The organism is Aquamicrobium zhengzhouense (genome assembly GCF_016124105.1).
In the GTDB taxonomy this organism is placed as follows: Bacteria; Pseudomonadota; Alphaproteobacteria; order Rhizobiales; family Rhizobiaceae; genus Aerobium; species Aerobium zhengzhouense.
In genome coordinates, this window is sequence record NZ_JADGMQ010000019.1 from 1 (window position 1) to 54,856 (window position 54,856).

At 60.3% G+C, this 54,856-nt stretch carries 57 protein-coding genes and 4 pseudogenes (1 of these 61 cut by a window edge); 37 read left to right on the forward strand and 24 right to left on the reverse strand.

The window, feature by feature from the left end; translation table 11 throughout:
- Positions 1-803: 803 nt before the first annotated feature.
- Together IOD40_RS20375 and IOD40_RS18120 are read right to left on the reverse strand one after the other, a co-directional pair.
- Positions 804-1,058, reverse strand: a complete 255-nt coding sequence (locus tag IOD40_RS20375) for a DUF4268 domain-containing protein (RefSeq protein WP_407649223.1) — start codon at positions 1,056-1,058, stop codon at positions 804-806.
- Positions 973-1,251: a hypothetical protein gene (locus IOD40_RS18120; protein ID WP_198478174.1), complete on the reverse strand. Its 279-nt coding sequence runs from the start codon at positions 1,249-1,251 to the stop codon at positions 973-975. The genes IOD40_RS20375 and IOD40_RS18120 overlap by 86 nt, the downstream gene beginning before the upstream one ends.
- Before the next feature lie 216 nt (positions 1,252-1,467).
- Here IOD40_RS18120 and IOD40_RS18125 point away from each other — a divergent pair, with 216 nt between their 5' ends.
- Positions 1,468-1,854: a DUF6362 family protein gene (locus tag IOD40_RS18125; RefSeq protein WP_198478118.1), complete on the forward strand. Its 387-nt coding sequence runs from the start codon at positions 1,468-1,470 to the stop codon at positions 1,852-1,854.
- A gap of 1,275 nt (positions 1,855-3,129) precedes the next feature.
- On the opposite strand, the gene IOD40_RS18130 is transcribed toward IOD40_RS18125, so the two are convergent.
- From IOD40_RS18130 to IOD40_RS18140, 3 genes and pseudogenes are all read right to left on the reverse strand, one after another.
- Entirely contained in the window at positions 3,130-5,121 is a 1,992-nt protein-coding gene (locus tag IOD40_RS18130) for a heavy metal translocating P-type ATPase (protein ID WP_198478119.1), read from the reverse strand.
- 245 nt (positions 5,122-5,366) lie between these two features.
- A pseudogene (locus IOD40_RS18135) lies at positions 5,367-5,546 on the reverse strand (integrase core domain-containing protein); the annotation flags it as partial.
- A 191-nt stretch (positions 5,547-5,737) separates the two neighbouring features.
- Positions 5,738-5,899: a hypothetical protein gene (locus tag IOD40_RS18140; protein ID WP_198478120.1), complete on the reverse strand. Its 162-nt coding sequence runs from the start codon at positions 5,897-5,899 to the stop codon at positions 5,738-5,740.
- Between the two features lie 35 nt (positions 5,900-5,934).
- Here IOD40_RS18140 and IOD40_RS18145 point away from each other — a divergent pair, with 35 nt between their 5' ends.
- On the forward strand, positions 5,935-6,966 hold the full coding sequence (locus tag IOD40_RS18145) for an IS110 family RNA-guided transposase (protein ID WP_198478121.1): 1,032 nt from the start codon (positions 5,935-5,937) through the stop codon (positions 6,964-6,966).
- Positions 6,967-7,205: 239 nt separating this feature from the next.
- On the opposite strand, the pseudogene istA reads toward IOD40_RS18145, so the two are convergent.
- Positions 7,206-7,808: pseudogene (gene istA, locus IOD40_RS18150) on the reverse strand (IS21 family transposase); the annotation flags it as partial.
- A 271-nt stretch (positions 7,809-8,079) separates the two neighbouring features.
- On the opposite strand from istA, the gene IOD40_RS18155 reads away from it, so the two are divergent.
- Positions 8,080-8,967 (forward strand): SUMF1/EgtB/PvdO family nonheme iron enzyme, encoded by an 888-nt coding sequence (locus IOD40_RS18155; RefSeq protein WP_198478122.1) that lies wholly within the window; start codon positions 8,080-8,082, stop codon positions 8,965-8,967.
- A 34-nt stretch (positions 8,968-9,001) separates the two neighbouring features.
- On the opposite strand, the gene IOD40_RS18160 is transcribed toward IOD40_RS18155, so the two are convergent.
- Both IOD40_RS18160 and IOD40_RS18165 read right to left on the reverse strand, forming a co-directional pair.
- The gene (locus tag IOD40_RS18160) at positions 9,002-10,207 is read right to left on the reverse strand and encodes an NnrS family protein (protein ID WP_198478123.1); all 1,206 of its coding nucleotides are present in this window, start codon (positions 10,205-10,207) and stop codon (positions 9,002-9,004) included.
- 72 nt (positions 10,208-10,279) lie between these two features.
- The gene (locus IOD40_RS18165) at positions 10,280-10,720 is read right to left on the reverse strand and encodes a pseudoazurin (RefSeq protein ID WP_198478172.1); all 441 of its coding nucleotides are present in this window, start codon (positions 10,718-10,720) and stop codon (positions 10,280-10,282) included.
- Positions 10,721-10,839: 119 nt separating this feature from the next.
- Here IOD40_RS18165 and IOD40_RS18170 point away from each other — a divergent pair, with 119 nt between their 5' ends.
- Positions 10,840-11,544 (forward strand): Crp/Fnr family transcriptional regulator, encoded by a 705-nt coding sequence (locus tag IOD40_RS18170; protein ID WP_198478124.1) that lies wholly within the window; start codon positions 10,840-10,842, stop codon positions 11,542-11,544.
- Between the two features lie 8 nt (positions 11,545-11,552).
- Here IOD40_RS18170 and IOD40_RS18175 read toward each other — a convergent pair whose 3' ends face one another.
- The 4 genes from IOD40_RS18175 to IOD40_RS18190 form a co-directional block, all read right to left on the reverse strand.
- On the reverse strand, positions 11,553-11,810 hold the full coding sequence (locus tag IOD40_RS18175; protein ID WP_198478125.1) for a DUF1858 domain-containing protein: 258 nt from the start codon (positions 11,808-11,810) through the stop codon (positions 11,553-11,555).
- Between the two features lie 90 nt (positions 11,811-11,900).
- Positions 11,901-12,173: a DUF6522 family protein gene (locus tag IOD40_RS18180; protein ID WP_198478126.1), complete on the reverse strand. Its 273-nt coding sequence runs from the start codon at positions 12,171-12,173 to the stop codon at positions 11,901-11,903.
- Positions 12,170-12,559 (reverse strand): group III truncated hemoglobin, encoded by a 390-nt coding sequence (locus IOD40_RS18185; RefSeq protein ID WP_198478173.1) that lies wholly within the window; start codon positions 12,557-12,559, stop codon positions 12,170-12,172. Before IOD40_RS18185 ends, IOD40_RS18180 begins: the two co-directional genes overlap by 4 nt.
- A gap of 113 nt (positions 12,560-12,672) precedes the next feature.
- Positions 12,673-13,119 carry an Rrf2 family transcriptional regulator gene (locus IOD40_RS18190; RefSeq protein WP_198478127.1) on the reverse strand — a complete coding sequence of 149 codons (447 nt, stop codon included), beginning with the start codon at positions 13,117-13,119 and terminating at the stop codon, positions 12,673-12,675.
- Positions 13,120-13,369: 250 nt separating this feature from the next.
- On the opposite strand from IOD40_RS18190, the gene IOD40_RS18195 reads away from it, so the two are divergent.
- The 12 genes and pseudogenes from IOD40_RS18195 to IOD40_RS18245 form a co-directional block, all read left to right on the forward strand.
- Positions 13,370-13,807 carry a pseudoazurin gene (locus IOD40_RS18195; protein WP_198478128.1) on the forward strand — a complete coding sequence of 146 codons (438 nt, stop codon included), beginning with the start codon at positions 13,370-13,372 and terminating at the stop codon, positions 13,805-13,807.
- A gap of 17 nt (positions 13,808-13,824) precedes the next feature.
- Positions 13,825-14,964: a copper-containing nitrite reductase gene (nirK, locus tag IOD40_RS18200; protein ID WP_198478129.1), complete on the forward strand. Its 1,140-nt coding sequence runs from the start codon at positions 13,825-13,827 to the stop codon at positions 14,962-14,964.
- A gap of 180 nt (positions 14,965-15,144) precedes the next feature.
- A complete protein-coding gene (gene ccoN, locus IOD40_RS18205) occupies positions 15,145-16,785 on the forward strand; it encodes a cytochrome-c oxidase, cbb3-type subunit I (RefSeq protein ID WP_198478130.1) in 1,641 nt (546 codons plus the stop codon).
- A gap of 4 nt (positions 16,786-16,789) precedes the next feature.
- Positions 16,790-17,542, forward strand: a complete 753-nt coding sequence (gene ccoO, locus IOD40_RS18210; protein ID WP_198478131.1) for a cytochrome-c oxidase, cbb3-type subunit II — start codon at positions 16,790-16,792, stop codon at positions 17,540-17,542.
- A gap of 12 nt (positions 17,543-17,554) precedes the next feature.
- The gene (locus tag IOD40_RS18215) at positions 17,555-17,725 is read left to right on the forward strand and encodes a cbb3-type cytochrome c oxidase subunit 3 (RefSeq protein WP_084466166.1); all 171 of its coding nucleotides are present in this window, start codon (positions 17,555-17,557) and stop codon (positions 17,723-17,725) included.
- Positions 17,716-18,597, forward strand: a complete 882-nt coding sequence (gene ccoP / locus IOD40_RS18220; RefSeq protein ID WP_198478132.1) for a cytochrome-c oxidase, cbb3-type subunit III — start codon at positions 17,716-17,718, stop codon at positions 18,595-18,597. The genes IOD40_RS18215 and ccoP overlap by 10 nt, the downstream gene beginning before the upstream one ends.
- Positions 18,594-18,788, forward strand: coding sequence for a hypothetical protein (locus IOD40_RS18225; protein WP_198478133.1), 195 nt, complete (start codon positions 18,594-18,596; stop codon positions 18,786-18,788). The genes ccoP and IOD40_RS18225 overlap by 4 nt, the downstream gene beginning before the upstream one ends.
- 12 nt (positions 18,789-18,800) lie before the next feature.
- Positions 18,801-19,625 carry a DUF2189 domain-containing protein gene (locus IOD40_RS18230; RefSeq protein WP_198478134.1) on the forward strand — a complete coding sequence of 275 codons (825 nt, stop codon included), beginning with the start codon at positions 18,801-18,803 and terminating at the stop codon, positions 19,623-19,625.
- A complete protein-coding gene (locus tag IOD40_RS18235) occupies positions 19,622-21,877 on the forward strand; it encodes a heavy metal translocating P-type ATPase (protein WP_198478135.1) in 2,256 nt (751 codons plus the stop codon). The genes IOD40_RS18230 and IOD40_RS18235 overlap by 4 nt, the downstream gene beginning before the upstream one ends.
- Entirely contained in the window at positions 21,874-22,086 is a 213-nt protein-coding gene (ccoS, locus tag IOD40_RS18240) for a cbb3-type cytochrome oxidase assembly protein CcoS (RefSeq protein ID WP_198478136.1), read from the forward strand. The genes IOD40_RS18235 and ccoS overlap by 4 nt, the downstream gene beginning before the upstream one ends.
- Positions 22,083-22,217 carry a hypothetical protein gene (locus IOD40_RS20240; protein ID WP_267905140.1) on the forward strand — a complete coding sequence of 45 codons (135 nt, stop codon included), beginning with the start codon at positions 22,083-22,085 and terminating at the stop codon, positions 22,215-22,217. The genes ccoS and IOD40_RS20240 overlap by 4 nt, the downstream gene beginning before the upstream one ends.
- A 103-nt stretch (positions 22,218-22,320) precedes the next feature.
- Positions 22,321-22,410, forward strand: a pseudogene (locus IOD40_RS18245) (IS6 family transposase); the annotation flags it as partial.
- 10 nt (positions 22,411-22,420) lie between these two features.
- On the opposite strand, the pseudogene IOD40_RS20410 reads toward IOD40_RS18245, so the two are convergent.
- A pseudogene (locus IOD40_RS20410) lies at positions 22,421-22,603 on the reverse strand (DNA polymerase Y family protein); the annotation flags it as partial.
- Positions 22,604-22,680: 77 nt separating this feature from the next.
- On the opposite strand from IOD40_RS20410, the gene IOD40_RS18255 reads away from it, so the two are divergent.
- Complete coding sequence (locus tag IOD40_RS18255) at positions 22,681-22,848, forward strand: hypothetical protein (RefSeq protein ID WP_210336975.1); 168 nt, start codon at positions 22,681-22,683, stop codon at positions 22,846-22,848.
- 216 nt (positions 22,849-23,064) lie between these two features.
- Here IOD40_RS18255 and IOD40_RS18260 read toward each other — a convergent pair whose 3' ends face one another.
- The 3 genes from IOD40_RS18260 to IOD40_RS18270 form a co-directional block, all read right to left on the reverse strand.
- Complete coding sequence (locus tag IOD40_RS18260) at positions 23,065-25,194, reverse strand: tyrosine-type recombinase/integrase (protein ID WP_198478138.1); 2,130 nt, start codon at positions 25,192-25,194, stop codon at positions 23,065-23,067.
- Between the two features lie 49 nt (positions 25,195-25,243).
- Positions 25,244-25,507 (reverse strand): usg protein, encoded by a 264-nt coding sequence (locus tag IOD40_RS18265; protein ID WP_198478139.1) that lies wholly within the window; start codon positions 25,505-25,507, stop codon positions 25,244-25,246.
- Positions 25,508-25,576: 69 nt separating this feature from the next.
- Positions 25,577-25,717 (reverse strand): hypothetical protein, encoded by a 141-nt coding sequence (locus IOD40_RS18270; RefSeq protein WP_198478140.1) that lies wholly within the window; start codon positions 25,715-25,717, stop codon positions 25,577-25,579.
- A 192-nt stretch (positions 25,718-25,909) separates the two neighbouring features.
- On the opposite strand from IOD40_RS18270, the gene groES reads away from it, so the two are divergent.
- The 6 genes from groES (at position 25,910) to IOD40_RS18300 (ending at position 31,549) form a co-directional block, all read left to right on the forward strand.
- Positions 25,910-26,224, forward strand: a complete 315-nt coding sequence (gene groES / locus IOD40_RS18275) for a co-chaperone GroES (protein WP_198478141.1) — start codon at positions 25,910-25,912, stop codon at positions 26,222-26,224.
- 50 nt (positions 26,225-26,274) lie between these two features.
- Positions 26,275-27,897, forward strand: coding sequence for a chaperonin GroEL (gene groL, locus IOD40_RS18280; protein ID WP_198478142.1), 1,623 nt, complete (start codon positions 26,275-26,277; stop codon positions 27,895-27,897).
- A gap of 77 nt (positions 27,898-27,974) precedes the next feature.
- Positions 27,975-28,199 (forward strand): hypothetical protein, encoded by a 225-nt coding sequence (locus IOD40_RS18285; protein ID WP_198478143.1) that lies wholly within the window; start codon positions 27,975-27,977, stop codon positions 28,197-28,199.
- Between the two features lie 278 nt (positions 28,200-28,477).
- A complete protein-coding gene (locus tag IOD40_RS18290) occupies positions 28,478-29,671 on the forward strand; it encodes a COG1470 family protein (RefSeq protein ID WP_198478144.1) in 1,194 nt (397 codons plus the stop codon).
- Entirely contained in the window at positions 29,668-30,606 is a 939-nt protein-coding gene (locus tag IOD40_RS18295; protein WP_198478145.1) for an ABC transporter ATP-binding protein, read from the forward strand. The genes IOD40_RS18290 and IOD40_RS18295 overlap by 4 nt, the downstream gene beginning before the upstream one ends.
- Entirely contained in the window at positions 30,596-31,549 is a 954-nt protein-coding gene (locus IOD40_RS18300) for an ABC transporter permease (protein ID WP_198478146.1), read from the forward strand. Before IOD40_RS18295 ends, IOD40_RS18300 begins: the two co-directional genes overlap by 11 nt.
- A gap of 157 nt (positions 31,550-31,706) precedes the next feature.
- Here the strand turns inward: IOD40_RS18300 and IOD40_RS18305 are convergent, their stop codons facing one another.
- Positions 31,707-33,284: an aldehyde dehydrogenase family protein gene (locus tag IOD40_RS18305; protein WP_198478147.1), complete on the reverse strand. Its 1,578-nt coding sequence runs from the start codon at positions 33,282-33,284 to the stop codon at positions 31,707-31,709.
- A 33-nt stretch (positions 33,285-33,317) separates the two neighbouring features.
- The gene (locus IOD40_RS18310; protein ID WP_198478148.1) at positions 33,318-34,928 is read right to left on the reverse strand and encodes an AMP-binding protein; all 1,611 of its coding nucleotides are present in this window, start codon (positions 34,926-34,928) and stop codon (positions 33,318-33,320) included.
- A gap of 174 nt (positions 34,929-35,102) precedes the next feature.
- On the opposite strand from IOD40_RS18310, the gene IOD40_RS18315 reads away from it, so the two are divergent.
- From IOD40_RS18315 to IOD40_RS18345, 7 genes are all read left to right on the forward strand, one after another.
- Entirely contained in the window at positions 35,103-35,840 is a 738-nt protein-coding gene (locus IOD40_RS18315) for an enoyl-CoA hydratase/isomerase family protein (protein WP_198478149.1), read from the forward strand.
- A gap of 71 nt (positions 35,841-35,911) precedes the next feature.
- Positions 35,912-37,114 carry an ABC transporter substrate-binding protein gene (locus IOD40_RS18320; protein ID WP_198478150.1) on the forward strand — a complete coding sequence of 401 codons (1,203 nt, stop codon included), beginning with the start codon at positions 35,912-35,914 and terminating at the stop codon, positions 37,112-37,114.
- 11 nt (positions 37,115-37,125) lie between these two features.
- Positions 37,126-37,923 carry an ABC transporter ATP-binding protein gene (locus IOD40_RS18325; protein WP_128490633.1) on the forward strand — a complete coding sequence of 266 codons (798 nt, stop codon included), beginning with the start codon at positions 37,126-37,128 and terminating at the stop codon, positions 37,921-37,923.
- On the forward strand, positions 37,910-38,665 hold the full coding sequence (locus tag IOD40_RS18330) for an ABC transporter ATP-binding protein (protein WP_128490632.1): 756 nt from the start codon (positions 37,910-37,912) through the stop codon (positions 38,663-38,665). The genes IOD40_RS18325 and IOD40_RS18330 overlap by 14 nt, the downstream gene beginning before the upstream one ends.
- Before the next feature lie 4 nt (positions 38,666-38,669).
- On the forward strand, positions 38,670-39,557 hold the full coding sequence (locus tag IOD40_RS18335) for a branched-chain amino acid ABC transporter permease (protein ID WP_198478151.1): 888 nt from the start codon (positions 38,670-38,672) through the stop codon (positions 39,555-39,557).
- 1 nt (position 39,558) lies between these two features.
- Positions 39,559-40,527: a branched-chain amino acid ABC transporter permease gene (locus IOD40_RS18340; RefSeq protein ID WP_198478152.1), complete on the forward strand. Its 969-nt coding sequence runs from the start codon at positions 39,559-39,561 to the stop codon at positions 40,525-40,527.
- The gene (locus tag IOD40_RS18345; protein WP_198478153.1) at positions 40,524-41,012 is read left to right on the forward strand and encodes a thioesterase family protein; all 489 of its coding nucleotides are present in this window, start codon (positions 40,524-40,526) and stop codon (positions 41,010-41,012) included. The genes IOD40_RS18340 and IOD40_RS18345 overlap by 4 nt, the downstream gene beginning before the upstream one ends.
- 80 nt (positions 41,013-41,092) lie before the next feature.
- Here IOD40_RS18345 and IOD40_RS18350 read toward each other — a convergent pair whose 3' ends face one another.
- From IOD40_RS18350 to IOD40_RS18365, 4 genes are read right to left on the reverse strand one after another with little or no spacing between them, the layout of a single operon-like run.
- Positions 41,093-42,295: an acetyl-CoA C-acyltransferase gene (locus tag IOD40_RS18350; protein ID WP_198478154.1), complete on the reverse strand. Its 1,203-nt coding sequence runs from the start codon at positions 42,293-42,295 to the stop codon at positions 41,093-41,095.
- Positions 42,296-42,310: 15 nt separating this feature from the next.
- A complete protein-coding gene (locus IOD40_RS18355; protein WP_128490627.1) occupies positions 42,311-42,766 on the reverse strand; it encodes an acyl-CoA thioesterase in 456 nt (151 codons plus the stop codon).
- Between the two features lie 3 nt (positions 42,767-42,769).
- Entirely contained in the window at positions 42,770-43,684 is a 915-nt protein-coding gene (locus IOD40_RS18360; protein ID WP_198478155.1) for an SDR family NAD(P)-dependent oxidoreductase, read from the reverse strand.
- On the reverse strand, positions 43,684-44,127 hold the full coding sequence (locus tag IOD40_RS18365; RefSeq protein ID WP_198478156.1) for a MaoC family dehydratase: 444 nt from the start codon (positions 44,125-44,127) through the stop codon (positions 43,684-43,686). Before IOD40_RS18365 ends, IOD40_RS18360 begins: the two co-directional genes overlap by 1 nt.
- Positions 44,128-44,300: 173 nt before the next feature.
- Here IOD40_RS18365 and IOD40_RS18370 point away from each other — a divergent pair, with 173 nt between their 5' ends.
- From IOD40_RS18370 to IOD40_RS18385, 4 genes are all read left to right on the forward strand, one after another.
- Positions 44,301-45,017, forward strand: a complete 717-nt coding sequence (locus IOD40_RS18370; RefSeq protein ID WP_198478157.1) for a TetR/AcrR family transcriptional regulator — start codon at positions 44,301-44,303, stop codon at positions 45,015-45,017.
- A gap of 62 nt (positions 45,018-45,079) precedes the next feature.
- Positions 45,080-46,246 (forward strand): iron-containing alcohol dehydrogenase, encoded by a 1,167-nt coding sequence (locus IOD40_RS18375; RefSeq protein WP_198478158.1) that lies wholly within the window; start codon positions 45,080-45,082, stop codon positions 46,244-46,246.
- A gap of 92 nt (positions 46,247-46,338) precedes the next feature.
- On the forward strand, positions 46,339-47,658 hold the full coding sequence (locus IOD40_RS18380) for an aspartate aminotransferase family protein (protein ID WP_198478159.1): 1,320 nt from the start codon (positions 46,339-46,341) through the stop codon (positions 47,656-47,658).
- A 63-nt stretch (positions 47,659-47,721) separates the two neighbouring features.
- Entirely contained in the window at positions 47,722-49,167 is a 1,446-nt protein-coding gene (locus IOD40_RS18385) for an NAD-dependent succinate-semialdehyde dehydrogenase (RefSeq protein ID WP_198478160.1), read from the forward strand.
- Between the two features lie 9 nt (positions 49,168-49,176).
- Here the strand turns inward: IOD40_RS18385 and IOD40_RS18390 are convergent, their stop codons facing one another.
- Both IOD40_RS18390 and IOD40_RS18395 read right to left on the reverse strand, forming a co-directional pair.
- Complete coding sequence (locus IOD40_RS18390; RefSeq protein WP_198478161.1) at positions 49,177-49,716, reverse strand: hypothetical protein; 540 nt, start codon at positions 49,714-49,716, stop codon at positions 49,177-49,179.
- A gap of 354 nt (positions 49,717-50,070) precedes the next feature.
- A protein-coding gene (locus IOD40_RS18395; RefSeq protein ID WP_198478162.1) for an IS3 family transposase occupies positions 50,071-51,422 on the reverse strand; the annotation gives its coding sequence in 2 pieces (ribosomal slippage) (positions 50,071-51,086 and positions 51,086-51,422; 1,353 coding nt in all).
- A 25-nt stretch (positions 51,423-51,447) separates the two neighbouring features.
- On the opposite strand from IOD40_RS18395, the gene IOD40_RS18400 reads away from it, so the two are divergent.
- The 3 genes from IOD40_RS18400 to IOD40_RS18410 form a co-directional block, all read left to right on the forward strand.
- On the forward strand, positions 51,448-52,626 hold the full coding sequence (locus tag IOD40_RS18400; protein ID WP_198478163.1) for a Z1 domain-containing protein: 1,179 nt from the start codon (positions 51,448-51,450) through the stop codon (positions 52,624-52,626).
- A gap of 11 nt (positions 52,627-52,637) precedes the next feature.
- A complete protein-coding gene (locus IOD40_RS18405; protein ID WP_198478164.1) occupies positions 52,638-53,699 on the forward strand; it encodes a PD-(D/E)XK motif protein in 1,062 nt (353 codons plus the stop codon).
- 637 nt (positions 53,700-54,336) lie between these two features.
- Positions 54,337-54,856, forward strand: the 5' portion of a protein-coding gene (locus IOD40_RS18410; RefSeq protein ID WP_198478165.1) for a hypothetical protein. 413 nt of this gene lie beyond the right edge of the window; only the first 520 of its 933 coding nucleotides appear in the window; it begins with the start codon at positions 54,337-54,339; its stop codon lies beyond the right edge, outside the window.

Consider the following 54,856-nt stretch of genomic DNA (forward strand, 5'->3'; position numbering starts at 1 on the left):
GATCTGTTCTTCCGTGAACCGCTTCCGCTTCATCTGTCCGTCCTTCAATCGAGGCCGGACTCTAACTCCAGGTGGAGGAAAAACTCAGTGGCACGTCACTTGAATATGCATGCTAACTCAAGCAGAGCAAGCTAATTTCCGATCCCGCTCCCAGAAGAAAACGAATTTGGGAGCGGGATCCCGCAGCAGGGGTTGGGCGGACCACCCACCACAACAAATCTATATCATGAATATCTTCAGAACTCCTAATTTTCCGATCTAACGGCAAGACCCGTGGATCGGATAAGACGAGTGACCTGAGACCCGGCACGCTCTGCAGATTTTGGATAAAGTCCGTCGATCAGGGGGACAATACGACCATCACGGCTCGCGGAAAACTAGATGATCCGAATTCTGGAGGGGCAGGAGGCGGGTGCGAAGAGGGCTGATTTAAGCCGCGAGCACGGCATCTCGGCAGCGACCTCCTAAACGTTCTAATGCGAAGGGAGGCGAGATGGAGGTTTCTGGCGCCTATCGCCCAATGCTCTTGGGGAGACCTTTTGGGATGGCGTTCAGAACACTTGGATTTCAGGGTCGCACCACAGAAGGAACAGAAATTGAACTCTGCCAGCGGTTCGCACTCCTCAACCGTCAGCCTGAGATGGTCCGGCCGAGACGTCCAACACGCCATCTTGCTTCCAGTCTTCGGCGTCTAGATTCCGCACACGAGCAAGGAAAACCCTGTGGAAGTTGTTGATCTTAGAGGTCAGCCACTGATGCTGGAGGGGCTAGTCTCGCTCGTCTTCCGGATCGACATTAGTCATTTAGACCGAGATACGGCAATCGCGCCGCGTGGGGAGTTCCTCCCACTCGAGGGGGTAGCCGAACTCTTGCTCGAAGGCTTGCCGTTGTTCTTGGAGTAAGAGAAATAAGGCCTTCGCTTGGTCGCCAGCGATGTATAGTTCCGTCCTGACCTGTCGCTTCGGCGGATCATTACGCTTCAAGGTTGAAGCCGGTCCGACCAATAGAATAGCCCATCCACGACTGCGGCTGAGGTTTGAGGCCACCGGAAAAAGCACCTGCAGCTTGGTCAAGCGCCTGATGAAACGGGCCCCAATAGGCTCGCTGTTTCACCCGCGTGTCAGACAGTTCCGCTTCGTCGATGGCTCTCGCGGCCTGCGCTAGCGAGCGAGACCAGTCGTTCGGCTTGGAAACGATGTTGAATTTGGGTGCAGCGGGCGAGTCCCCGATCCTCCACAGCTCAACCTCCAATCCGAAGAACCGGAAGCGTGTCGCACCAATCGGGCAAAACTTCCCTATACGCGTGCGCGCGCACTGGAAATGTTAGGGGTCAACTGCGTCACGCGAGCACAATCAATAACTTCGCTGTCATTCATGCGTCATCAGTGCGTCACCCCGCGTTACGCGCCAATGCCGTTCGATCTCCCTGATCTTAGAGCCTGCACATGAGATGGACACCCAGAGGCTATGGCGTCGAGCGTCGCACCAGCGGTCGATGACGAGCGGCTGACCTGGCCCGAGCGCGAGATGGTTCGCCAACTCAGCGAAAAGCTCTACGGCCGGCTCCACGAAAGACCCAACCATGAGCGATTTGGTCTGGACGTCGAAGCTGGTCGAAAGGCGCTGGCTGAAGCGGTTGCGGTGCTGCGGCGGCTGCCGGAGCCCCGGCGACAGGGCTTCTTCCACAGCTGGCCCCGGTACAGCTACGAGTTCGCCGACCTTGTCGAGCAAGAGCCGCGGCAAACGTCGCTACCGCCGCCATCGCCAATAGCGATAAGCCAGATGGAGGAGACACTCAGCAGGACGGTGGGTCTCGACCCGGTCGACGGCAAGATCGTCTGGTTGCGCGCCTAAACGCGCCGTGGAAGGCGATCTGTTGGAAGGTCGGGCTGCAGCGCTCGGCTGCCAATGAACGCTGGCTCTATGCGCTCTGCGTCATCCCCATGAAGCTCAATCGCCAGCAGGTACCGAAGAACCGCTCGCGGCGCTATGTCATCGCGCGGGTGCGAGATCATGCACACATCCGTTCCGATGGCATCACGACAACGTCTTGTTAACTATCTTGCCTCACCTTGAAGTTGTCGATTAGTTGCTCGTTCGACCCAATACGGTGGCGCATGCCCATCATCCAATCCTTGCGCCGCCGTTTCTTCCACGCAGTATCAGTTCCAACGCACGGCCAAACGTACCTCAAGCGGGTCGAACCTAACCGCGCGTACTCCGCAGGCGGACGTTTTGCTAAGCTTTGAATCAAAGCCGATCATATGTATTTGCGATCTGTTCAGCGTCGGTGCCGCATAGTTTTTCCAGGGGCGATGGAGAAAACATGCAAAGCGATTATGTGGCTGCCCGCATCCATCTCGAAAGAGCCCTCAAACAACTGCAAGGTGAAGACAAAGTTAGCGTCCGGGCCCGCGAGGCCTTGGATCTGTTGATTGAGGCGGTTGTCGTTGCGCAGCACCGCCGAAAGCCGGCGAACGTTGTATGGCTCCCGACAAGCAGGAAAACCAGACGCTGATGTTGGCTTTATATGCAACTGCGTAGCATAGCGAAGAATGTCCGCCGGACACTTTTCGAACGGACAAAACCGGCTCGTTTGGGGTAGATTCTGGCTACGCTCAGGAACGGTCTGGGCATTAATGACTGGCGACGAGCACTACAGGGAGCCGACCGTCGCTTAGAACAAGACAAAGCGCGAAGTCGCCGACGAGGTTGAAAAGGCCGGACAGGAGATAATGCACAAAGCCGGTTGATACCGTCGGATCAGGAGAACCCACTGGGGCCGTGCACTTCGAGTGCGAGCTTTCGATCGGGACCTGAGACGCGCGAATGGCATTATGGCCAGCGGCATATGAAAAGCCGCACCTACAGGTTGGATACATGGCCTCACCAACCAGCAGAAGCAAAAGGCTCAAAGAATCCCCAGCCAACGGAGAGCCGTCCATACACGGCCCCGAAGCGGCCGCGCAAATTCGCAGCGGGGCTGGGTTGCCCAGCATCGCGTTGCCTGAACTAGGACAGCCTGTTCGGCGCCCGGTTTACCGTCTCATTTTGCGCAAGCGGAACGGCAAGCGGGATCGTATCACCATGCCTGCGCCAGCCCTTGCCTCACCCGACGTTCGTCTATCCCTAGACTGTGCCCCTGGGGATTTTCCTTCGGTAAGCTTCCCTTCGGACCGACGGCGTTTGTCGACCTGGCTGGTGAGGCCGTTTGCTGGCACCCGTCGCGGGCTTGTCGTTGGACCCAGCAAGCAAGCGCAGGCCGTTGAGAACGACCAGAACCGTACCACCCTCGTGGCCGATAACAGCGAGGGGCAATGGCAAGTCAAAGAACAGACCGCCCGTCACGAGGACGGCCATGGCGATGAGTGCGAAGGTCAGGTTCTGCTTGATGATACGGGCGGTGCGCTTTGCAAGTCGCTGGGCTTCCGCGAGTTTGGTCATATCTTCGGAAAGGAGCGCAACGTCTGCTGCCTGCAAGGCCACATCGGAACCTGCCGCACCCATGGCAATGCCGACATCGGCCCGCGCGAGGGCAGCCGCATCGTTCACGCCGTCCCCGACGAAGGCCACTTTGCCCGTCTCAGCAAGTTTGCCGACCATGCGCACCTTGTCTTCCGGCAGCATGTCGGCGTGGATTTCCTCACTACGCAGGCCGAGTTCCTCGCCGATCCGCAGAGCGACGGGACGACGATCACCGGTCATCATGACGATCCGAGACACACCTCCAGCGCGCAACGACGCAAGTGCTTCTGGAGATGTGGCACGAGCCTGATCCGCAACGGTGATCGCCCCGAGGACGCTTGTGCCTTTGCCGAGGTAGATAACGGTCTTCGTTTCCGCAGCAAGCGCTGCGAGCGCGGGATGGTCGATCGAGGCTGACATTTGCGCGGCAAGACGCGGGTTGCCCGCCCAAACCTGTCCGCCCTGATATTCGCCAACAATCCCGGCGCTCGGACGGGTGACGACATTGGCGACAGTGACAGGTGGGATGGAACGATCAGCAGCCTCCCGCCGGATAGCTGCCGCGCTGTGGTGCTCGGAATGCGCCTCGAGACCCGCAAGCAGCGCCAGGAATGCCTCCTCGTTTCCGTCAATCGCTACCACTTGATTGACTGCGGCCTTGCCCGTCGTCAGCGTTCCCGTCTTGTCGAAGGCAAATGTGTCGACGGTAGCGAGGGTCTCTAGTGCGGCACCACCTTTGAACAGCACACCGCGCCGGGCAGCAGCCGACAGCGCCGAAAGGATTGCGGCGGGAACGGAGATCACAACGGCGCAAGGGCTGGCGGCAACGAGCAGGGTCGCGGATTTGTAAAGCGCTGACTCCCAGTCGCGCCCGAGCCAGTAGAAGACCGCGAACGCGAGCGCGGCGGCGATCAAGACGCCGACCGTGTAACGCTGGCCGAACCACGCGCTGAAACGCTCGGACGGGGCCTTTGCCGCCTGCGCTTCCGTCACCAGCTGGATCATGCGGGCGACGGTGCTCTCTTCGACACGCTTGGTGATCTCAACTTCGAGCACGCCGTCAAGGTTTACCGTCGCTTCGAATACCTGCGCGCCGGGGTCCTTGCTGACAGGAATGGACTCGCCGGTGATGCTGGCTTCATCGAGTGATCCCCTTCCGCCGACAATGATGCCATCGGCAGGGACGCGCGCGCCGGGTCGTAAGACAACCACGTCATTGACACGCAAGCTGCTTGCCGGAACCTCTTCGACCTCCCCGTTCGGGCGCTTGAGCAGCGCGGTTTCGGGGCGCAACGCCATCAGCGACTCCACCGCGCGCCTCGCGCGGCCAAGAGCCTGTGCTTCGAGCGTCGTGGATACGCTGAAGAGGGTGAGGAGGACCGCACCTTCAAACGGCGCGCCGACGGCAGCAGCAGCGACCGCCGCCACGACCATCAGAAGGTCAATGTCGAGCACCTGCTCGCGCCATAAGGTTTCAAGCGCCCGCCAGGCGGCAGGGAGACCGCCGGCAAGATAGACGACGGCAAGTCCAACGGAAGACATCAGCGCAGCGACATCGCCCTCGAGTGGCCAGATTCCCGCGATGGCGAGCATCATGCCCGCGACCGCTATCCCGGTGAGAATGGTGGATAAGTCGAATGTGAATCTCGTCCGCATGCCCTGCTCCCTGCATGTTCAGCATGCCTAGCGCATTAAATGCAGTTTTAATATTGCATTTTTTTGCAATCGTTTTTATCTGTTCGCCATCCAAGACGCAGGAGCGATGGGGCGAGCGATGAAACAGGTTTCAAACAAGCTATTCGTGTCGCCACAGGTGACGCGTAGCGAGTTGGTTTCCGCGAAGGCGACAGGGATTGCTGCCATCATCTGGCCTGACCCCATAGGGTGGTCCAGTTTTAGTCTTAATGCATGATCGGCTTTTGGGCCATCGCCTGTGCCGATGATGGAGCCGATCCGCGCCCTGGCGCAGGCCAGATGATGGCCTCCGGTGCCGGCGGCTTGTAGCCGAGCGATGAGTGAGGCCGCTCGGTATTGTAGTAGTGCCGCCATGCCTCGGCGAGGCTGTAGAAGATCTCACCGTTGCGCGTTCTTAACGGCCTTGCCAGCTCCAATGTGACGGGGCGCCGCGTCAATTATCCCCTCGCTCGCAAAAAAGTCACGGTGAGCGACGTTCATCGTTTCTGGGCGGCGCAACCGTTCGATCTCCAGTTGGAGCCGTGGCAAGGAAACTGTGACCTCTGTTTCCTTAAGGGACCAAAAATCCGTCAGCGCATCATCCGTGAAAAGCCAGAGATTGCTCACTGGTGGGCGTCGAATGAAACCCCGGAAAAGGGAAAGAACCTGCGGGGATGATGGAGTGGCTGCACATCTGCAGGAAGCGGCGATTGTAGCGCCGATCCTTGCCGATGAAGATCGTCTCGACCGCTGTCTTCATGTTATGGGATGGACGCCTCCCACCGAACCTTCAGAATGAAAGGCCAACTAAAGGAGGAAGTCACGCTATTCGAACTGCTAGCAATCGATCTGGGAAAGGCGTCATTCCATCTGCACAGTATCTCTCCGGATGGCACTATTCTTTCGCGCAAGGTCAGCCGATCGAAGTTGGCTGAGACAGTGGGAGCCATCGCTCCAAAGACTGTTGCGATGGAAGCTTGTGCCAGCGCTCATCATTGGAGGCGCCAATTCAAGGACGATGGGCGAGAAGTCCTCCTGATTAATCCTCGCTTCGTGAAGCCCTTTGTGCGCGGTTCCAAGAACGATGCGGTTGACGCAGCGGCGATCTACGAAGCCGCAACGCGCCCGACTATGCGGTTTGTACCGGTCAAGTCGACCGCGCAGCAGGATCTCCAGTCGCTCCATAGAATACGAGAACGTCTGATCGTTCAGCGTACCTCGCTGATCAATCACGCAAGAGGCCTGCTCGCTGAATATGGGGTCGTTTTACCGCAGGGACCATGGCGTTTTGCCGCCCAAGCTCCCTTGGCCGTCCAGAATGCGGCTCTTTCCGATCTCGGGCGCGAGTTATTCCTCGAACTCCTTGACCAGCTCACTGATGTAAATGGGAGGGTCGCCAAACTCGCCAGAAAGATCAGCGAGATTTGCCGTGAACGAGAAGATTGCCGCCGTCTGTCCGAACTGCCAGGCGTCGGTCCGATCATCGCAACGGCACTCGTCGCTAGCGTTGAGGACGGAAGTCACTTCAAATCAGGGCGAGAACTGGCAGCTTGGATAGGGCTGGTCCCGCGACAATACACGACTGGCGGCAAACCACGCCTTGGCGGAATTGGCCGTCGAGCTAACCATTATTTACGTCGCCAGATGATCCACGGAGCACGTGCAGTTATCAGCCGACTTGCCAGTCACGACGATCGCCGATCTCAATGGCTGAAAGAGCTCGTCGCTCGCCGGGGATTTAATAAAGCGATCGTTGCGCTTGCCAACAAGACTGCACGGATAGCATGGGCATTACTAACGCGACAGGAGCGCTATTCCGCACAATAGACATTTGCCAATCGTTGTCTATGAGGCAATGATGAATGCGAGGTAAGAACTGATGGCGTAACGGCACGGACCGCAGCTTCAGATCCTGATCTATGACAAGGCCACAGAGGTCGATCATGTTATGAGGACAGAGGTAGCGGACTCCATCAAGGCCAGGAGCGTGATCGCTCCAGCGATAGGCCGGATAGATTCACGCATCCAATGCCGAGTGCCGCCAAATGTTCGTCTCGCCCGGGAGGCGTCCATAGATTGTCGTAGATGCCGCGCGTGCAGGTTCCACGAAAGAAAGCGAAGGCCCGGTCGTGGGCGTCGAACACCATCTCTTGCGTCTCGCGTGGATAGACCCGCGCGAACATCATGCGGCTGTGGCAGAGCCTGACATGCGCGACCTTCACGGTCACCGTCACCCCGTCCAGCACCACGATCTCGTGGCTCCAGTCGAATTGGTAGGCCTCGCCCGGCGCGAAGAATAGCGGCACATAGGCATCGTTCGTTACCGACCCCTGTGCCTTCGCCCAACTCCTGGCGTAGCGCCGCACCGCGTCGTAGCTGCCCTCATAGCCAAGGCCACGCAGTTCCTCGAAGATGCGGATCAGCGTCAGCCGTTCGCGCTCCGGCTTCACCCGGTTGTCACTCAGGAACCCGTCGATTTGCTCGCGCCAGGGATCTATCCGCGGCTTCGGTTGCCGTGCCCGCTCATAGCCAAAGGCCGTTTCATCCGAGCGAAGGATCTTGCGCACCGTGTTGCGCGACACATGCAACTCGCGGCTGATGCGCTTTACCGACCATCCCTGAACATGAGAGGCCCGCCTTACCCTGGCTATCGTATCCACTGACTTCATCCCCTGGCCATCCGTTCAAAAGCTGAACGATGGGCCCATCTCAATTAAAATTGGGGGGTCAAAATTGGATGCCGATTACCCCAAATACGGGGTCAAATTTGCACGCCGAAACACACAACCGCACATGTGATCGTGGATGGCGAATGGGACGACGATCTGATGACGCAGGTCGAGGCGCCAGGGCCGATCGCCACACACTGACCGCTTTATCTGACAGCAGACGCAACGGCCCGCTTTCACCCGAAGGCGGGCCATTATTTTGGAGAGAGATATGAAACTCCAGATCCTCCTCATGCTGGCCGCAGGTGCCGCCGTCGGTGCTTTGTTCGCCATTCCCCCTGCCGACACCACGACAGATCGTGCGGACCGCCACGGCGTGGTCGCACCCATCGACACCGTCATCGTTCAGGCCGGGCGCTTCGCCTATCGCGTGCCAGGCGAATTCCTGAATGCCGGCAAGCCGGTGGACGGCCCTGTCGTCGAGAGGCGCATGCGCCGGCCGTTCGAAATCATGGCCTATCAGGTCAGCGTCGCGGAATATGACGCCTGCGTGGCGGACGGTGGATGCAGGCGCCAGGACGGCTCCGCGCCTGCCTCTGCCGACCTGCCCGTGACCGGCATCAACTACGCGGATGCGATGGCCTATGCCGCATGGCTGTCAAAGCAGACAGACGATGACTGGCGGTTGCCCAGTGACGAGGAATGGTCCTTCGCCGCTGCCGAACGCTTCGGCGATGATGCGCTCGGGCTGGAGGACGATGACGGTTCGAACCCGGCGACACGGTGGCTTGCCGCGTATCGCAGCCGCAACGCACCCGACAACAGCGTTGCGGTCAGGCCGCGCGGTCATTTCGGGCAGAACAGCAAGGGGCTTCACGACGTAGCTGGAAGCGTGTGGGAGTGGACCACCACCTGCTACGCCAGAAACAGGACAGACGCGGCGGGACGGCTCGCCGAGGCAACCGAGAACTGCGGCGTGCGTGTCGTGGGCGGGAGGCACCGCAGCTACATGAGCTTTTTCATCAGCGATGGCAAAAGCGGGGGTTGTGCCGCCGGCATGGCCCCCGACAATCTCGGCTTCCGTCTGGTACGCGAGGCAAAGCCCGGCCGCGCCGTGGCTTTCGTGAGGCGTCTGCTGAACAGATCGACGGCCGGGTGATCCCGGCCGCAGTCACTTGGGCGCGCTTTTGCACTCAGACGGGTGCGCGGCCGGGTAGGCGCTTCGCGACGCGTTCTCGCGTCAGCGCCCCGGCATAACACAGGACGAACCCCGCAAACGCCAGAACCCAAAGCGTGGCGGAAGCGTGCAACAGCCATGTCGATTCAGGCATCAGGGCAGCAGCGAAACGAAGCGGCGCCGCCAGCACAATGGCGCAGAAGACCATCACAGTTCCGGCGCCGGCATGAAGTTCACGCCCCGTATGGCCGAACGTCGCCCGCGCCATCACCGCCAGCGTCATGGCACCGATGGCGCCGATGCCAAAGATGTGGATGCCCGCGACCGATGGCATGAACGCGCTGTCGAGTGCGGTCAGCCCGGATATCAGCAACCCCGCCGGAACGAACACATAGGCGATGTGGAGGATCAGCAACAGCGGCTCCGACACTGTGCGCCAGCCCGCCCACCGGCTCAGCCGCACGGCATTGAGGATCGCCGCGACGACCAGCAGTGCACCACTGACCCATGCTTCGGGGCCGATGGTCCAGCCAAGCAGCGCGATGGTGGACACGACGATGACGGCGCCGTCGAAACGGTTGAACGGAACCGGCAGACGACCTGGATTTTCCCGAACGAGCCAGTTGCGGGTGAAGCTTGGAATGATGCGCCCGCCGATGACCATGATGAGCACGAGGCCGGCGGCGATGGCGAGATTGCGCGATGTTTCCGTGAACCCAAAGAACCGCGCCTCGACATGAAAGAAAACATTGGCCGCAAACAGCGCCGTCACCGGCACGAGAACCAGCAGATTGCGCCAGTTGCGGCCGACAACAATCTCAATCAGCGCCGACACCGCCACAGCCAGTAAAAACGCACTGTCGAGCACCATGGCGGCCACCCACCCAAGGTCTGCCGAGAACCAGATGGCAATCCGGCCTGCGAGCCATAACGCCACAAGCCCCGCCAAAGGCGCGCCACGCACGGGCAGGCGGCCGGTCCAGTTCGGAATTGCGGTGAGCAGGAACCCGGTCACGACGGCGGCCAGATAACCGAACAGCAATTCATGGGCATGCCAGTCCACGGGGGAAAGCAGGCTGCTCGTCTCCAGGCGGCCTGCGAGCATCGGGAGCCAGAGGATGATCGCAAGCGCTGCCCAGATGCTCCCGAAAAGAAAGAATGGCCTGAAGCCGTAGGACAGCAATGCGGGATAAGCCTCCCGCCGCGGCTCGGAAGATGCCATATCGATTGGTCCTGTCTCAAAGAAAACCGGGCGGGAGAATTCTGCCGGCCCGGTCAAATCGCCGTCCCGCCGTCAGTTCGCAGCCACAGCCGCGAGAAGCTCATCGAAATGGGTCTTCGCCTTGCCCGGATGCTTCACCGCTTTGGCTTCATCGAGATTGTCCGGTGCGCCGACCGCGATCAGCATCACCATGCCCATGCCGTAGTGTGGCGCGCATTTGACGCCGTAGACGCCCTGCGCAGTCACCTCGTAGACGATCTCCTCATTGACCTTGCCCTTGAAGGCGACAGCCCCGTCGGGAAGCATGCCGTTAATGGTCTCGGCATTATGGGACTTGTGCGTCGGCACGAAGCGAATGGTGTCACCGGGCTCGGCCTGTACGAAGTCCGGCTCGAACACCATTGCGCCCTTCGCGCCCTTGTTGAGCATCAAGACTTCATGCTCGGCCCCGTAAGCCGTTCCCGTGAAGGCCATCGCCGCCGCGAGCGCAATCATTGCAAAGGTCCTGTTCATCATGCTGTCCTTTCCTGTGACAGTCTGATTTGTCTTCGAGACCGATTCTACGCCCTGTGCGAATCCGCTTCATTGCGTTATCGCAAATACTGAACATCGAAATCCTCGGGAGGCCGCACGTGAACAAACTTGACCGGTCGCTGATTGTCGGGCTTCCCGCATTCGAGGGCCTGACGGCGGAAACACTTGATGTCGTGCTGGCAAGCGCGCGCTCGCAGCGGATAGAAAAGGACACCGCCGTCTTCGAACAGGATGCAGAGGCGAACTCATTCTTCATCCTGCTCGATGGCCGGGTTCGCGTCGTTAAACTGACACCGGACGGTCAGCAGGTCATCGTTCGCTATATCGTCCCCGGCGAACTGCTTGGCATCGCGCAGGCGATCGGTCGCTCGACCTATCCCGCCAGCGCGATCGCAGTGACGGATTGCGTGGTGTTGGCGTGGCCGGGCAAGCTTTGGGCGGAGTTCGCGACCGCCCATCCGGGATTTGGCATGAACACCTACAAAACGGTTGGCACCCGGCTTCAGGATGTCCAGACACAGGTGGTGGAAATGGCGACCGAACAGGTCGAGCGGCGCGTGGCGCACGCCCTCCTCCGCCTCGTCCAGCAGTCGGGACGCAAGACCGATGAAGGGCTGTTGATCGATTTTCCGATCTCGCGGCAGGACATCGCGGAAATGACCGGGACAACGTTGCACACCGTCAGCCGCCTGCTCTCCGCATGGGAGGAAAAGGGGCTTGTCATAAGCGGCCGGCAGCAGGTCACCGTAACCCAGCCGCACCGCCTGATGCTGTTGGCAGAGGGTCGCGTCGAGCGCGATTGAGCGGCGGCCTAGAGCGCGGAAAGCGACCCGGGGAGATCGCGGCGCCTGTTGGTGCCTGCACTGCGCGCGATCGCAGCGCGCAAATCCGCGCGAAAATCGACGTGTCCGACGATGCCATGCTCGCGTACCGCATCGTCCACTGTATGAAACGGCGCTATCGGACAACCGACGCACAGCAGCCCATGGTCGAGGATCGTGCGGATGGTTTCGGGCCAGCGCCGCATGATCTCGTCCATGCTCAAGTCGTCGTGGTATCGTCCGGGCATGCCGTAGGCTCCTTCGTCATCGGAGCGGAAGAATGCACGACGGCGACGGCCCGCTTCTTTGCGCCGGGGCAAACAACAATAAGTTTTCAGTCAGGCGGGGTGGTGAGTGAAGGCAACCTCATGCTCGATCATGACACCCTCCTGCGTGACCACTGCGCGCCAGAGCCTGTTGCCGCACCTTAGTGACAGCCGCCAGCGGCCTTCGTCTTCCCCCTCACCGCGTTCGACACGACTGATGACGTGACCCCGCCGCATATGGGTCTGCAATTCGTGTTGCGACCAGCCGAGACCCTGCGCGACAACGGCGGCTTCGAGCGTGAAGTCGCCTGAAGCGTCCGAAAGAACGAGTTCGCCCCACGTCACAGGCTTGCCTCCAGGATCGACTCTATCCGCATCGTGTCTTCCTTGCGGTTGAAGGCGATCGCCAGTCGGAAGGAGTGCGACACCCGCAAGGCGCGATCCATGAACAGCGCAGCCACCTCCGGCGGACAGACACTCCTGACCGTGGCACGAAACAGCTTGAGCCAGCGCCTGAAATGGTGCTCGCCAAGTTCGGGGATGGCGAGATGCGGCGGAAGGGGACGGCCATCGTAGCGGCCGGTGCGCAGCAGAGTCGAGGACCAGAAATCGCACATCTTGGCGAGGTGATGCGGCCAGTCCCCGTCCGCGATGGCGTTGTTGAAGATAGGGCCGAGCAGATCGTCGCTGCGGATCTGGTCATAGAAACCATGGACAACCGCGTGGATCATCGTTTCGTCGAGCACTTCCGGCAGGAGCTTTCCGTCGATGACGGGCGTTCGAACTGGGACGGGGCGACCCTTCATATGACTGGTTCCATCGTTCAAAGGTTGGATTGCATGCGTCACGCAGCTATCGGTGTGACGCCCAGGAGGGTTGCTAACGCCGTCCGGTTTCGCACGGCGTCCGCCAGTGTGTATTTGTCCAGCACAGACAGATATGCCGTCAGAGCCTCGGAAAACATGCTCTTCAGCATGCAGGCCGGTGAAATCACGCATGCTCCGCCCGACTGTTGCAGACATTCGACCAGCGAGAAATCTTCCTCGACGGCGCGGACAAGAGCGCCGACGTTGATCTGTGCAGGTGATCTCGCAAGTCGTATACCGCCCGTACGGCCACGTACCGTCATGATATAGCCGAGCTTGTTCAATGTTTGCGCCACCTTGAGCAGATGGTTGCGCGACAATCCGTATGTCTCGGCAACATCATGTACAGTGCAGCAACCGTCAGGACGCATGGCAACATAAATCAGCATGCGTAACGCATAGTCGGTGTGGAGTGTCATCCGCATGATTGGTTCTCCGGCCGGGGTGCACGCTCACGACGCGACGCGTCTTCATAAAGTGGTATTAAGAATACTATTAATATCGTCTCTGATCGCGGAAAAGCGCGAAAACGTCGCAGGGAGGTATCCTCCGTTTCAACTGCGCCGAGAAAGTGGCATTAGAGATACCACAAATATGCCTGATGCTATAGCTTGGGGTGGGAACACGCCGAACGGGCGATAGTTGTATGAAGAGTTCAAAGTGGAAGGAATTGTGATGAGAAGTCTGTTGAGTGCAACCCTGACCCTGCTCCTGGTGTCGACGTCATTTACATTTGCCGCCGACCATCAGGTGCAGATGCTCAACAAGGGAGAAAAAGGCGCCATGGTGTTCGAGCCTGATTTCATTCAGGTCGAAGTTGGAGACACGGTGACCTTCATCCCGACTGACAAGAGCCATGACGCCGAGAGCATCAAGGGCATGATCCCAGACGGGGCTGAGCCGTTCAAAGGCAAGATCAATCAGGAGATCACCGTCACGATCGAGAAAGGAGGCGTCTATGGCGTCAAGTGCACGCCGCACTACGGCATGGGCATGGTCGCGCTGATCGTGGCCGGCGAGCCGCTCAACGTCGAGGAAGCGAAAGCCGTGAAGCATCCCGGCAAGGCGAAGAAGGTGTTCGACGAACTCTTCGCGCTGGCTGAAGCCGAGTGAAACGAGGACAGACGAACATGACAAAGAACATGGATGCCGTTCCTCCGGCCGATGTATCTGCCGATGAAACCGGAAAGGTCTCCCGACGCAGTCTTCTGATGGGTTCTGCGGGTGTCGCCCTTGCGTCGGCAGCGCTTTCCGCGACGCCGGCACTTGCCAATCACGATCATCCTGTGGCGCATTCCAGCGGTGTTTCTCCGTCTGGAAGCCTGAGCAGCCGCATTTATGCGGTGGTAGACGGGGTCGCGGACATCGCACGCATGCCGACTGATATCCCCCCGCCGATCGCGCGACGGGAGCCGGAAACGGTGTCTGTGGAACTCGAGACCATCGAACTCGAAGCACGGCTCGATGGTCGCACGACCTTCCGGTACTGGACCTTCAACGGCACTGTACCGGGACCATTCGTCCGCGTCCGCGTCGGCGATACGGTCGAGGTATCGCTGAAGAATGCTGACGACAGCAGCATGATGCACAATGTCGACTTCCATGCGGTGACGGGACCGGGCGGTGGCGCGGAGGCGACGTCTGCTGCACCGGGAGAAACGAAAGGTTTCACCTTCAAGGCCCTAAATCCTGGCCTCTACGTCTACCACTGTGCCGTACCTCCCGTGGCGATGCACATCGCGAACGGCATGTATGGCCTGATATTGGTCGAGCCCGAGGATGGACTGCCACCGGTGGATCGCGAGTTTTATGTGATGCAGGGCGAAATCTATACGGAGGAGGAGTTCGGGTCGTCCGGCCTGCTCACCGAGAGCTATGAAAAGCTTCTCAACGAACGCCCGGAATATTTCGTCCTCAACGGCCACGTAGGTGCGCTGACCGACCATTACCCGTTGAAAGCGAACGTCGGCGAAACCGTCCGCATCTATTTCGGCGTGGGCGGTCCCAACTTCACGTCGTCGTTCCACGTTATCGGCGAGATTTTCGATAAGGTCTACCAACTTGGTTCGGTAACCTCTCCGCCGTTGACCGATGTCCAGACGGTGAGTGTCCCCGCAGGCGGCGCAACAATCGTTGAGTTCAAAGTCGAGGTTCCCGGTCGCTACGTTCTTGTCGATCACGCGCTGTCGCGCGTGGAGCGCGGCCTTGCAGGTTTCCTCATCGTCGAAGGTGATGAGAATCCTGAGATATTCAACGCCCACGACCACTAGCCCTTGCTGAAATGCCAGTGTGATCCGGCGCGGGCCCTTGAAAGCGCGCGCCGGATGTCGCTGATAGATTCGGAGCTGTGGAAGGCAAACGTATTGTTAAGCGTTTAAAATTTGACGGGTTGAACACGAGCGTATTCCGGGAGAGTTTAGTGCCCGCAAGCTGCAGTTGGAGGAGATAGCATGGTCGCCAAACTGACCACATCGGAAAGGCAATCTGCGGCCGTCATTCTGCTGCTGGTAGCGCTAGCCGGCATCGCGATGGCCGCCGCCGGTCGCAACGAGGCGATGGGCGTGCATGGTCTTATCGTCATTCTGTTTGCCGGCGCGCTGCTATATCCCGTGCTGTCCGCCTTCTATGCGCCGGAGCCCACGGAAGACCGTCAGGCATCTTACTACGATGAACCGATCAAGGTGGGTATCGCTCTGGCAATGGGCTGGGCGATCTTCGGCATGTTTATGGGCGTTTGGGTCGCCGCACAGCTCGCCTGGCCGAATCTCCATTTCGATGGCGCATGGTCGACCTTTGGGCGCCTGCGCCCGACACATACCACCGGCGTTATATTCGGCTTCGGCGGCAACGCCTTGATCGCCACCTCTTTCCATGTGGTCCAGCGCACATCGCGCGCGCGGCTGGCCGGCCAGGTCAGCCCCTGGTTCGTGCTCTTCGGCTATAATCTCTTCTGTGTGCTTGCGGTTACCGGCTACATCCTCGGCGTCACGCAGTCGAAGGAATATGCCGAGCCAGAGTGGTATGCCGACCTGTGGCTGGTGGTGGTGTGGGTGACGTATTTCCTCCTCTATATCGCGACCATCGCGCGACGGAAGGAACCGCATATCTACGTCGCCAACTGGTACTTCATGGCCTTCATTCTAGTCGTGGCGATCCTGCATATCGTGAACAATCTCGCTTTGCCCATCTCGTGGGGTAGCGCCAAGAGCTACACGATCTGGCCCGGCGTGCAGGATGCGATGGTCCAGTGGTGGTATGGCCACAATGCCGTGGCATTCTTCCTGACCGCCGGCTTCCTCGGCATGCTCTATTACTATCTCCCCATTCGCGCGGGGCGACCGATCTTCTCCTACCGTCTGTCGATTCTCAGCTTCTGGGGCATCACCTTCTTCTACATGTGGGCGGGCTCGCACCATCTGCACTATACGGCGCTACCGCACTGGGTGCAGACGCTCGGAATGACGTTTTCGGTCATGCTGCTGGTGCCGTCATGGGCATCGGCCGGCAATGCGCTGCTGACCCTCAACGGCGCCTGGCACCAGGTTCGCGACGACGCGACGCTGCGGTTCATGATGGCCGCAGCCGTGTTCTACGGCATTTCCACCTTTGAGGGTTCGTTCCTCGCTATCCGGCCGGTCAACGCCTTGTCGCATTACACTGACTGGACCGTAGGGCACGTGCATGCAGGCGCCCTCGGCTGGGTGGCTCTCATCAGTTTTGGATCGATCTACACACTGGTGCCGGCACTGTGGAAGCGCGAGCGAATGTACTCTCCTGCGCTGATCGAGTGGCATTTCTGGCTCGCGATAGCGGGAACGCTCGTCTACATCTTTGCCATGTGGAATTCGGGCATCCTGCAGGGCCTGATGTGGCGCACATACACGGAAGAAGGCACGCTTGCCTACTCCTTCCTCGATAGTCTTGTCGCGATGTATCCCTATTACATTGCCCGGACCATCGGCGGGGCGATGTTCCTGCTGGGCACCGCGATCGGTTGCTGCAACATCTGGATGACCATCCGGCTGGTTCCCGCGACCGTTCCCGAGGAAGCCGATTTGCCGGTCAAAGACGCAGTCGTGGCGGGGGAGTAAGCGGATGCCGGAGTTCTTTCATCGCAAAATCGAACGGTCCGCCATCGGCTTCGTGCTTGCCATCATCGCAGCCGCGAGTGTCGGCGGCATCGTCGAAATCGCGCCGCTCTTTACCATCGATGAGACGGTAGAAGAGGCACCCGACATGCGCGTCTACACCCCACTGGAGCTGGCGGGGCGCGATATCTACGTGCGTGAGGGCTGCTATGCCTGCCACAGCCAGATGATCCGCACTCTTCGCGACGAAGTCGAGCGTTATGGGCCATACTCGCTCGCGGTCGAATCCAAATACGACCGGCCCATGTTATGGGGATCGAAGCGCACGGGACCCGACCTTGCCCGTGTCGGTGGCAAATATTCGGATGCGTGGCATGTTGCGCATCTGATTAACCCGCGCGACGTTGTGCCAGAATCGAATATGCCGGCCTACGCATTCCTTGCGCGCACAGCCCTGCGCACCGACGATTTGTCCGATCATCTGCGTGCCCAGCGCAGGCTGGGCGTACCCTATAGTGACGAGATGATTGCGAACGCGGTGGCCGATGCCTACGGACAGGCAGCTCCCGACAGCGACTTTGCAGCAGGCGTCAGCGAGAGGTACGGTGAGGCTACGGAAGTCAGTGCATTCGATGGCGTTGCATCCCGCCTGACGGAAATGGACGCGCTGGTCGCTTACCTGCAGGTGCTGGGCCGACTGACGAGTGCGGCTTACGAGAATACCGCCGTGTCGCAGGAAGCGCCCAACCCGGATAACTGAGGAGACGCGCCGATGGATTTCGATCACGATACGCTGGTGGCCTTCTCCAAGAGTTGGGGCCTGTTCTACCTCATGGGGTTCTTCATCTGCGTGATCATTTATGCCTTCTGGCCTTCAAACCGGAAGCGCTTCACACGTGCGAAAACCAGCATATTGTCGGGGGAGGATAAGCCGTGGCGGTAGAAGAGCGCGATCCGGTGACCGGCCGCGAGACGACCGGTCACGAATGGAACGGCATCAAGGAACTCGACACCCCCGTTCCACGCGGCGTGCTGATATTCCTCGTCGTCACTCATATCTGGGCAGTGGCCTGGTGGTTCTTCGCGCCCACATGGCCGCTGGGAAGCACCTACACGAAGGGGTTGCTCGGCATCGATCAGCGCACCACGGTGGAAGAGAACCTTGTCAGGGCGCAGCAGGCGCGGTCCGTCTGGACGACCCGTCTGGAGACGGAACCTTACGAAACCATCCTCGCCGACCAGCAACTGATGGGGATCGTGCGGAGTACCGGCCACCAACTGTTTGGGGACAACTGCGCCGCATGCCACGGCGTGGACGGAAGCGGACGTGCAGGGTACCCCGATCTGACTGACGACGACTGGATCTGGGGTGGAGAACCGGAAGCGATCGAGCAGACCATGCGTGTCGGTATCAACACGCGCCATCCCGACAGCCGTATCGGACAGATGCCCGCATTCGGACGCGACGGCATACTGGAACGCGAGCATGTCAGCAATGTCGCATCCTATGTCTATTCGCTGAGCAATCCCGAATACTCGACGCCGGAAAACCGAGAGCGCATTGAGGCCGGCAGAACCGTCTTCGCTGACAATTGTGCAGCCTGCCACGGCGACGACGCCACTGGCAACCGCGAGGTAGGCGCTCCCAATCTGGCCGATAATCGCTGGGTCTACGGCGGAGATCTGCAGACTATCATCAACTCGGTTCACGGCGGCCGCGAAGGCCATATGCCGACGTGGGACGAGCGGCTCAGCAATCTCGATATCCGGACGCTGTCGCTCTACGTCTATGATCTCGGGATCGTCGGACGATGAATGCTCAGGCACCTCATCGCCAGCGGAAGTCCTGGATCATCTGGTCGCTGGTGACGATGGGGCTGGCGCTTTTCGTCGGCGCAAATGCGCATTTGGCCTATGTCGCATTCGCCTCCCAGCCCGACTGCGTCTCCCACTCGAAAGGCTCGGGAGAGGCCCATGATTATCGCGCCGCAAAGTCTGCCTGCTAGGAGGAGGACGAGATGACCGTGACTGCGAAGTCGTACGGATTGTTCAGCGAGACCTCCGGCATCGGCGAGACGCGCGATCCGAGGCTGCAACGGAACCTGCCGCTTTTCGTCGGCCTCAGTTGGCTTGCAGCTGGCTGGCGCGACCTGTGGCATCGCCCAAGTGCCAGCCTAGCCTATGGCTTCGGCATCTTCGTGCTGTCGTGGGTTCTCGTGTGGGTACTGGCTGCCTTCGGCAGCGACTACATTCTCTTCCCCGCCCTTGCCGGGTTCATGATCGTCGGTCCTTTCTTCGCAATCGGGCTTTATGAGAAAAGCCGTGCCATCGAGGAGAACCGCGAGGTGGGCCTTGCCCAGATGCTTGCGATTCACCCACGCGCGGGACGGCAGGTTTTCTTCACCGGATTGATGCTTTGTGCGCTGATGCTTCTGTGGATGCGTGCCGCCGTCTTCGTTTACGCGATATTTTTCGGCGTTACGCCATTTCCCGGGATTGAGCATATCGCAAACATGCTGTTCCGCACGGCCTATGGGCTGTTGATGGTGGCAGTAGGGAGCGCTATCGGGGGACTGTTTGCGGCGTTCTCCTTCGCCGTCAGCGTATTCGCCGTGCCCATGCAGCTTGATCGCAGGGTCGATGCGATGACTGCAATGGCCACGAGCATGCAGATGGTTTGGAACAATCTCGGTCCGATGATCGTGTGGGGCGCAATCGTGCTCGCCCTGTTCGGACTTTCGGTTGTGACCGGGCTCGTCGGTCTGATCATCGTCTTCCCGCTTCTCGGCCACGCGACGTGGTACGCTTATCGCGCGATGCAGATCCCGGAGACCACGTTATGAGTTGCTGCGCGCCGGGTAGCGAAGCTGCCTTGGCGCTCGGTCCCGGCCGCGCTATTCCGCCGGATGAAATCCGTCTGTCGAGCAGAGAGCTGGGCGACGGGCTGATGCAGACTGACTTGTCCGTGCCGCAGGCACATTGCGGCGCATGCATTGCTGGTGTCGAGGTTGCGCTCGTGCAGCTGCCGGGGGTGCTCGCTGCTCGGTTGAACCTCTCTGCAAAGCGGGTCTCCGTGAAATGGCAGGCCGATCAGCCTGTGCCGGATATGATAGGGGCGCTGCGTGGCGCTGGCTATGAGGCCACGTTGAGCGGCACCCAGGATCACGATCATGATCCGGAAATGGCGAGGCTTTTGCGGGCCACAGCCGTCGCGGGCTTTTCGGCCATGAACATCATGATGCTGTCCATTTCGATCTGGTCGGGCTCAGATGCCGAAACCCGCAATGCGTTCCACGTCATCTCTGCGATCCTCGCCGTGCCCGCCATTACCTATTCCGGGCAGGTCTTCTTCGGATCGGCGTGGTCCGCCCTCAGGGCTGGCAGATCTAATATGGACGTGCCGATCTCTGTCGGCATCCTGCTCACGCTCGCCCTGAGCCTTTATGATACGGCGACCGGCGCACCGCACGCTTACTTCGATGCGGTGACGTCGCTCATATTCTTCCTACTCGCCGGACGCACGCTCGATCATGCGATGCGTGTGCGCGCGCGGACGGCTGTCACAGGTCTTGCCCGTATGATGCCGCGCGGCGCCATGGTGATCGCAGCAGACGGAAGTCGCGTCTATCGCGATCTCGCTACGATCTCTCCCGGCGATCTGCTGCATGTCGCGCCGGGCGAACGGATACCGACCAACGGCACAGTCATGTCGGGAACAGGTGCGCTCGATATGTCGGTCGTCAATGGAGAGGCGCGTCCGGAGCGTTGCAGTCCGGGAGATGCAGTACTCTCAGGTGCGCTGAGCCTCGATGGCGCACTGACGATCCGCGTCGACAAACGGCCTCAGGATTCGTTTCTAGCCGACATGGTCCGGATGATGGAGGCTGCGGAAGACGGACGCGCGCGCTACCGTCGGCTTGCCGACCGGGCTGCGGCCCTCTACTCGCCCGTCATCCACACGCTGGCGCTGGCGACTGGACTTGGATGGCTGGCGGCAACGGGTGACGTCCATCGCTCGCTCACCATCGCCATCGCGGTGCTGATAATCACGTGCCCCTGCGCGCTCGGGCTTGCCGTGCCGATGGTGCAGGTCGTGGCGGCGCGACGCCTATTCGGCCTCGGCGTCGCTATCAAGGACGGGAGCGCGCTGGAGCGCCTCAGCGAGGTCGACCGCGTCGTCTTCGACAAGACCGCTACACTCACGCTGGGCACTCCGACGGTGACGAAACACAACGTGCCTGCCGCGGATCTCGCCGCGGCAGCAACACTGGCTCAAGCCTCGCGGCATCCTATTTCACGCGCGGTGGCAACCCTCCTTCCGATCAGCGACAGCAAGGTCTCCGAGATACGCGAAGTCCCGGGGAAAGGCGTAGAGGGGACTATTTGCGGCCACGTCTACCGGCTTGGCAGCGGAGACTGGATTTTCGGAGAGGCGTTGGCACCGGACGACGAAGCTGCCGCGTGGCTTTCGAAGGATGGCAATCCCGTTGGCTCGTTTTCGATGGTCGATCGCCTGCGGCCCCGTGCTGAGGATTCTGTCCGCCAATTGTCATCCCTAGGCATTAGCGCGGAGATCCTGTCTGGGGACCGGGAAGCTGAGGTGCAGCGCATCGCCGCTCAGTTGGGTATCGATGAAACAATATCCAGCGCGATGCCGGATGAGAAAGTCGGCCGGCTCGAAATTCTCGCAGCACAGGGACGCACGGTGCTGATGATAGGCGATGGCTTGAACGACGCACCTGCGCTGGCGACGGCCCATGTCTCAATGGCGCCATCGAGCGCTGCCGATGTCGGTCGCAACGCCTCCGACTTGGTGTTCCTCGGCGACAGTCTCGACGTCGTCCCGCACACGATCACGGTGGCGCGAGCTGCGGACCGTCTGGTTCGCCAGAATCTCGGCCTCGCGGTCGCCTACAACGTTGTGGTCGTTCCGATTGCAATGGCCGGATACGTAACCCCGCTGATAGCGGCCATCGCCATGTCGGCATCGTCGATACTGGTGGTCGCCAATGCGTTGCGACTGTCGCGTGAAGACATCGCAAAGCCGGCACTGCAAAAACAGTCGGCTGCATGGCCGCTCGCAGAGCAGACATGAGTTACGCTATCTGGCTCGTTCCTGTCGGTCTCGTCATGGGGCTCGTAGGTCTGATCGCCTTTCTCTGGTCGATGAAAAGCGGCCAACTCGAAGACCTCGACGGAGCCGCCGAGCGAGTGCTGATCGGAGACAAGGCCGATCGACCCCTACCATCGCATATCGACAATGATGCCCCTGAGTTCTCCACTGTCAAAGGATACAAGCCATGACACGTTTCGTCGACCGGCCATTCGACTGGGTCGCGGCCTTGGCCCTCGCTTCGGGCGCGGCGGTGATAGTGCCAAGTATGATTGTATTGGTCCTTACGCTGCTAGCGGTCGCCGACTCGTTTGTTTGGTGATCTCCTAGGATCTCCTTTTCCTGGCAGACAGGCTGGTTCTGTCGGAAATTTTCTTGGCAACCAATTTCGGAGCACAAGAATCGCTCACATTTGGAGCCGTTTCTTGTACAAACGCCGCCACTACGATCGTTCAGTGATCCTACTGAGAGTAAGATGGTATCTGGCCTACAATCTGAGCATACCTGGTCTGGAAGCGGGTGGAGCCGGCGTGCACCAAGACCGCGTCTCTCACGCTTAAGACACAGGGCATCGGCCAGTTCGGGTGCGCGGATGGGATCGACCGGTTCGCAGACAACACCGAGCGCCTGATCGAGGCGACGACCGATCTCGGGACAGAAGCGCAGGGTAAGCGGAGCGCGAGGCTGATCCAACAGATCGCCGACGGTCTCGAGGCAAGCCCAGCCCTCAGGCCGACACCGCACCATACGCCGACGCAGACGTGGCGATTGCCGGCGAAGACGCCATGAAGAAGCGCCTGGTGGAAGATGGCGCCGAGGTCCTGGGTGGGGAGTTTTTCCTAGCGGACGATAGCCTGATCTATCGAACCTGGGCTGCGGGCAACAACGCCGGCAGGGCCGCGCAGGAACAGTACATCTCGAAGACCAAACCGCTGACGAAGGCTTTTGTTTGAACGTCGGCTTCTTGGATACTGCGAGCTACTAGACAGTACCGCTTGCAGACGGCCCCGTACTGGCCGTGGAAAATCACTTCCGAGATCCGGCGATTGCGGGTGCGCCAACCGCCACATTGGGGCGGTTGACCAAGTGTCGGCTTTCCCAGTTCCTCAGCCAGGACCGGACCGTCAGCTTCCGGCCCCCTAGCTGTCACTTTTCATGCCTTGGCAGTGTCACCCTTTGCTTTTCTTCGGGCGGCGCCCGCGTTTGTCACCAAAGCGGTCACCGTTCTTGCGACCAGCCCACGGAGGCGGCAACTTCTGCTCAACCCACGGCAGCAAACGGATCGGACGAGGCTCGAGATGATCTGTGATCGTCGGGTACTTCAGGAGTATATTCTGCAGGAGCGGAAGACCTGCGGGATTGGTGTATCTTGTTGCCGTCTCGGTGTTGCCTAGGCGCCCGGCGAGGTCCTCGATGACGCCTTCGGAAACATCTTCCTGTTTTAACTGGTTCGCGAAGCCGTGTCGGAGTGCGTGGATGGGGCGCTGCCACAGCTCATCTGACATGCACTTCTTCGCGATGGGGACGAAGTCCTTGTAGAAGCGATCGCCAAGGTCCTGTGTTTTCCGGAAGGGTGAATATAGCTCCGGGAATAGCAGTTCGTGACCCAATTCCTTAAGGCGGGTGACGTAGTCGAGGAAGTTCAGGCGCAGTAGTTCTGTCGGGACGGGCAGCATGCGCTCTGACTGGGTGTTTTTGACCGTGCGGTACTTGTTCGGTTTGATGTTGATCGCCCAGTGCCCGTTTTCCTGGACGATTTCGTGAAGCATCAGGCCCGCGAACTCGTTTCGTCGCGATCCAAGGTAGGTGAATAGCATCGGCAGGAAGTAATTAGCCGAGTGAAACACCAGATCGCCATGTGCCTCCGGTTTGTCCGCGCTCAACTGTCCGGTGAAAATCGGTAAATCGAAGAGCGGGCGAACCTGGTCAGGGCCTGGCTTGACCTGTTGGTGGCGAACGTCGCCTCGTTTTGGTTTTCGCGGGCGCAGACTTTTTAGCGTCCAGTCTGCGATCGTGTAGTTGGACGCCTGGAGATGTGTCTGGAAATGAGTAAGGTTCCCAAGATGGCGCCGGATGGTTGCGCCCGCCAAGCCAATTTTACCGGGCTTACCCTTCGCCTTTTCCTCCGCAACGATCCGGGCTGATTCTTCGCGCATGGCTTGCGTCGACAGGGTACGTAGGCGTGGACTTCTGCCCCAAGATGGGATCACTTGATTGAAGTGCTGTCTTAGCGCGGCCACGTGCGTCTGTGTTATCTGGCCGGAATGCGTGACGCCGTGTTCCTTAAGGATGCCGCGGAAGAGATTGACAAGCACACGCGCGTCAGCGGCGGTTTCGGCGGTCCACTCCTTTCCCTTGTTGGCGATCATCTTGTCGACTTCCTCGTCAAACCTCGAAAGAGGAAGGTCAGTTCTACCTAGAGCCGCCGTGTCATGAACAGAGGCCAAGACATCGACAATTGGCTGAGCGGGAAGCGTCTGGATCTCAGGGTTTTGCTCTGGGATTGATGATGCCTGTAATGGCGCGTCGGCTTTCCACGTGACCTGTGGCTGCGGAGGTGGTGCAACCGCGAGTGCTTCGATGGGCGAGGGCGCTTGTGGGCGCGACAGCTTGTGCAGGCTCGGCTTTCTTGGATCATCTGGAGAGGCGAGAAAGGCGTCGGCGCGTGCGCGGAAGATTTCCTCTGACGCAGCATCGCGGTTCAGCCCTGTGTCGTCCAGCCCGACCTGCGCCATCCGCTGAAGAACGTCTCTCAGAAAACGGCCGCGCGATGGTCCGCGCAGGTCGGTGCGCACGCCTTCGCTTTCGGATCGGAATGTCTCGGCGATCGCGGGGATGTCGTCCTCGCTCGCCCCTGCCTCGATGAGTGCCTCGCGGACGTCTGATCCAGGTTCAAAATTCAGCGTGCCAGTTGGGCCGTAGGCTTCGAGTAGCCGATATGCATATCCAACGTGGCGATCTGCGTCCCGTTGTTCGGGATCGCGCAGCGACCCAAGGCGCTTGGCGCCGCGATCAAGGTTGTCGATCTCGGCGCGTACGGCCTCGCTTTCGAGCGCGAATATCTTTGCCAGCTGTTCCCTCGTCGCCATCCTCGCCCCCGGCAACAGTTCGATCTCCACAAGCAGAGCGTTAAGCCGCCGTGCCACGACGCTGGCGATCTTGCGGTCCGATAACCTAAGGCTCAGTGAAAGGCGGGTGTTCTTGCCAGCAGCCTCAAAACTGACGGGGATCCAAGCCCGCCAATGAAAGTTCGGACCTCTTCGGATGAGGTTTTCGACCTGGTGTCGACGCAGTCCCATTCGCCGTGCTCCCGCTTGGCCCGAGGCGAATGGGCATCACCTATGGGCATCAGTTAATGGGCACCACTTGCCATTCGGAGGGTTTGATGAGTTTGTGGTGGGCGATGCGGATGGAGTGGAGGGGGCCTTCGATGGTTTGGGTCCAGAAATCCAGAAAGCTACGGAGTTCGGGGAATTTGGGGGCGAGGTCGTATTCTTGCCAGATGTAGGTCTGTAACAGGCTGGGATGGTCGGGCAGGTGGTAGTGGATCTCGGCGGTCGTCAGACCGTAGCCCTCCATCTGCAGGCGGAAATCGCGGGATACTGTTGCCATCCGTCTCTCTCCTTTCCAGTCACCTCATGACCATTCGGGCGATGGTGGGTGGTTGGGGTAGCAGAGCGATTATCGCGCGCGTCGCGTGTGATGCCGTACTGATAGTTGTCCGCGATAGTCTGCTGCCGCATTGCCTTCCTGATCATTCACGAGTTTGGCAAAGGGCGGAAATTTTTCAAGATCGTTGGTACGCTTGATACCGATTTTCATGAGCCTTTTCATGGCACTAGCAGCCGCCGAGTGCGAGTGCTAAAAAATTTTGGCGTACCTCTTGAAAGGCGAAATCGGAACAACCAGATCGTTGCCTGCGCGATGCCAGCAAGGGTCGCGCGCCCCGCTCCGGTTCGTTCGGATCGGAGTGAAGGGACCTCTCAAAATCTGTTTGTCCTTAAGGAGAACGATATGAAGTTCCGTCCACTGCACGACCGTATTCTGGTTCGTCGTCTTGAAGCGGAAGAAAAAACCGCCGGCGGCATCATCATTCCCGATACCGCCAAGGAAAAGCCCAGTGAAGGCGAGGTCGTCGCTGTCGGGTCTGGCCGGCGTGATGATACCGGCAAACTGGTGGAGCTCGACGTCAAGGCTGGCGACCGCATCCTCTTTGGCAAGTGGTCTGGCACCGAGATCAAGCTCAACGGTCAGGATTACCTGATCATGAAGGAAAGCGACGTGATGGGTGTCATCGACACGCCAAGCGAAGCCAAGAAGGCCGCCTGACGGCTTCTTTCCCAAACAACGTGCCAAACTGCCTATAAAGGAGTGATGAAATGGCTGCCAAGGACGTCAAGTTCAACATGGATGCACGCGAGCGCATGCTGCGCGGCGTCGACATTCTTGCAAACGCAGTCAAGGTGACGCTCGGCCCGAAGGGGCGCAACGTCGTGATCGATAAGTCGTTCGGTGCTCCGCGCATCACCAAGGATGGTGTATCGGTCGCCAAGGAAATCGAGCTTGAAGACAAGTTCGAGAATATGGGCGCACAGATGGTGCGCGAGGTTGCTTCCAGGACCAATGATCTGGCCGGTGACGGTACCACCACCGCAACCGTTCTGGCGCAAGCGATCGTCAAGGAAGGCGCCAAGGCCGTTGCGTCGGGCATGAACCCGATGGACCTCAAGCGCGGTATCGACAAGGCCGTCGAGGCAGTCGTTGCCGAACTCAAGTCGAATGCCCGCAAGATCTCGAAGAACGACGAGATCGCGCAGGTCGGCACGATTTCGGCCAATGGCGATACCGAGATCGGCCGCTTCCTGGCTGAAGCCATGGAGAAGGTCGGCAATGAAGGTGTGATCACGGTCGAAGAGGCCAAGACCGCCGACACCGAACTCGAAGTCGTCGAGGGCATGCAGTTCGACCGCGGCTACCTGTCGCCCTATTTCGTGACCAATCAGGACAAGATGCGTGTCGAGTTCGACGACCCGTATGTTCTGATCCACGAGAAGAAGCTGTCGAACCTCCAGTCGATGCTTCCGGTTCTGGAAGCAGTCGTCCAGTCAGGCAAGCCGCTGGTCATCATTGCCGAAGACGTCGAAGGCGAAGCGTTGGCAACGCTGGTGGTCAACAAGCTGCGCGGCGGCCTGAAGGTGGCTGCGGTCAAGGCTCCGGGCTTCGGCGATCGTCGCAAGGCGATGCTGGAAGATATCGCCATTCTCACTGGCGGCACGGCCATCTCGGAAGACCTTGGCATCAGGCTCGAAAATGTCACCCTCGACATGCTCGGCCGCGCCAAGAAGGTCGTCATCGAGAAGGAAAACACCACCATCGTTGATGGCGCTGGTGCGAAGGAGCAGATCGACGGCCGCGTCACCCAGATCAAGGCCCAGATCGAGGAGACCACGTCCGACTACGATCGCGAAAAGCTGCAGGAGCGTCTGGCAAAGCTCGCCGGTGGCGTCGCAGTGATCCGTGTTGGCGGCGCAACCGAGATCGAGGTCAAGGAGAAGAAGGACCGCGTCGACGACGCGCTGCACGCAACGCGCGCGGCAGTCGAAGAAGGCATCCTGCCGGGCGGTGGCGTCGCGCTCCTGCGTGCTGCCAAGGCGCTCGACGACGTTGCGACCGACAATGATGATCAGAAGCACGGCATCGATATTGTGCGCCGCGCGATCGAAGCTCCGGTTCGCCAGATCGCGGCGAACGCAGGTGCTGAAGGTTCAATCATCGTCGGCAAGCTGCGCGAAAAGACCGACTTCGCTTATGGCTGGAACGCGCAGACGGGCGAATATGGTGACATGTTCTCGCAGGGCGTGATCGATCCGGCGAAGGTTGTTCGCACCGCGCTGCAGGACGCAGCATCTGTTGCCGGCCTGCTCGTCACCACCGAGGCCATGATTGCCGAGAAGCCGAAGAAGGAAGCGGCTCCGGCAATGCCAGGTGGCATGGACTTCTAAGCACCCTTACAGCTCAACACTTAATCCCCCGCGCTCTCGATCGGGCGCGGGGCCAAAATGACTGATCGGAGGCTGACATGACCCACATGGCAGACTTTGATGCCATGCCCGCTCCAACTCATCCCTCGGCTGAACTTTTGGACCACGATGCGGAAGCGCGCGAGGTAGTCGCGCCGCTGGTGGATACGCTGCTCGAGCGTATGACCGCAGTCGGCTGGGATCGCCGCACCGCCGCGTCTGCGCTGATGTTCAGCGCGGCAGCGCAAGTCTCGGCGCTGACGGACCGCAAGTGGGCAGCCTAGGCCTCAGACTGCGCGAAGGATGGGGCAAGCACATGAAGAATATTCATCGCCAGCCTTGGCCGCCCTTTGTTGAGAGCCTGCGCAGATGCGTCGAGCTGATGACCACGTTTGGTCTTCGTAAAGGGCAGATGGAGAGCAAGAAAGGGTCTTCGCACAAATGACCAAGCAGCGCCTTCCGGGCGCGTGAAAAATGAGATGCGGGGGTGCGTGCCTCCTGCCGGTCAACGCGAGCGCGCGCCTCCGGATTGTTACCTGTCATGGAACATCGGGAGAAGATGATGAGAACAATCCAACACCTATTGGCAGCAGCGCTTGGCGCGTCCCTGATAGTGCCTTCGCCACTTTTGGCGCAGGAGACGGACGCTCGGGCGCAGTCCGAACTCCAGGGGCTTTGGCTGACGACGTCCTGGCCGGAACTGAAGATCAAGCCGGGTGAAACGCACTCGGTCTCGCTGTCCCTGCGCAACGAAAAGCTGCCGCCCCAGCGCGCCAGCATTGAGATCTCGGGCGTTCCGGAAGGCTGGGAATGGGCCCTCAAGGGGGGAGGGCGTGACGTCTCGGCTGCAATCGTCTCCCCGGATTCCACCGAACGCCTGACGCTGGAGCTGACCCCACCGCAAGATGCTGGCACCGATGACGCGCATGCGATCGAAGTTCGCGCGCAAACGGCGCGCGAGACGATTACATTGCCGCTGCTGGTTTCGCTGTCGCAAGCCGAGGAAGATGTAACGGGTCTTTCGCTTGAACCAGAACTGCCAGCACTGCGCGGTACAGCGCGTTCTACCTTTTCATTCAAGGTGAAGGTCAAGAACGAGGGCGCTGAGGATGGGCTGTTCAACCTTGCCGCTAGCGTTCCGAACGGGTTCCAGACCCGCTTCAAGAAAGGCTATGGCTCGGAGGAAATCACGGGTCTTCCGATCGCGGCCGGTGCGACCGAAACCGTGACGATGGAAGTCGTTCCGTCTCGCGGTGTTGCGGCCGGACGCTATGAGGCAGGGCTTGAAGTGTCGGGCGAGGGCATGAGCAGTACTGTTCAGCTCAGCCTTGAAGTCACCGGTGAGCCGCAAATCCGTATCGTTGGCCCACAGGAGCGCCTGTCTGGCGAGGCAGTGGCCGGCAAGGAGGCGAGCTTTACCTTCACGCTCGTGAACACGGGCACCGCGCCCGCATCGGATGTCGAACTGAACGCCACGCCGCCAGCAGGCTGGAAGGTCGAGTTCGAGCCTAAGGATATCGCGCAGATCGCCCCCAACGAAGCGCGTGAATTCAACGTCCGGATGACGCCATCCGAGCAGGCTATTGCGGGCGATTATATGGTCGGCATCCGCACCTCGAACGATGTCGTTTCAGAAAACGTTCAGTTCCGCGTCACCGTCAAGACGTCGACCCTCTGGGGCGCGGCGGGTCTTGGTGTGATCGCCGCTGCAGCGCTCGTGATGGGCGGTGCCGTGATGAGGTATGGCCGGCGATGAGCGCGATCGTTCTTGAAGCAAAGGGGCTGGTCAAACGCTACGGCGAGGCAGTGGCTGTCGCCGGCGTCGACATGACCGTCCACCAGGGTGAGGTTATCGGTCTGCTTGGTCCCAATGGTGCCGGAAAGACCACAACGATCCTTATGCTCCTTGGCCTGACGGAGGCCAGTGAAGGCGAGGTCAGCGTCCTTGGCAAGGATCCGCTGCGACAGCCGTTGGAGGTCAAGCGCGAGGTTGGCTATCTGCCGGATGCTGTCGGCTTCTACGACACGATGACCGGACGCGAAAACCTTGTCTACACGGGAAAGCTGGCCGGCTTGTCGCGAAAGGCGATTGATCATCGGATCGATGCCGCGCTGGAGCGGGTGCGCTTGGGCGATGCTGGCCGCCGGCGTGTCTCGACCTATTCGCGTGGTATGCGCCAGCGCCTCGGGATAGCTGAGCTCCTGATGCGCGATTGCAAGGTAATGATCCTCGATGAGCCAACTTCAGGGCTCGATCCACAATCGACGCACGAGTTGCTGGAGCTCATTCAGCAGTTGGCAAGCGAGGGCATCACGATCCTTCTGTCCTCGCATCAGTTGGATGTGGTGCAGGCGATCTGCAGTCGAGTTGCCCTGTTCAACAAGGGGCGGATCGGCTTCTTCGGCACAGTCGACGAGCTTGCCCAGCAAATCGGTCGCGGCGCTTTCATCGTTGATGTTGAGGCAGGTGGTATCGATCTCACCAGCTTGGCGCAAAAGGCTGATGGCGTTGCATCGGTGGCAAAGGTGTCTGACGGCGTCTGGCAGGTCGAAGCCACGCGAGACGTTCGGCCTGAGCTTGCAAAGATCGTGGTCGATGCGGGTGGTTCGTTGCGCAATCTGGACCTGCGCCGTGCGCGGTTGGATGAGGCTTACAACCGCTATTTCACGGAGGTAGCCAATGCGGCGTAGTGGCTCTCCATTCACTGGGGTTGGTGCGATCGCGCTGAAGGAGGCGGCCGATCACATGACCAGCGCCCGCATGCACATGATCATGCTACTGGTCATCTTGACAGCACTTGGTGCGGTCTATGGCTCGATCGGTCGCTTGCGCGATACCACCGCTGAGGACGCCTACCTTTTTCTAAAGCTGTTTACGGTCGCGCAGGACCCCCTGCCATCGTTCGCGGCGTTCCTCGGGTTTCTGCTGCCGCTGGTGTCGATTGCACTCGGCTTTGACGCAATCAATGGCGAGTTCAACAGGCGCACGATGAGCCGGGTGCTTGCACAGCCGATCTACCGCGATGCGATGCTCTTCGGAAAATTCTTGGGTGGGCTGATCGTTCTCGCCGTGTCTCTGCTGACACTTTGGCTATTGATGGTCGGGCTCGGCATGCTGTTCTTGGGTCTGCCGCCCTCCGGGGGCGATATTGTGCGCAGCGTCGCCTGGCTTGTCGTCACGCTTGCCTATGCAGGCGTATGGCTGGCGCTGGCGATCGCACTGTCGACGCTGATCCGCACCCCGGCCACATCCGCGCTCGCAGCCCTGTCTGTCTGGCTGATCCTGGCTGTCTTCTGGGGCATGGTCGCACCGCTTGTGGCCGGCGTGGTGGCTCCCGTCGACCCGCTCGAACCCGCCAGCATCCTGAACAGCTTCGAGTGGCGTCAGGCGATTTCTCGCCTTTCTCCGCAGACGCTTTACGGTGAGGTGACGGGCATCCTGCTCGATCCCGCGGCACGCTCCGTCGGCCCGCTGTTCATGCACCAGCTGCACGGCGCAGTCATCGGCTCGCCCTTGCCAACCGGGCAAAGCCTCCTGATCGTCTGGCCCCAAATCTCCGCCCTCATCGCCGCCATGCTCGCTCTGTTCACCGCGGCCTACGTGGTGTTCCAAAGGCAAGAGATCAGGGCGTAGTTGCTGGTATCGTGGAGGCATCTGCGCGCTGCGGAGGCGGCGCGCAGATGTGAGTGGCGAGAGCATTCAGGTGGTCTCGCAACAATTCATGCATCGTCCGTGCAGCACCGCTATGCAATGTCCCGAGGATTCGGCGGCCATTTACATGCCCACACGGTCAATCCTTCCAGATCGTATGGCTCTGTTCCCTCATGAACTGCGGTAGGTAGAAGGGCCCAAGGCCGCCTTTGCCCGATAGGCCTGAGCCTTTCCAGCCACAGAATGTCTGGATGCCTGGCCAGGCACCTGTGGTCGCGCCGCTTGCGCGGTTGACGTAGAGGGCGCCTGCTTGAGCACGGTCTAGGAAAAGGTCGATCTCGGCTTGATCGCTCGCATAGCAGCCGGCGGTGAGGCCATAGGCGATGGCATTGCCGTCGGCGATTGCGGCTTCAAGGTCGTCGAAGACCTGAACCGTCAGGAACGGCAGGAAGAGTTCGTCGCGATTGAGCGGATGGTCGGCGGGCAGGCTGTCGACGATGGTCGGTTCGATATAAAAGCCGTGGTCGTAGATCCCGCCCGTAAGTCGGTTCCCGCCTGCAAGGATGCGTCCATCGCGCGCCGCGTCGACGCTTGCCTGCTCGAAACGGCGGAAGGCGGTCTCATTGATGATCGGTCCCATGAAGATGTCGCGGCCACTCGGATCTCCAATGCGGATCGATTTCGTCAGTGCGACCAGTCTCTCAACAAAGGCCTCCCGGATGCTGGTATGGACGTAGACCTTGGATCCGGCCGAGCATTTCTGGCCCTGCAGGCCGAAGGCTGAACGCATCATGCCCTGTGCTGCGCGCTCGACATCGGCAGAAGCTGCGACATAGGTCGGGTTCTTGCCGCCCATCTCGGCGATGACCGGACGGTTGAAGACACCGCTCGCGACCTTGCGCAGCATATCGGAACCAACCTTGTGGCTGCCGGTAAAGGCAAAGCCGTCGAAGCCCTGATGATCGATCATCGCCTGTCCTGCGCTGCCATCGCCACAGATCATGTTGAGAACGCCAGCTGGAAGTCCGGCTGCATCGGCTGCGCGCATGATGAGGGCGCCGGTCAGTCCAGCAAATTCACTCGGCTTGTAGACCACTGTGTTGCCAGCGATCAGCGCGCTCGACAGCATGCCGACCGACAATGCCAGCGGGAAGTTGAACGGCGCGATGACGCCGAAGACGCCATAGGGGCGCAGCCGATCGCTGGTCTCCTCATTGTCGAAGGCGCGCTGCAGCGGGCGGACGAAGCCGTTGTTCTCCTCCATCTGCGATGCGTAGTAGCGCACCAAGTCGATCGCCTCTTCGGCCTCACCCATCGCCTCAAGGCGGGACTTGCCGACCTCAATTAGGCAGGCAGCGGCGAGCTGGAATTTCTCGTTTTCCAACTGGTCGGCAAAGTGGCGTATCGCTACGAGGCGGTCCTGCCATGGCATAGCGCCCCACGACTTTTGCGCCGCACGTGCGGCGGCGACGGCGCGGTCGACGACTGCTGCATCGGCGCGGTGGAAGCGACCCAGCAGGATCCGGTTGTCTATCGGCGAGACAGCGTCGTAGATATCGCCGGCGGCTACATCCTCGCCACCGATGCGGTGCGGCCAAGCCTTGCCGAGCACCTCGGCACGTACCTTTGCGATCACGGTATCGAGGAGGTCATGGACGCCGGAAAAATCGGCCTGGATGTTGGAATATGTGACGCGCGGTAATGCGTTCTGGGACATGCGAAAATCCTCGGTCGAGCTACTTGGCGGCGGTTAGGCGTTGACGCGCGCTGGGGCCTGAGTGGTACGGTCGAACGTGTCGGGCGTAACACCAGCAGAGCGAAGGATATGCTTCTGCACCTTGCCGGATGCGGTCTTTGGAAGTTCGTCGAGGATACGGATGTAGCGCGGCACCATGAATTGCGGCAGCGTCTTGGTCAGTTCCTCGGTAACCGCTACCGGGTCGATGGTCGCCCCTTCAACCGGCGTCACGACAATAAGCACCTCGTCTTCACTGAACTCGGAGGGCACCGCGACTGCAGCGCACTCGCGGATGGCCGCAATGTTCAGAACCTCGTTTTCCAGGGCGAAGGACGAAATATTCTCCCCCCGGCGACGGATCACGTCCTTGAGGCGGTCGACGAAGAAGTAGGTTCCGTCCTTCTCGCGACGAAATCCGTCTCCGGTATGGAACCAGCCGTTTCGCATCGCTTCAACCGTGGCTTTCGGATTGTTGTAGTAACCGCGCATCAGCGCCCATGGACGGTGGGTACGCACAATGAGCTCGCCAACCTGACCGTCCGGAACCTCGATGTCGTTTTCGTCGACGATGCGCATCTCATACCAGGGCCGCGGCTTGCCGGCGATGCCCTTGGCCGTGATGCCAGGGCCCGCGACCATCGGTGACGAAATTTCGGTCATGTTGTAGATGGTCCACGCGTCGACGCCAAAACGCTCGGCAAACAGCGGGCCGTCTTCGCCGAATGGCGTGATGAATGCGCGGCGCAGCGGATGGTTCTTGTCGTCAGATGACGGCGGTTGCTTCAGCAGGAAGCTCGCCATCACGCCAAGCAGCAGGCAGTAGGTCGAACCGGTCTCGCGCACGGCCTGCCAGAAGGTGCCTGTCTTGAACTCGCGCGTCATGCCGATGGAAAGGCCACGCGCGAGCATCGCATAGACGTAGAGCGTCGAGCCGCAGTGGAAGATCGGGCCGCAGATCATGCAACGATCGTCTTCCTCGACGCAGTCAAACGCATCCGGGCCCATCGTATAAAGCTGCGTGTAGCTGCTCATCACGCCCTTTGCATTCCCGGTCGTGCCGGAGGTGTACATGATCGCGTAGAGATCCCACGGCTCGATCGGGCTGGAGAGTTCGAGAAGGCTCGCCTCTTCCTCGACCGGGTCTTCCAGCATGCGTACATCGAGGCCCGCAACCGCCTGCGCTTCGCCTTCCACGACCAGCACGGTCTTCACTTTGCCCGGAGAGACCTCGCCCAAACGCTCGACCAGCGAGGCAGCAGCAACGAGAAGAGGCGCGTCGGCGTCATCAAGAATGTGCTCGAGGACACGGCCGCGCGCAGCCGTATTGATCGGTACGTAAACGGCACCGAGATAGTTGATGGCGAACCAGGTGCAGAGCAGGTCAGGCCCGTTGCCCATCATGCAAAGGACGTGATCGCCGCGCTTCACGCCAGCGCGGGCAAGCGTGGTTGCGCGAAGGCGTACGCGCCGTAGCGTCTCGCCGTAGCTCCACTCGTCGCCCGGCCAGAACTGAACAAACGGATCCTCGGGCCGCTCGGCCGCATAGGTCTCCAAGATGTAGCGGAGCACCGCACGGTTGCGGTCGAGTGCCGGATCCGATGCGCAGACTGTACCGGTCGTCATGTCCTCTCCTTCCGAAGGCCTCAGAGCATTTTCACAGCTGCTGGGCTCCTCCCCAGTGGCTATCTGCCCGACGAAAATATGCCTTGCAATCCTGAAAATAGATATGCAACATACTCGGTAGTATGTCAAAGCGGTTTGTTAGGAACCGCGCGTTGGGAGGGGCAGGGAGGCCATATGTCGGCAGTATCGACGTCCGTTGAGGGCAAGGTGGCGACCGTTCGTTTCGACCGAGGCGGAAAGGCGAACGCTCTGAATTCTGAGCTCATTGCGGGCTTGGAGTCGGCCGCTATTGCTGTGGGGCAACGGGTCGACGTTGACGCTGTTGTCCTTACGGGTGCCGCTGCGATATTCGCTGCCGGGGTGGACCTTAAGGACGAGGAGCTTTGGAAGACGGGTGCTGGCGATGTAGAACGCGCGCAGGCAATGAATGCCGGCGGGCGTATGACTGATGCCTGGCGGCAGGTGCCACAGGCCGTGATCGCAGCAATCGAGGGGCCGGCGATCGGTGGCGGAGCCATCTTGGCGCTGACGGCAGATTTTCGCGTGATGGGTTCATCATCTTACCTGAGCTTTCCCGAAGTGCGGCTCGGCATGACGCTCGGGTGGGGAGGCTTGCCGCTCCTCGTCGAGCGTCTGGGGTCGTCGCGCGCCAAGCGTGTCCTTTTCTGTGACGAGAAGATCGGCCCAGAGGAGGCTCTGTCGCTTGGTCTTTGCGATCGCATTGTGGATGACGGCGCCGCGGTCAACGCTGCTTGGGCATGGGCGGCGGAACTTGCCGAAGTTCCTGCGCTTGCCCTGCGCATGACCAAGTCCGCCATTGACGGGCATGCCCGCCAGAACTGGGCGGGATGGAGCGAAGCCGATCAGTTCTACCTATCGCGACGTCTTCTAGAAGAAGCCGGCCGCAAATAATCACTGGGGGTCGGGCGCGAGCGCGGCAGCCGGGGACTACGCACGTCTGTGCATCAAGGAGGAGCATTAGAATGAAGAATCTGAAGACCATTATTCTGTCGAGCGTGTTTACGCTGACCGCCGCCGCCGCTTTCGCGGAGCCTTACCGAATTGGCGTTCTGACGGACATGTCCGGCATGAACTACGACCTTTCTGGTCAGGGCTCGGTTGTGGCCGCGCAGATGGCCGTCGAGGATTTTGGTGGCAAGCTGCTGGGAGAGGGCATCGAGGTCATCGTCGGCGACCACCAGAACAAGCCGGATATCGGCTCGACGCTGGCACGCACCTGGATCGATGAGCAGAATGTTGTCGCCGTTGTCGACGTGCCGACCTCGTCGGTTGCTATGGCTGTGCAGGAAATCACCCGCCAGAAGGACACCGCTTTCCTGATCTCGACCGCTGGCTCGTCCGCTCTGACCGCCGAAGCCTGTTCGGCGTCGACGGCGCAGTGGACCTGGGATACCTACGCGCTGGCTAACGGGACCGGCAGAGCGCTGACGCAGGGTGGCGCAAAGAAGTGGTACTTCATCACCGTCGACTACACCTTCGGCCATGCGCTTGAGGCTGACACCACGCAGGCTGTCACCGCTGCAGGCGGTGAAGTCATCGGTTCCGTCCGCCATCCGCGCGAAACCACCGACTTCTCATCCTACATCCTGCAGGCACAGGCGTCTGGCGCAGACGTGATCGCGCTCGCCAACTCGTCGGGCGACACGATGACTGCGCTCAAGCAGATGCAGGAATTCGGCATCACCGAGGCTGGCCAGAAGGTCGCGGGCATGCTGCTGTTCCTGACCGACGTCCAAGGCGTAGGTCTCGACATCGCGCAGGACCTGACGCTCACCACCGCCTTCTACTGGGACATGGACGATGCGACCCGCGAATGGTCCGCGCGCTATAGCGAGCGCATGGGAGGCAAGAAGCCGACCATGGTTCACGCCGGCGTCTACTCGTCCGTCATGAACTATCTGAAGGCTGCAGAAGCTGCCGGTCAGGCCAAGAGCGGCTCGAAGGTGATGGAAGCCATGCGCGGCATGGACATCAACGACTTCTTCAACCGCAACGCATACCTGCGTGAAGATGGCCGCGTGGTCCATGACATGTTCCTCGTGCGTGTGAAGAAGCCGTCCGAGTCCACCTCTGAAGGCGATCTCTACGAGGTTCTCGCCACGATCCCGGGCAAAGAAGCATTCGCTTCGCTCGAAAACAGCACTTGCCCGCTCGTCAAGAAGTGATCCCAGCGACCATGACCAATAATCCAGCTGCGGCTCCTGCCGATGCTGGCGCACCCCGTGCCGTACTTTCGGCACGGGGGCTGACCAAGCGCTTCGGACCGTTTACTGCCGTCAACAACGTCGACTTGGACGTGTGCCACGGCCGGATCCATGCGCTGATCGGCCCCAACGGCGCCGGCAAGAGTACCGTGTTCAACCTGTTGACCAAGTTCCTCAAGCCAACTGAGGGTCGCATCGTGCTCGATGGGACCGACATCACGGCGATGGATCCGGCCAGCGTGGCGCGGATGGGCATGGTCAGGTCGTTCCAGATCTCTGCCACGTTTGGCGACATGACGTTGCTGGACAACGTCCGCGTTGCCCTGCAGCGGCCCAACAACATGTCCCGCCAATTCTGGCGCTCGCTGATCAGCCTCGACCGGCTCAACCGGCAGGCGATGGAGTTGCTGGACCGCGTTGGGCTTGCCGACATGGCACAGTTGCGCGCCAACAACCTTTCCTACGGGCGCAAGCGCGCGCTCGAAATCGCGACGACTCTGGCTCTCGAGCCACGCGTCCTTCTCCTCGACGAACCACTGGCCGGTATGGGCCAGGAGGACGTCGAACACATGGCAAAGCTCATCAAAACTGTCTCCCGCGACTGCGCTCTCGTGATGGTCGAGCACAATCTCAAGGTCGTCGGAGACATTGGCGACGACATCACCGTGCTGCAGCGGGGCGAGATTCTGGCGCGCGGCGACTACGCGACCGTCAGCGCCGATCCGCGCGTGCGCGAAGCATACATGGGTTCCGAAGATGACAGCCACTGATACGCTGACTGCGCCTGCAACGGTTGCGCGCGGTGGCGGCGCGGCACCGCAGCTTAAAGTGCGCAAGCTCGAAGCCTGGTACGGCGAGAGCCATGCGCTGCACGGTGTCGACCTCGACGTTTACCCCGGCGAGACCGTCACGCTGCTTGGCCGCAACGGCGTCGGCAAGACGACGACGCTGCGCGCCATAATGGGCATTATCCGCAAGCGAAAGGGCGAGGTCGAGTTCGAGCAGAAGTCGATCATGCGCGTGCCATTGCACCGCATCGCGCATGCTGGTCTTGGTTTCGTGCCCGAAGAGCGCGGCATCTTCGCCAGCCTCACGGTGGAGGAAAACCTGACCCTGCCGCCGGTCGTTGCCAAGGGCGGCATGAGCATTGAGAAGATCTACGAGATCTTCCCGAACCTCTTCGAGCGTCGCGGCAGCCCTGGCACAAAGCTTTCCGGTGGCGAGCAGCAGATGCTTGCGATTGCCCGCATCCTGCGCACCGGCGTGCGCCTGATCTTGCTGGACGAGCCGACCGAGGGCCTTGCTCCGGTGATCGTCGAGCGGATCGGCGAAGTGCTGAAGGTGCTCAAGACCCACGGCGTCAGTGTGTTGCTCGTCGAGCAGAACTTCCGCTTTGCGTCGCGTATCGCCGACCATTTCTACGTGATGGACCACGGTCAGGTGATCGACAGTTTCACGGTCTCGGAACTGCCTGCACGCACCGAGGCACTCAATACGGCCCTGGGGGTGTGAGACCATGACCACAATTTTCGGAGTGGCTCTGCCCGTCCTGACGGGCCAGCTTCTGATCGGCCTGATCAACGGTTCTTTCTATGCGCTGCTGTCACTTGGCCTTGCAGTGATCTTTGGCTTGTTGCGCATTGTCAATTTCGCCCACGGCGCGTTCTACATGCTGGGCGCCTTCGCGGCCTGGATGCTGCTCAACTTTGCCGGCATCGGCTACTGGGGCGCTTTGTTTCTCGCGCCGCTGATCGTCGCGGTGGTCGGGATGGTGATCGAACGCACGATGCTGCGCGCGCTCTACGGCCTCGACCATCTTTACGGTCTGCTTTTCACCTTCGGCCTGGCCCTGCTTCTTGAAGGCGGCTTCCGTCACTACTTCGGCACATCTGGCCAGCCCTTCGCAGCGCCTGAGGCGCTGCGCGGTGCCACCAACATCGGCTTTATGATGCTACCGAACTATCGCGGTTGGGTCGTCGTCGCCTCGCTGGTCGTGTGCCTCGGCACATGGGCAATCATCGAGAAGACCAAGATCGGCGCTTACCTGCGCGCAGCAACCGAGAATTCGACGTTGGTGCAAGCCTTCGGCGTCAATGTGCCCTTACTGCTGACGCTAACCTACGGCTTCGGCTGTGCGCTGGCTGGCGTAGCCGGCGTGCTTGCTGCGCCGCTGTTCCAGGTTAGCCCGCTGATGGGCTCGAACCTCATCATCATCGTTTTCGCGGTCGTCGTTATCGGCGGCATGGGCTCAATCCTCGGCGCGATCGTCACCGGCTATATGCTCGGCATCGTCGAAGGCCTGTGCAAGGTTTTCTACCCCGAGGCCGCCAACATCGTTGTCTTCGTCATCATGGCCATCGTGCTCCTGCTGCGCCCGGCCGGTCTTTTCGGAAAGGACAGCTGACATGTCCGCGAAACACGCCGACACCATCGTCATGCCGACCCGCAAGAGCCCGGTTCCTGCGCTCACCTTCGCGGCTCTGATCCTGGTCCTCGCGATCCTGCCAGCCTTCTTCTACCCAATCTTCGTGATGAAGCTGCTTTGCTTCGTCCTGTTCGCAGCAGCGTTCAACCTCCTTCTCGGCTACACGGGTCTGCTCTCCTTCGGCCATGCCGCCTTCTTCGGCGGTGCTGCCTATGTGACCGCACACGCCCTGAAGGTTTGGCAAGTGACGCCCGAATTCGCGATTCTCGCGGGCGTTGCCGCCGCAATCGTGCTTGGCCTCATCATTGGCGCGGTCGCAATTCGACGTCAGGGCATCTACTTCGCGATGATCACGCTCGCGATGGCGCAGATGTTCTACTTCTTCTGCCTGCAGGCGCCGTTCACCAACGGCGAGGACGGCATTCAGGGCTTTTCGCGCGGCCACCTGTTCGGGATCATCGATCTCAACGAGACGATGAACCTCTACTATTTCATCGCAGCGGTTACTGTGCTTTCCCTTGTCCTCATCTGGCGCATCGTCAATTCGCCGTTCGGACAGATCCTGCGCGCCATCCGCGAGAACGAGCCTCGTACCATCTCTCTCGGCTACTCGGTCCAGCGTTTCAAGCTGGCAGCGTTCGTCATGTCGGCGGGGCTCACTGGCCTTGCCGGCGCACTGAAGGCGCTGCTGTTCCAGTTCGCCACGCTCGCAGACGTTGCCTGGCAAATGTCCGGTGAGGTCATTTTGATGACGCTGATCGGCGGTATCGGCACGTTGGCTGGTCCTGTCGTGGGGGCGGGTATCCTCATCGGAATGCAGAACTTCCTCGCCACTTCCGGCCTGCCGGTGACGATGGTGCTTGGCGGCACGTTCATGGTCTGCGTGCTTCTGTTCCGTCGCGGAGTCGTCGGCGAGATTCTGAATTTGCTGGAGCGTCGCAGGGGATGACGGACCTTCGCGCTGCCGCAACCTTTAGCCGGGCGGATGTCGTCCGTCCGGAATGGGTCGACTACAATGGTCACATGGGCGACTTCGCCTATGCGATCGCCTTTTCGCAGACCGTAACGGCGTTCATGGACGTAATCGGCATCGACCGGGCGTACCGGGATGAGACGTCTGCCACGCTGTACACGCTCGACATGCGCATCGGCTACCAGCGCGAATGCCACCAAGGCATGGCGCTGGAGTTCACCCTCCATGTTCTGGCTGCAGACACCAAGCGCATGCATCTTTACATCGAAATCCATGACAGCGACGGCAACCTGCTGGCCTGGAACGAACAGGTGCAATTGCACGTCTCCCGCGCGTCCGGACAGCCAAAGGCCGCTGCATTCCCGGACGATATAGCAATTCGCATCGTGAAGGCCGCTGAAGCTGGAGCCACAATCCTGCCGCTCGCCCATATCGACAAGCGGATCGGCCTTGGGCGATAATCCGCATAAGGCGAACTGACAAAGAGAAGGCCGGTGGATCGCTCAACCGGCCTTCTTTCATGTCTGTTGCACAAACGGTGTCAGAGCACTTCAAACAGTCCCGCGGCGCCCATGCCGCCACCAACGCACATCGTGACGACAACGTAGCGAGCGCCACGGCGCTTACCCTCGATCAGCGCATGGCCGACCATGCGTGCACCCGACATGCCGTAGGGATGACCGATTGAGATGGCACCACCGTCGACGTTGAGCAGTTCGTTCGGGATGCCCAGCTGATCTCGGGAAGGTATGACTTGCGCCGAAAAGGCCTCGTTCAGTTCCCAAAGGCCGATGTCCTCGACCTTAAGGTTGTGCTGGGCGAGGAGCTTGCGAACGGCGGGAATTGGCCCGATGCCCATTTCCTCCGGGCCAACGCCCGCGACGGAGATCCCGCGATAGAGGCCGAGTGGCGCAAGGCCGCGCTTTTCAGCTTCACTGCGCTCCATCAGCACCGAGGCCGACGCACCGTCGGATAGCTGCGAGGCATTGCCGGCCGTGATGAAGCGGCCTTCGGCAATGCGCTGGCCGTCGCGGAAAACAGGTTTGAGGTTGGTGAGGCTTTCGAGCGTTGTCTCCGGACGGTTACCCTCGTCCTTGGCAAGGGTGATTTCCTTCTCTGACACCTCACCGGTTGACTTGTCGGTCACCTGCATGATCGTCGTCAGCGGCACAATTTCGTCATCGAAGCGGCCGGCTGCCTGTGCGGCGGCGGTGCGCTTTTGCGACTGCAGGGCGTATTCGTCCTGCGCGTCGCGGCTGACGCCGTAGCGGTCTGCCACGATCTCCGCCGTTTCCAGCATCGACATGTAAGTCTGAGGGAGCTTGGCGTCGATCCAGGGATCGCGCCAGTTGCTGATGTTCATCTGCGCATTCTGCACCAGCGAGATCTGCTCAACGCCGCCACCGATCGTGATCTGCATACCGTCGGAAATGATCTGCTTGGCGGCAATCGCGATCGCCATCAGGCCAGAGGCGCACTGGCGGTCAACGCTCTGACCTGGCACCGTGACCGGCAGTCCGGCACGCAGCAGGCCGGTGCGGGCGATGTTCATGTGCGTCGTGCCTTGCTGCAGAGCTGCACCGACGACAACATCCTCGATTTCGGTCGGGTCGACGTCAGCCCGTTTGACCGCGTGCTCGATCGCATGACCGATCAGGCGCGGCGCGGTCGTCGCGTTGAACGCGCCGCGATACGCCTTGCCGATCGGCGTGCGCGCGGTGGAGACAATTACTGCTTCTCTCATCTGCTTCTCCCAAAATCAGTTGTCGTCAGGCGCCGCCAGCGCCTTGGCGCAGGCAAGAAGCTTGTCGGTCAGTTCGATTGGCCGGCGCGTTTGCCGGTCCACATAGACATGCACATAAGTACCGCGCGCAGCGCAGAGTTCCTCTCCGGCAGAGAAGAGGCCAAAACCCCACGTGAGGCTGGTACGTCCAACCTTCTCCACCCGCGCTCCGACCCAAAGCCGGGTCGGGAAGTTGATCTCGCTGAAGAACTCGGCGCCGTTCTTGACCACTAGGCCGATCGGGTCGGTCGCTTCCTGTGAAAGATCCAGAGCCCCGTAATCGATCAGCGCCATGTTCAGGGCAGTGTCGAAGTATTTCAGGTAGGCCACGTTGTTGACGTGACCGTAGATGTCACAGTCCTCCCACTGCAGCACGGTTTCCTGGTTCCAAGAATAGGCGCTGCGGGGAAGGGGATAGAGGCGTTCGTTCATCTGTCAGGCCTGGCCGAGGGCTTTCCGGGCGTTCTCGATAATGCGATCGACGTGGCGCAAGCCTTCCGCCGACTCGATCGGCGACGAGATGTCGGCGATCCGGTCGAAGTTTGCGGCGACATCATCCGGCGTCAGCGACTTGCCGGCAAAGCAGATGCCCTCACTTTCGACGACGGCGAGGCGCGCAACCGTGCCAGCACCTGCCAAAAGCGCGGTGCGCGATGGCGCTTCCCGGCTCACGAGCCACACCGCAGCCGGCGAGACAAGTTCAGGAGCAAGCATCTGCAGCATCTCCTCACTCATCATATCGCCGGTCATGCGGGTGGCTGCCGTCGGGAGGATGGCATTCACATGAATTCCATACTTCGCACCCTCAAGGTGCAACGTGTTCATCAGGCCGATCAGCGCCATCTTGGCCGCGCCGTAGTTGGACTGACCGAAATTGCCGTAGGCGCCGGAAGTAGACGACGTCACCAGGATGCGGCCGTAGTTTTGCTCGCGCATCACGCCCCACACCGCCTTGGACGCGATTGCCGTGCCCATCAGGTGCACGTCGACCACGGCGCGGAAATCCTCGATCGTCACTTTCGCGAAGGTCCTATCGCGCAAGATGCCTGCATTGTTCATGAGGACATCGACGCGGCCGAATTCCTTCAGCGTGCGCTCCACCATCGCCTGCATGTCGGCTTCAGAGGTGACGTTGCCGCCATCGGCAATGGCGCGACCGCCCGCTTCCTTGATCTCGCGCACAACCGCATCGGCGGCTGCGGTTGATCCTCCGGTGCCGTCACGCGCTCCGCCAAAGTCGTTCACAACGACTGCCGCACCGTGCGCGGCGAGCATCAACGCATGCGAGCGGCCGAGCCCGCCGCCAGCGCCGGTGACGATTGCAACCTGATCCTTGAAGCTGACGGCCATTAGTTTTCTCCTTCCACAACCAGAACCAGCCATTCCGCGATGACGGCCGGCTTCTGCATCCCTTCGACTTCGACTTCCACGGCGAAACGACGGAGCTTGCCGCCGCCCTTCGGCTCTTCAGCGACGAGCGTAAACCTGCCACGCAGGCGCGATCCGACAGGAACCGGCGCGAGGAAACGGATCTTGTCGAAGCCGTAGTTCACCTCGACGACCCCGGCGGCTGGCAGGGGCAGGGCGCTGTGCGTGAAATGGGTCAGCAGCGACAGCGACAGAAAGCCATGGGCGATCGTCCCGCCATAGGGGCCTTCGGCCTTAGCGCGCTCTGGCTCCACGTGAATGAACTGATGATCCAGGATCGCATCGGCGAATCTGTCCACGAACGGCTGATCGACGGTGATCCATTCAGAGATCAACGGTTCGCTCTGGCGGGTCAGTTCATTCATCTGGATTTTCCACTCCTTCAACGCCTGCCGCGGAATCGACAATTGCAACATACCCAGTAGTATGTTTAATGGCGGGCGTCTAGCGTTTCGCGCAGCAACTGTTCGGCGCTGGGCAATTGCGTCCCTCATGCAAATCCGCTGATATGCACGAGAAAAAGTCTTTGGAGGAATTGATGGCCAACGCGCGGCTTGAAGCGGGTGATAAGCGCGAACTGAGCGAAGCTGAAGCTCTCGTGGAGGCCGGCCGACCGCGCCGCCCGACCCGCGCGCGGCGGAACAAGGCCGATGGGGAGACTGTCGATAACAACATCGACATTCTCGATGTTGCCGCTCAGTGCTTCATGGAAATGGGCTTCCAGGGCGCGAGCATCGATGACGTCGCGCGTCGCCTCGGAGCTACCAAGGGACGCATCTATCACTATTACCGTTCCAAGACCGATCTGTTCTTCGACGTCCACCGCGAAGGTATGCGCCGCCTCAACGAAGCAGTTCACGCAGCTATGCAGACCGGAAGTACTGGCCGCGCGACGTTGAACGCGATGCTGGAGGCGCATGCCCTGACGATGCTGCAGAACATCGCCTACCTCGCGGTCGTTGTGCAGGGCGTTCACATGCATCGTCTGGGCGCCACCACCCTCGCGCAGCGCCAGGTGCTGGACGAGATCATGGCGATCCGCGGCGACTTCGAGCGCTTGTTCATCGACGTGTTCCACCGCGGCCAGGAGGACGGCAGCATTCGCGCCGAGAACGCCTCCATCGCCGTCAAGGGCATGCTGGGCGCGGTCAACTGGACCGCCATCTGGTACCGCCCGCGCGCCGGTGAAACGCTGGAACACAAGCAGGAGATCGCTCGCGAGCTGGCGAAACGCCAGGTCGAGGGCATCGTCTGACGCCACAATCTTCTTCAGAAACTTTTGTCCGGCAGCAGCCGGGATATCCAGGGAATGCAGCCATGACTTCGATGCCGTTTTCCTTCACCACGGTTGGGCAGATTCACGTCGAGTGGGGCGGCGCCGCAAAACAAGGCGAACTCCTCAGCAGCTGGTTTCCTGCTCGCAACCTATTGATCGTAACCGATGGCGGCCTGCATAAGGCGGGCGTTCTGGAACCCGCCAAGTCGTCGCTTGCCTCGGCCGGCTTCAAGGTCACCGTGTTCGACGCGGTGGTCGCGGATCCGCCCGAGCAGGTGCTTCTTGACTGCGTCGCCCAAGGGCGCGCAGCCGGCGCGGACATCGTCATTGGCATCGGCGGTGGCTCGTCCATGGACGTCGCCAAGCTCGCCGCCGTCATGTTGGTCAGCGAGCAGCAGCTCTCTGAGCTCTACGGCATCGGCAACGTGCAGGGCGCGCGCCTGCCGCTCGTGCAGGTGCCAACGACTGCCGGAACTGGCTCTGAAGTCACAAACATCACCATCCTGACCCGCCCGGACCATTCGAAGATGGGTGTCGTTTCCGACCAGCTCTATGCTGACCGGGTGCTGCTCGATGCAGAACTCACGGTTGGTCTGCCCGCGCTGCACACCGCTGCGACGGGTATCGACGCAATGGTGCATGCGATCGAAGCCTACACCAGCAAGCACAAGAAGAACCCGTTGTCGGATGCGGCTGCTCGCGAGGCGCTGCGGCTCCTGTCGTCGAACCTCGTCGCTGCCTGCAAGAACGGCGCAGACCGCGCGGCGCGCGAGGCAATGCTGATCGGCGCGCTGCTCGCTGGCCAGGCCTTCGCCAATGCTCCGGTCGCGGCGGTGCATGCGCTCGCCTATCCGCTCGGCGGCCGCTATCACATCCCGCACGGGCTTTCGAACGCGCTGATGCTGCAGCCGGTGCTAGAGTTCAACATGAAGGCGGCGGCACCGCTTTATGCGGAACTTGCAAGCCCTGTCGGCGCAGATGTCGCGCAGGACGCCGGTTGCAAGGCCAAGGCGAACGCTTTCGTGAAGCGATTGATCGAACTGATGGATGCGTCGGGTGCACCGCGCCGCCTGCGCGACGCGGGCGTTGCCGAGGAAATGCTGCCGCAGCTTGCAGCCGACGCAATGCTGCAAACGCGCCTACTCGGCAACAATCCGGTGGAAGTGACAGAAGCGGACGCGCTCGCGCTTTATCGCGCGGCCTTCTGATAGCCAAAAAACGGGCAGCAGTTCCGGCTGAGGATGCGAACGAGGACAGCGCCTCGTTCGCACGGACCCTATCAGTCCGTGGGGAGGAATTCATGAGCACTTTCGGGACGCCAAAGTCGGTGGCTCTCTATGAACGTGCCAAGCACGTCATGCCGGCCGGCAACACGCGACACACGGTCTTTCGTACGCCCCATCAGATCTATGCTGAACGCGGCGAGGGCTGCCGGATCATCGACATCGACGGCAACAGCCGCATCGACGCCGTCGGCAACTTCACCTCGTTGCTCCACGGCTACGGCTCCGAGGCGATCAAGGCGGCTGCGCGGGAACAACTGGAGAAAGGCTTCAGCTTCGGCATGGCGACGCCGGGCGAGGTAAGGCTCTCTGAAATCTTGGTCGAACGCCTGCCGTCGGTTGAGCATGTCCGCTACTGCAACTCCGGCACCGAAGCGGTCATGAATGCCGTGAAGGTCGCACGTGCGTTTACGGGCCGCGCCAAGATCGCCAAGTGCGAAGGCGCTTATCACGGCGCGTATGATGTCGTGGAGACCAGCCAGGAGGCGCGGCCGGAGAGCTGGGGAGACGTGGACGCCCCGAACCCTGTTCCGACCGCCGCCGGAACCCCGCAGGGCGTGCTCGACGACGTCGTCATCATTCCGTTCAACAATGTTGAGCTAGGCGAGAAGATCCTGGGCGCCAAGGGCAACGACCTTGCAGGCGTGCTGATCGACGTTATGCCGAACCGCGCCGGTCTGGTTCCGGCAACGCCGGAATTTCTCGAGATGCTGCGCCGCGTGACCAAAGAGATCGGCGCTCTCCTCATCTTCGACGAGGTGATCACCTTCCGCCTCGGCTATAGCGGCGCGCAGGGGCGCTATGGAATCAATCCTGATGTCACTGCGCTCGGCAAAATCATTGGCGGTGGTTTCCCGATCGGCGCAGTTGCCGGCCGCAAGGACGTGATGGCCGTCTACGACCCGTCGAACGGCGCACCGAAAGTGCAGCATGGCGGCACCTTCAGCGCCAACCCTATGTCGATGATGGCTGGCATTGCCGCGATGGAAGCCCTGACGTCGGAGGCTTTTGCTCATCTCGAGGCGCTCGGCGACCGCTTCGAAACGAAAATCACCGCCCTCTTCGAGGAACTCGTTACCGAGGCACAGGTAACGGGTATGGCCTCGCTGCGCCGCATTCACTTGAACAAGGCAGAGCTTTCCGACTTCCGCTCCACGGTACTGGCAGGCGCCGACGGTGCGAAGAAGGTTGCAGCCCTGGCTCGCCTGTTGTTCGACGAGGGCGTCATTATCGCTGCCAACGGCCTCGTCTGTTTCTCGACGCCAATGACCTTTGGTGACATCGACGAGATCATCGCAGCATTCGCCCGTGCACTGCCGAAGCTTTCGGAAGTTTGAATCCGAGATCTCCCCGCGGTCGCCGAAAAGCTTTGCCCTTCCTTCCCTGATTGCGAGATCGTCATGCTACCTTTGAAAGATCCTAGCCTTCTGATCGACAAGTGCCTCGTCAACGGCAAATGGGTCGGGGCGCAATCAGGCAAGACGGTCGACGTAACCAATCCGGCAACCGGTGACGTTATTGCCCGCATTCCGTCGATGTCGGCACAGGAAGTTGAAGACGTCATCGGCCACGCCAACGCAGCCTTCCGCCCGTGGGCGCGTCGCTCTGCCAAGGAACGCTCGGCGATCCTGCGCAAGTGGTTCGATCTGATGACCGAGAACGCCGACGATCTGGCTGTCATCCTCACCAGCGAGCAGGGCAAGCCGCTCGCTGAAGCGCGTGGCGAGATCGTCTACGCTGCATCCTTCGTCGAGTGGTTCGCGGAAGAAGCCAAGCGCGTCTATGGCGACACGATCCCGGCCCCGCAGGCCGACAAGCGCATCACCGTCATCCGCCAGCCCGTCGGCGTGACCGCTGCGATCACCCCGTGGAATTTCCCGGCGGCGATGATTACGCGCAAGGCAGCGCCCGCACTTGCTGCTGGTTGCACCATGATCGTGCGCCCGGCCGACCTGACGCCGCTGACCGCGCTTGCACTCGGCGTCCTCGCTGAACGCGCAGGCGTTCCGGCAGGCGTGCTTCAGTTCGTCACCGGCTCCAGCCGCGTTATCGGCAAGGTGCTCACCGATTCCGACGTAGTGCGCAAACTCTCCTTCACCGGCTCGACCGAAGTCGGGCGCGTCCTGATGGAGCAGAGCGCTGCCACCATCAAGCGCCTGTCGCTGGAACTCGGCGGCAATGCGCCGTTCATCGTCTTTGATGACGCCGACCTCGACGCCGCGGTCGAGGGCGCGATGATCGCCAAGTTCCGCAACGCCGGCCAGACCTGCGTCTGCGCCAACCGCATCTTCGTCCAGCGAGGCGTCTATGACGCGTTTGCGGACAAGCTTGCCGCCCGCGTTTCAGCCCTGAAGGTCGGCAATGGCATGGAGCTTGGCACCGAAATCGGCCCGATGATCGAGGAAAAGGGCATCGAGAAGGTTCTCGCCCACATCGACGACGCCATCTCGAAGGGTGCGGAACTGAAGGTCGGCGGCAAGCGTCTCGACGGTCTGATGCTGCAGCCGGCAGTTCTGACCGGTGTGACCACCGATATGACGGTGACGCAGGAAGAAACCTTCGGCCCGCTCGCCCCGCTCTATGCCTTCGACACGGAAGAAGAAGCGGTTGCGATGGCCAACGACACCATCTTCGGCCTCGCCGCCTATTTCTACACCAAAGACCACGCCCGCGCGGTGCGTGTTTCAGAAGACCTCGAATACGGCATGGTCGGCCACAACACCGGCCTCATCTCCAACGAAATGTCCCCCTTCGGCGGCGTCAAGCAATCCGGCCTCGGCCGCGAAGGCTCGAAGTACGGCATCGAGGAGTATCTGGAGATGAAGTATATTTGTTCGGCCGTGTGACGAGGCAACTTAGGAAGAGCCGTGGCTGACGTCTGTATGGGCTGCCGCACGTTCTGAGCGCCGAGACCCGCCAGACAGTTTTGGCTTTCGTGGATCGTCGGCCGACGCCAACAATACATCTGCGCGTGCTCGGAAGATTTCCTCGTTCGCTGCGTCTCGGTTCAAAGCGGTATCATCTAGGCCCACCTGTGCCATGCGATGGAGGACGTCTCGCAGGAAAGGGCTTTTCGTTCGACCGTTTCGGTCGGCGAGCACGCCTTCTCGCTCTGACCTGAAGGTCTCAGTGATAAAAGGCATATCACCTTCCGTCGTGCCGACCTCAAGCAGCGCTTCGTGTACCTCGGACCCGGTCTCAAATCTGAGGTCCTCGGCAGGGCCATAAGCTTCTAGCAGACGGTAGGCGTACCCGACTTGGCGGTCAGCTTCCCGATGCACCGAATCGCGAAGGGAGCCGCTGCGCTTGGCTGCTCGGTCGAGCTTCTCGATCTCGTCTCGCATCGACTCGATTTCGAGCGCGAAGATCTTCGCAAGCTGCTCTTTCGTCGCCATCCTCGCCCTCGGCAACAACTCGATCTCTAGCAGTAGGGCATTGAGCCGCCGTGCTACCACGGAAGCCTTTTTACGGTCGGATAGTCTAAGGCTAAGTGAAAGGCGGGTGGGGCTACACCCCGGCACCGCTTCTCGGAATATCTACTACTGGGCCGATGGCCATAAGGAGATGCGTGGTGGTTTTGGTCTAGTCAGAGTTGACGTTGCTCGTGAGGACCGACGCCGGCGGCTTCTGTCGCTCAATCCCAAAGGTCGCGTCCTGATCAAGCAAATTGTCGAAGTGTCCGTCAGCAAATGATTTGAGACAGCTCGGCGTTTGAAGGATTGGAGTTTCTGGTCCGTCTATTTGTTGATTTAAGCGGCTTGCTGCCGATGTTGCAATCGACGCAGTTTGATGGTGCCTCGTTTGATCCTTTCTCGTTCTAGCAGGATGGTTTGGCCCCGCCCGAAGTAGACGTCGGCTGGTGTCAGGTTGTGGATGCTTTCGTGATATCGTCGATGATTGTAATGTTCGACGAATGCGGCGATCTGAGCCTCGAGGTCTTCTGAGAAGAAGTAGTTCTCGAGCAGGATGCGGTTCTTGAGCGTCTGGTGCCAGCGCTCGATCTTGCCTTGGGTCTGTGGATGACAGGGTGCACCGTGGACCTGTTCGATGGAGCGCTGTTTGAGCCATTCTCCGAGGTCCGAGGCGATGTAGCATGGGCCATTGTCCGATAGCAGACGCGGCTTGTGCTCAACCCTTGCCGTATCGCAACCGGATGCCGTGAGCGCCAGCTTCAGCGTGTCGGTGACGTCCTCTACCTTCATTGTCGTGCACAGTTTCCAGGCGACAATGTATCGCGAGAAGTCGTCGAGCACCGTGGACAGGTAGAACCAACCCCAGCCGATGACCTTCAGATAGGTGAAGTCAGTTTGCCAGAGCTGGTTGGGCCTCGTCGTCTTGTCCTTGAACTCGTTGCCAGCCTTGATGACGATGAAGGCAGGCGACGTGATGAGATCATGGGCCTTGAGCAGGCGATAGACCGAAGCCTCTGACACAAAATAGCTTTCAGTGTCGGTGAAGCGAACGGCTAGCTCGCGCGGCGACAATTCGGTCTGATCCAAAGCCATGTCGATGATGCGGCTGCGGACATCGTCGGGAATGCGGTTCCACACCCGCGACGGGGCTGAATGCCGATCCTCAAGTCCCTCAACGCCGTGGGTCAGGAACCGATCATACCACCGATAGAAAGTCGGCCTTGGAATACCTAGCCTGTCAAGCGTCTGCTTCACCGGCAGGTGTGACTGCTCGACGATCCGGATGATTTCCAGTTTCTCGGCAGCGGGATATCTCATTCCTCGTCGCCCCCATGCCCGATCATGCTTTTTTTAAGCAGCCGCAGTTCAAGCGCCTGTTCGGCGACGACCTCTTTCAGATCGCGTGTCTCGCGGCGCAGAACCTTTACTTCGTCGGAGGTTGCGGCACGCGCCGTATCCCCGGCCAGCCGCTTCTTGCCCGCTTCGAGGAACTCCTTCGACCAACTGTAATACAGGCTTTCTGCAATACCCTCGCGGCGGCAGAGAGCAGCTATGCTCTCCTCACGACGCAACCCGTCCAGCACAATGCGGATTTTGTCCTCGGCTGAGTGATGCTTGCGCGTCGCACGGCGGATATCCTTGATGACCTGTTCGGCGCTGGCCTCTCGCGGCCCGGCTTTCTGTTTCATCTTCGCTTCCTTTGATCGAGCTACGATGAACCAGAAATCCTCTCCTCTCAGTTACACCCAATCTGTCTCAAGGGCGCTGATCCTGGACAGTTCATCGGCTAACCCGTTGGCAGACACTCAGATGCAGATGCAGCGCTGGTTCGGTTACCGCGGGGCGTATATTGAACTTTGCCGCGTCTTCGCCTCCAGCGACCAACTCTCCCTCTTCGGTGACTATCACGATGTAGATGAAGCGGTTCGAAATTCCATAACTGAGTGCATGATGAGCAACGCCCCTAAACCTACCGTCTTGCAGGGGCTGAATTTCGCAGCCACAGGCAAAATAGCAGGCGTGGGCACCCTTCCGATATCCCCTGGTGCAAGGCCCTTTATTACAGTCATCAATGATAGCGCACAGCAGGATCCCAACGTAGAAATCGTGGCAGGACTCTTCGACCGACCGTCAAGCGACGTCATCGTCGCCAATGTGTTGCGGGGCCGAATCCTAGATGTTCCACTCGAACTTACCGACGCCGCTGAACTCTTAGATCGTCTCACTTACTCGGATTACCGACCTGGCAACGAGGGGCGGCACGCGGACATCTGGCGTGGTATAGAAGCCCGCGCAAACGCGCTCGCCATACTAGCCGATGCACCATTCTATCGCCCTCCGGAGAGGAGTGGTAGGGGAGACCATCCGAGGCACGCCTGTCCCTATGCCATTGCCGCCTATCTTCGGCTCTGGTCCGCTAGCCTCACTCGGCCGATCACGGGCCTATTCGTGACCGGTCAGCCCGGAAATCGATGGTCCTACGCTAACCTCTCGCGCAAGTACGCTGAGCGGCCAAGGTTCTGGATCGGCATGCGTTACGGAGATGGTGCCACCGTATCCAAAGGTCCGTTGGCACAGCTGCCGTTCAAAATACGCGCCACCACAAAGCGGGTGTCCACAGGCGAACTCAAGACCACTTGGGGTGCAAGTGACCCGAATGCAGGGCCGACCCAGTATCGCGGCGACGTCTATTTTGACTACTATCACCGTGGCGCTGAAGTGCCGACTAACAGTCCCACCGGGTGGTGTCCTAGCGGCTCCGATGGTCAAATTCTTTTCTACATCAATCAACTTCCGGACGATGATTACCCCACGGTCGCCGTTGGACTCTGCTTCCCTGCGGGAGGTCCGGAGCAGTTTTCAGCCACCCGTGCTGGGGCAGCTATCTCTTAGAGGAAATTTGCATGACCAGCTACGAAGCAGTTCTGGAACAGATAACTGCCGTTCCAGCAGGCGCCACTGGAAATGATCGGGCCATAAAATGGTTGACTGATGCGAAGGTGGTAGGGGTCGCTCGAAATAGTGACGGTCGCTTGGAACTCTTCCTCGCAGGTGGCGAGTTGAGCCCCCGAACCCGTATAGTACAGTTTGCGATGCGCTACCACACCTGGCACCGTGACGCTTTACCTCCGCTGAGAGCAAACCGTATTTGCTTGCCCGCTTTGGGGCACTTCGATCAGGTCGGTGCATTTATTGCTGCGGAACTACTGCGCGAGAAGGCCGATGCCAATCTAGTGCGTGCCTTTGCCGTCACAGAACCGCTGATCGAGCTCGCCATTAAGCGCATGGAGATATCCGAGAATGCGATCATCGGGCTTGTCGGGGAACTACTCCTGCTCAATGCACTCTGTCGCCGCGCCGCCGACACCCAAGTTGGGCAACTCGTTCAGGCTTGGGATGGCTGGCGCCGCTCGGAAAGGGATTTAACATGGCAGGGCACAGGCGTAGAGGTAAAGACCACGACCAGACCCAGTTCTAGTCACGGCATCAGTGGCCTCCATCAAGTTGAGCCTACCCCGGCATGTGATGACGCCATAGGGGAAGCGCGCCTACTGCTCGTAAGCATCGGGTTGTGCCAAGCAGAAGACAATGCGACTTCTGTGTCAATCCCCACCTTGGTGAACAGCATTATAGAGCGTCTCAATGCCACCGGGGCGAGCGGTGTGGTCGACGAGTTCCTTACGCGCGTTTCTGTGTACGGAGCAGAGTCAGGTATTGGATACCATCATGCCACGATGATCAATGATGCACCGTTCGCGACTAAATTTAACGTGACCTTCTTTCGTGGGTACGACATGGCGGACCCGGCCGTTGAAGTCCTGCGGCGCGATGACGTGATCTCTCATCAGCATGTGGATGCTCATTCGGTCACCTTCCGGTTAGAACTTCCCGCGACGATCAGTTTGAACAACCCCATTGTAGGTGCCCGACGCGTCGCGGAGGCGATCATTAGTTCGTACAGTTAGGTTCGATGATTTCCCGCGGAAGGCTATCCGCTTTTTTAGTAAGTCGTGGGATAGGGGAGACCTTGGCCCGATCATTGCTTGTCTGCATGTTTGCGGTCAGATTGTCCGCGGATCGAAATTGGTCAAGGATAGGCTCGCGTACTCTACCATACTGGCACCGTTCCTCCCGCACTTCTCGTCCCCAATCCGCGCGTTAACCATACGATCGCGTGACGGGCTCTCGAGTGTTCGAGATCCTGCGATGATGCCTCTGCTTTGGATGGTCTGAAGCAAAACGGCCCCCGACGGTGCTCTAACACCAGACGAGGGCCTGACCCGCAACCTACACGGAGGCATCGGGCTATGAACAGAGATACCCTTTTCTTCGATTACCTGGAAGTTCCTCAGCTGCTTGTCGACAGTGGAAGAGCTGTCGATCTCATCGGTGTGAGCTGACGCGTTCTCGTTGAGAACGAGGGGCGAGCCTTCGCCTTTAGTTGAGCTGTCGGACTTGAGAGCAAATCTGCAGCTGGCGCGAAGCCGCAGCTGAGGCCCTCGCACGAGTAGCCCGCCATAAACCACGCATCTGTTCGTCCAACCTTCGGCGTCTTCGTCGGCGGAACGGCAGCGTGCGTCTCCCGTTTTGAGGAAACTTTCCATGATCATAGATAATTCCACTGCCGGAGAGGCGGGCTTGACCGCTATCGCGGACTTAGCTGCGCTTCGTCCTGATCTTGAACGCCTCGTTGAACAGGCGATCGACGCCATTTCCGGTTGCTCGGCAAAATCAGACGCTACATTCGGCGTTTGGGCCGAGATCGTTGCTGCGATCCGATCGACCGCATTTCACGAAGGCAAGCTGCTTGAGCGTGCGATCGCACGCCTGGTCTCCTGTAACCCCGACCTGAGCATTGTGACGCTGGAGCGACCGATGCCAGTCGTGCCAGCAGCACGTGAAGTGCTGCGGCGCAATGAAGGTGTGTTGAGAGGCTTGCGCCTGAGCCCTGAGGTCCACTCGCGGGAGACCTATGCACCAGATCTCGTGATCGTTGATCGCAGACGCCACGCGGCGTTGATCCTCGACGTCAAGCGATCGCTGCTTTCTTACGAGATGCCGCGGCTTAATGAACTGCGCTCCAAGATGTTGGCTGTCGCGATGATTGCAAGTGATTGGCTGA

What these genes read in the sequence shown, in the direction of transcription:
- IOD40_RS18125 (WP_198478118.1), top strand. Translation starts at nt 1,468, where the DNA reads ATGGCGTCGAGCGTCGCACCAGCGGTCGATGACGAGCGGCTGACCTGG.
- IOD40_RS18130 (WP_198478119.1), bottom strand. Translation starts at nt 5,121, where the DNA reads ATGCGGACGAGATTCACATTCGACTTATCCACCATTCTCACCGGGATA.
- IOD40_RS18140 (WP_198478120.1), bottom strand. Translation starts at nt 5,899, where the DNA reads ATGAAGACAGCGGTCGAGACGATCTTCATCGGCAAGGATCGGCGCTAC.
- IOD40_RS18145 (WP_198478121.1), top strand. Translation starts at nt 5,935, where the DNA reads ATGAAAGGCCAACTAAAGGAGGAAGTCACGCTATTCGAACTGCTAGCA.
- IOD40_RS18155 (WP_198478122.1), top strand. Translation starts at nt 8,080, where the DNA reads ATGAAACTCCAGATCCTCCTCATGCTGGCCGCAGGTGCCGCCGTCGGT.
- IOD40_RS18160 (WP_198478123.1), bottom strand. Translation starts at nt 10,207, where the DNA reads ATGGCATCTTCCGAGCCGCGGCGGGAGGCTTATCCCGCATTGCTGTCC.
- IOD40_RS18165 (WP_198478172.1), bottom strand. Translation starts at nt 10,720, where the DNA reads ATGAACAGGACCTTTGCAATGATTGCGCTCGCGGCGGCGATGGCCTTC.
- IOD40_RS18175 (WP_198478125.1), bottom strand. Translation starts at nt 11,810, where the DNA reads ATGCCCGGACGATACCACGACGACTTGAGCATGGACGAGATCATGCGG.
- IOD40_RS18185 (WP_198478173.1), bottom strand. Translation starts at nt 12,559, where the DNA reads ATGATCCACGCGGTTGTCCATGGTTTCTATGACCAGATCCGCAGCGAC.
- IOD40_RS18190 (WP_198478127.1), bottom strand. Translation starts at nt 13,119, where the DNA reads ATGCGGATGACACTCCACACCGACTATGCGTTACGCATGCTGATTTAT.
- IOD40_RS18195 (WP_198478128.1), top strand. Translation starts at nt 13,370, where the DNA reads ATGAGAAGTCTGTTGAGTGCAACCCTGACCCTGCTCCTGGTGTCGACG.
- nirK (WP_198478129.1), top strand. Translation starts at nt 13,825, where the DNA reads ATGACAAAGAACATGGATGCCGTTCCTCCGGCCGATGTATCTGCCGAT.
- ccoN (WP_198478130.1), top strand. Translation starts at nt 15,145, where the DNA reads ATGGTCGCCAAACTGACCACATCGGAAAGGCAATCTGCGGCCGTCATT.
- ccoO (WP_198478131.1), top strand. Translation starts at nt 16,790, where the DNA reads ATGCCGGAGTTCTTTCATCGCAAAATCGAACGGTCCGCCATCGGCTTC.
- IOD40_RS18215 (WP_084466166.1), top strand. Translation starts at nt 17,555, where the DNA reads ATGGATTTCGATCACGATACGCTGGTGGCCTTCTCCAAGAGTTGGGGC.
- IOD40_RS18225 (WP_198478133.1), top strand. Translation starts at nt 18,594, where the DNA reads ATGAATGCTCAGGCACCTCATCGCCAGCGGAAGTCCTGGATCATCTGG.
- IOD40_RS18230 (WP_198478134.1), top strand. Translation starts at nt 18,801, where the DNA reads ATGACCGTGACTGCGAAGTCGTACGGATTGTTCAGCGAGACCTCCGGC.
- IOD40_RS18235 (WP_198478135.1), top strand. Translation starts at nt 19,622, where the DNA reads ATGAGTTGCTGCGCGCCGGGTAGCGAAGCTGCCTTGGCGCTCGGTCCC.
- ccoS (WP_198478136.1), top strand. Translation starts at nt 21,874, where the DNA reads ATGAGTTACGCTATCTGGCTCGTTCCTGTCGGTCTCGTCATGGGGCTC.
- IOD40_RS20240 (WP_267905140.1), top strand. Translation starts at nt 22,083, where the DNA reads ATGACACGTTTCGTCGACCGGCCATTCGACTGGGTCGCGGCCTTGGCC.
- IOD40_RS18255 (WP_210336975.1), top strand. Translation starts at nt 22,681, where the DNA reads ATGAAGAAGCGCCTGGTGGAAGATGGCGCCGAGGTCCTGGGTGGGGAG.
- IOD40_RS18260 (WP_198478138.1), bottom strand. Translation starts at nt 25,194, where the DNA reads ATGGGACTGCGTCGACACCAGGTCGAAAACCTCATCCGAAGAGGTCCG.
- IOD40_RS18265 (WP_198478139.1), bottom strand. Translation starts at nt 25,507, where the DNA reads ATGGCAACAGTATCCCGCGATTTCCGCCTGCAGATGGAGGGCTACGGT.
- IOD40_RS18270 (WP_198478140.1), bottom strand. Translation starts at nt 25,717, where the DNA reads ATGAAAATCGGTATCAAGCGTACCAACGATCTTGAAAAATTTCCGCCC.
- groES (WP_198478141.1), top strand. Translation starts at nt 25,910, where the DNA reads ATGAAGTTCCGTCCACTGCACGACCGTATTCTGGTTCGTCGTCTTGAA.
- groL (WP_198478142.1), top strand. Translation starts at nt 26,275, where the DNA reads ATGGCTGCCAAGGACGTCAAGTTCAACATGGATGCACGCGAGCGCATG.
- IOD40_RS18285 (WP_198478143.1), top strand. Translation starts at nt 27,975, where the DNA reads ATGACCCACATGGCAGACTTTGATGCCATGCCCGCTCCAACTCATCCC.
- IOD40_RS18290 (WP_198478144.1), top strand. Translation starts at nt 28,478, where the DNA reads ATGAGAACAATCCAACACCTATTGGCAGCAGCGCTTGGCGCGTCCCTG.
- IOD40_RS18295 (WP_198478145.1), top strand. Translation starts at nt 29,668, where the DNA reads ATGAGCGCGATCGTTCTTGAAGCAAAGGGGCTGGTCAAACGCTACGGC.
- IOD40_RS18300 (WP_198478146.1), top strand. Translation starts at nt 30,596, where the DNA reads ATGCGGCGTAGTGGCTCTCCATTCACTGGGGTTGGTGCGATCGCGCTG.
- IOD40_RS18305 (WP_198478147.1), bottom strand. Translation starts at nt 33,284, where the DNA reads ATGTCCCAGAACGCATTACCGCGCGTCACATATTCCAACATCCAGGCC.
- IOD40_RS18310 (WP_198478148.1), bottom strand. Translation starts at nt 34,928, where the DNA reads ATGACGACCGGTACAGTCTGCGCATCGGATCCGGCACTCGACCGCAAC.
- IOD40_RS18315 (WP_198478149.1), top strand. Translation starts at nt 35,103, where the DNA reads ATGTCGGCAGTATCGACGTCCGTTGAGGGCAAGGTGGCGACCGTTCGT.
- IOD40_RS18320 (WP_198478150.1), top strand. Translation starts at nt 35,912, where the DNA reads ATGAAGAATCTGAAGACCATTATTCTGTCGAGCGTGTTTACGCTGACC.
- IOD40_RS18325 (WP_128490633.1), top strand. Translation starts at nt 37,126, where the DNA reads ATGACCAATAATCCAGCTGCGGCTCCTGCCGATGCTGGCGCACCCCGT.
- IOD40_RS18330 (WP_128490632.1), top strand. Translation starts at nt 37,910, where the DNA reads ATGACAGCCACTGATACGCTGACTGCGCCTGCAACGGTTGCGCGCGGT.
- IOD40_RS18335 (WP_198478151.1), top strand. Translation starts at nt 38,670, where the DNA reads ATGACCACAATTTTCGGAGTGGCTCTGCCCGTCCTGACGGGCCAGCTT.
- IOD40_RS18340 (WP_198478152.1), top strand. Translation starts at nt 39,559, where the DNA reads ATGTCCGCGAAACACGCCGACACCATCGTCATGCCGACCCGCAAGAGC.
- IOD40_RS18345 (WP_198478153.1), top strand. Translation starts at nt 40,524, where the DNA reads ATGACGGACCTTCGCGCTGCCGCAACCTTTAGCCGGGCGGATGTCGTC.
- IOD40_RS18350 (WP_198478154.1), bottom strand. Translation starts at nt 42,295, where the DNA reads ATGAGAGAAGCAGTAATTGTCTCCACCGCGCGCACGCCGATCGGCAAG.
- IOD40_RS18355 (WP_128490627.1), bottom strand. Translation starts at nt 42,766, where the DNA reads ATGAACGAACGCCTCTATCCCCTTCCCCGCAGCGCCTATTCTTGGAAC.
- IOD40_RS18360 (WP_198478155.1), bottom strand. Translation starts at nt 43,684, where the DNA reads ATGGCCGTCAGCTTCAAGGATCAGGTTGCAATCGTCACCGGCGCTGGC.
- IOD40_RS18365 (WP_198478156.1), bottom strand. Translation starts at nt 44,127, where the DNA reads ATGAATGAACTGACCCGCCAGAGCGAACCGTTGATCTCTGAATGGATC.
- IOD40_RS18370 (WP_198478157.1), top strand. Translation starts at nt 44,301, where the DNA reads ATGGCCAACGCGCGGCTTGAAGCGGGTGATAAGCGCGAACTGAGCGAA.
- IOD40_RS18375 (WP_198478158.1), top strand. Translation starts at nt 45,080, where the DNA reads ATGACTTCGATGCCGTTTTCCTTCACCACGGTTGGGCAGATTCACGTC.
- IOD40_RS18380 (WP_198478159.1), top strand. Translation starts at nt 46,339, where the DNA reads ATGAGCACTTTCGGGACGCCAAAGTCGGTGGCTCTCTATGAACGTGCC.
- IOD40_RS18385 (WP_198478160.1), top strand. Translation starts at nt 47,722, where the DNA reads ATGCTACCTTTGAAAGATCCTAGCCTTCTGATCGACAAGTGCCTCGTC.
- IOD40_RS18390 (WP_198478161.1), bottom strand. Translation starts at nt 49,716, where the DNA reads ATGGCGACGAAAGAGCAGCTTGCGAAGATCTTCGCGCTCGAAATCGAG.
- IOD40_RS18400 (WP_198478163.1), top strand. Translation starts at nt 51,448, where the DNA reads ATGAACCAGAAATCCTCTCCTCTCAGTTACACCCAATCTGTCTCAAGG.
- IOD40_RS18405 (WP_198478164.1), top strand. Translation starts at nt 52,638, where the DNA reads ATGACCAGCTACGAAGCAGTTCTGGAACAGATAACTGCCGTTCCAGCA.